Genomic DNA, 57346 nt, shown 5'->3' with positions numbered 1-57346 from the left:
TCAGCATTAGCACCAGCGGCTGTATTTGCGGTCTCATGAATTGTAATGTAACGTGCTTTCATCGGATTTGCAGGACGAATATCAGGATTTCCTGCTGGAACAATCCACTCCACAAATGGAACTCCTGCAAGTGTTCCATATTTCTTCGTACTCTGTGCACTATATTGAATACCTCTTGGCTTTGCAACAGGTTTCATTTGACGATCAGATCCATCATTTCGACCATCTACAGATTCAAATGCCTTTTCAATGTTTGAAATAGCTTCCTTTTCTGCTACTTGCCCCTTCTTAGCATCTTGCATTTTGTTTAATTCTTCTGTTTCATCATGTTTATGCTTATATTCTTCTAAAAGAATTTTTTCATTTTCAGATACTTCTGCTTCGTTAACTTGTACATGATCAGGAACTTCCAACTTGAAATTAGAATAATTTAATCCGCTCGTTCCATTTTCTCCCTGGGCAATATTAAGTTGATCAGTTTGAGATTTGTTCAACTCTTTTGCTGATGCTGATAAAGGTACGCTCCCTAAAATCACTAGACTTGTTGATAGTGCGATTACTTGTTGTTTGATTGTCTTATTCATTATTATAATAGATACATACACATTCCCGCCGTGTATGTATCTCAACCTCCCTTTATTCTCACATTAATTTGTTAAAATATGAATCTACTATGTACTTCTAATATGACTTCTTTTTATTTACATATTTAAATAATTATATTTTATAACCATTAAGAAAATATTTATATGTCATCCCTACAGATGAATTTCATCTAACATACTTTTTACAAAATCCGTCAACAAACATTATTTTACAACTAATTACAACTACCGTCAAAATAATCAATTTAAACTTAGGCAAATAACTGACATACAATTTCATAATAAGAGATCCTATACTATCGAAATACATTTATTACAAATTCCCTTTAACGTTTTCAACAATTTCGTTTATCGTATTTCGATCAAACTTATCACTAATTTCGTATGGCTCACGATCTCCTACGAATTGCACGCCTACGATATCATTGCGATCCTTACCGTATTGCACTTCAATAATAAATCCACGCTCTATTTGTTTCCAAATGAGGCCTGCTTCATCTTTATTATCTAAAATAATGCAGTCTTCAATATTTTCGTCAATCCCAATTAACTTATTATCATCCATATATCCAATCTCGTATTGTTGCCGTTCTTTCGCTTTGCCACTTACTAATATACCTTTGCTACCATATGAATAATCCATATAGTCCTTTTTCTCCGTTTGTACCGCTTTCGGCTTTTGTGCTTCAGTTTTTTCAGTAGCCCCACAACCTGTAATAAGACTGATTGGCATAACCACTATTAATACTAACCTAGTGAATTTCTTTATCATTTGTAACCAACCTCATATATTTAATGTAAAACTCCATTTATTACTCTATTAAAGAATAACATGATACTAAGTAAACAGAACGAAAGATAACATATTATTTACATACTCGCACTTTAATGAAGGACCAGGCCATTTAAACCTAGTCCTACATAACTTTAACTTTGCTTCACATACTTAATTGTATGAAATGACGTCTCATTAAATAATTGCAAGTTTTCCCCATCATAATCTTGAACTTTATATGCTATTTTCTTTTTTTGAATTGTATCTTCTACACCGTCTACTAAACGTTTATTGAGATGTAAATAGATTGTAAAAGCTTCCTTATCATATTCCCAAGTGCCTTCAATATAATTCTTTTTATTTGGATACTCACCTTTACCATACGTTTCAAATGTCTTATCACCTTTTAAAATAAGTGACATAATGAAACCGTCTGTTCCTTTGAATCCCCAATTACCAATTAATTCCGTACCATCCTTCACATTCTTCATAACGTTATCCGTATTAATTCCAGCTTTCTTATCTAACTCTTTCAAATCTTTCACAGATACTGTACCGTCACCGATTTTAATATCCCCTTCAAGGTCTTTGAATGCCTTAAGCCAGTAAATATCTCCTTCTTTCACTAACTTTTCGGATTTCTCCATTAACTCTTTATCAGTCTTATCGCCTTTTTCTCTTTTTTCTTTTCGGGTGAATACTTCATTGATTAAAGAAAAAGACTCTCTAAAATAACTAATTGCTTTTTGAAAATCCTTTTGTTGATTTACATACTCTGCAGGGGGATCTATCGACTCGAATTTATCTAACGTTTTATTTAATTCTTTCACACTATCTACTATATCTGATTTCTTTTTCTTACCATCAAAAACCTCTCTTGTAATATTGTTATGCTCCGCAAACAACTTATCAAACTCTATCCCTAATTTATACACTTTATTAGGATAGTCTTCCTTTGAAACTTTTTCTTTCTTACTATTAGACTTCGATTCTTTTACTTTAGACTCTTCTGTTTTCTCCTGTTTAGAAGTGTTCGTTTTCTCAGAAACTCCACAACCAAATAACAACATGACCGGAACTGCTACCCCTAGTAGTTTCTTTGTATTCATGACTGATTTCTCCTTTTACTTGAATAGATTACTCTTACTATACCCATCCTCTTTTTTTATCTTGTAATTAAAGTTACAATCGCAATAACTCCTAGAATCGGTCCCCAATATTCCATTTTTATAAAAAATAATGAGTGCTTTTTGTTAAACATAACTTTTTCACCAGTTTCGGTATCTATATAAACTTTCCCATCTGGCTTATTAATATATTTACCTAAATACCAAGACATAACCCCTGATATAATAAACATTACCGCCATTGGCCAACTATGGTCTTGAAAATATGTAGCATCCCCCGTTATAGATCCAAAGATAGCCTTACCCAAAAGAGTATTAATAATTACAATAATTGCGACTAAAAAACCCCAACCAGACCAAATAATCATCTATTTCTCCTCCTAAAGCGTACAACTTTGTACTTTATGTTAATTTGAACTGCAAACGAAAACGTTTAAAAAACCGAATATTCAGACGTTAATAATTACATTTAGCTTACATTCGATTCTAACTTTAATGTTCTAAATGCAAATGAACCAGATATAATTTGTAAAATTGTCGGAATAAGTAAAAAGAATAATGACATAAATAACATAACTATAGGAATCACAATCATACAAACTCCATAAACTTTATTATTAACCTTGTTTACTAAACACGATAAAATGAACAACCCTATTTGAACCGTTAAAATAATAGAGTAATAAGCTAAAAGTTCGTAATCAACCCCTTCCATAATATTAAACGCTACAACTATTAATATTATGGAAATAATAATTCCCAAAATGCCATCAATTAAACCTAATACAAATTCAGGCGTTCTTTTCAATTCAATCCCCCTTTTATGAACCACTAACTGCTTGTATATTTTTCCCATTCACCATCATACCAAATATTAATTGGAAAAACTATACAAATGTATTTTTTATTCTACTATACTTTGCTTCTAACTATAGATAGCTTGTAGCAGTCACAAAATCAAAAGCTTCAAAATTACTAACTGGTTTTGATACCTTTAGAAAGTAGACATACCTCTTGAATACAATTAGTATTAACATATGAAATACGAAAAGCTTAAAAAGGCTTTCACATGAAGAAAGGAAGTTGCACAACTATGGATCTTAAAACAGTTATGCAAGAACTTGAAGCTCTAGGTAAGGAACGAACGAAAAAAATATACATATCTAACGGTGCGCATGAGCCAGTATTCGGAGTAGCTACAGGTGCTATGAAACCAATCGCTAAAAAAATAAAATTAAATCAAGAATTAGCTGAAGAACTTTATGCCACAGGCAACTACGATGCTATGTACTTTGCAGGTATTATTGCCGATCCAAAAGCTATGAGTGAGTCTGATTTTGATCGCTGGATAGACGGGGCATATTTTTATATGCTATCCGATTATGTGGTGGCAGTAACTTTATCAGAGTCAAATATCGCACAAGATGTTGCTGATAAATGGATTGCAAGTGGGGACGAGCTTAAAATGTCTGCAGGCTGGAGTTGCTACTGTTGGCTTTTAGGAAATCGCAAAGACAATGAATTTTCCGAAAATAAAATTTCCGATATGCTTGAAATGGTGAAAGATACAATTCATCATTCTCCAGAACGAACAAAATCCGCTATGAATAATTTCCTAAACACAGTAGCAATCTCATATGTACCACTACATGAAAAAGCAGTCGAGATTGCAAAAGAAGTTGGTATAGTTGAAGTCAAACGGGAGAATAAAAAAAGCAGTTTGTTAAATGCTTCTGAAAGTATCCAGAAAGAACTTGATAGAGGAAGACTTGGTTTCAAGCGTAAGTATGTAAGGTGTTAAAAGTATGAAGGTGTCAATGTAGGAGAGATTGACACCTTTTTTGTGGACATTACTAGACTAACGGAGCTGCAAGTTAAAGGGAACCAATCATTCATCTCCCACTATACATCTCAAACTTCTTCTTTCAATTTATATACCCTATCTCTTTTCTCATCATCTTTGATAAAAATAAGTTTTCCTTCTGTAACAAAACCTTCTAATAGTAAACATACTTGTCCATATGCTTTAGGCTTATTCGTAGTGAATCTTTCATCGGGTATTTTACCAGATCGTATTAATCGTTCACATAGCTCAAGCGCACTTATTTCTTCAGAATCAATTAATTCTAAAATATCTTTTTGTAATGGTGATAAAGGGGCTGGTACCTTACATACCTCAGCTACCTCCACCTTTTCTTTTTCTTCTTCAAATAAATCTTCAAATGAAATTTGATTCATTACACCTGTTCCTTTCTAACAATTGATTTATATAACATGAATTGAATTCTATAGGTACGAAAACTTTAAATATTAGTCATTGTTATGTAGTGCTTACCTCGTTACATGAATTTCAAACTCATGTACATCATTTCATATAGTATATTTTGATTATACCAAATATACGTTCTGCCTTCTATTGTAGAATTTTTATAACAGAAATGAAAGTAATAGTGAACATTTTTCTTCTCTTTAGTTGTATAGAAAACTATGTAAAAAGTTTACATAATAAAATTATAGTGATCTGTTAAATTTCTACGCAAAAAAGCACTTGTTGCCTCAAGTAGAGAATCAAGTGCTTTAAGTTCATTTTTTAAAATAGCATAAATTTGTAAGTTTTGTAGTAACAGTATGACAACTACTCCGTTAAAACTTACGAGTTTGTACGAGTTCGTTAGTTTAATGTACATTCCATGTGTTTATATTCACCGCCATATAAAATGTCATTTCGCCTAAGCTCGTACTTCGTTTTCTATTCTATCATTGCACACAGTACTCCATGATGGTACAACCATCATGGAGTATCTATTTTCAAACACCCTATTATTTTTTCTATCCACTTCACATAAACTTTATTTTTCATTCATCATTATATTTTTTAATCGTGTAATTTACTTAAAAAATCAGTAAATGTATCTGCAATGTAAAATACATTTTCTCTTGCACGTTCTTCCACTTGTTCTTCTGTTAATCCTTCTTCTCGCATCAACATTTCTTTTTCACCAGCATTTTCATGTTCCCAAAATACCACAACAGGGTTATTTTTGTCATTTTTATAGTCAAAACATATTAAATTTCCCGCTGGGTCAAAAGCAAAAGGAACTAATTCTGCCGGTAGTGTATCCTTGTAATCATCAAATACTTCTATAATATTTTCATCATCATCCATATCGTAACTTAATAACGTTCCAAAAACCTTTCTTTTCCCTTCAACTTCAAACACCTCTGGACTAACATGCGCTCCATTATTCTTCATCACACATTCTATATAATCTAAAGGAAAATTAATGTTCAATTCCTGTTCAACATTCTTTACATCTTCTCGTATAATAGGTTCATCTGGTGATCTCCATTGTACCTTACTCATCTGATTCCATCCCCCCATAATGCATTTCCACCTAAATGGTTAACTTTATGCGTTTTAGACACTACTAACTGCATTTTACCAGGTACTTGATGATGATGCCAAGTCAATCCTTTTATTCTAGCTTCCTCATTATAAATATCCCGGAGCTGTTTCTCTGTAAAGATTTCCTTTGGTATATCTCCCTTCTCTATTGCTTCTTTTAATGCCTTTGTACAGAACTTAAACTGTTTATCATCAGATGCTATAAACATCCCTTTATCCAACTTTGTTTGAAACTTAACAGCATCTCCTTTAAAAATAGGAAATCCTAGTACATCGTAGTCTACACCTTTCACATGTGTACCTCCCGCTAATGATTTATTTAAAATATTATTTTTAGGTGAGGCATTCAAATATTCATCAACATAACCTACCACTTCTTTAAACTCTTCAACACTATCATATCCCTTAGGAACAATTGATCTATTAATCAAGTTCCCGTCTTTATCGTAATTATTTTTAATTACTTCGTCAATTTCAGATCTATGAACAGCGTTACCCGTACCCTTAACCCCACCACTCTCCAAATTCGAGATCCTACTCTGAATACTCGCCTTTGAGGCATCATGGGCTTCTTGGAATTTCCCGCTATAGTTCGTTCCAGATCTAACGACACTTCCATCTGGCAGTATTTCTACACCTTTAAAGATTTGGGATACGGAGTCCGCACCTTTTGCTAATGTATTTTCAATTATATAATACTAATAATTTATGTTAGCCTGAATTCATAAAAAATATTTTCTAAAAATTTATAGCATGTCTATCTAATAAAAAAGCACTCGTTGCCTTTCGGAGACAATCAAGTGCTTTAAATTCATCTGTTTTAAGTAGCATTAAATTTGTAAATTTTGTAGTAACAGTATTATGACACCTTTTTATATGGTAACAAGTAATACATTAATACTTACGAGGTCATTATTATTGTGTCCTTTCCATGTCTTTTCAATAAAATATCATCTCACCTAATTCTCACGCATTTCTTTCTAATACAGTTGTAAAAATAAAAAATTCAATAGCCACTACGTTCTCCTAACGTTGCCATTGAATTCCTTTACTAAGCATGTACCTTTGTCAGCGTCCAAGTAACCAACAAAATAGGCACATTTCTCAATTTATTTTTCTATCTCTATTATCACCCCTCCCAAACCCAAAACATTTTTATTATTTCGAATTCAGGAGGTGAAAAGTTTAAATGCATTTGTAGTATCACATGGTGTTATTAAAATTGTACGTGGCCAAAAATAGCACATTCTAGATGGTTATGCAATCTTGATATTAACTTATAAGAAAATCTTGATCGGATTCAAGGGTGAAGGCATACAATCCTTAGGTCTATCTATAATATTTGATACACCTTTCTTGAAAAGGAATTCTATCATCAAGCAACACCTCTTCTTGCAGGATTTTTGTTATATTCTCTATTTTCCCAATGAATAATGCATAAAAGTCGCCCGAATTTGGATATAAAAACAGACCATATCCCTTTGGTGACAGTATTTTGTTGGCCATCTTGATCTTATCGGGTAAAAATTCATAATTAAATGCTTCTAATCTCTCAAGTTCTTCTTGTGTTGCTAATTCAATTTGGTGGGCAAATTCGTAATCAAGAATAAAATTGACAATTTCTTGGTATTGCTCACCTTTATAGTCAATGTATAAAAACTGTTTCGTTGTCAATCCATATTTTAATAGGTCTTCATGTAAGTCATAACCTCCTTGTTCCTTCAAAAATGTTTCCAAATCCTTGCTATCAGGAAATATAATCTGCGCTATCCCTTGATCAGGCATCTTAGCTTCCTCCCTTTTATTGGAATAATTTTCCATGCTTGTTAGAAATATATTCCGGATAGTTTTCACGATAAAATTGATCAATCATCTGAAGTACGGGATCCCATTCAGGATATGACTCATGTTCCCCAAATACCATTCTAGCTTCTGGAGTATTCATCAGAAAATTATCGATTTGAGTAGGTACTGGCAACCCTAGTTGTTTCCTTACATGGATTAAAAATAATATTTCAAAAGGATAAAATCCGTATCTGAAATCACCAAATTCACCTAGCTGTCCGATTTCAGAAGCTAACGCAGAATGATACTGAGACATTATGGAAATTAGATATTCTATTTCTTCTAAGTCACGAGTCGACCAACGTCCTAACACTTCATCATATATATTTAGGTCTTCAGGGATTAAATCGCATCGTAGTTCAGCTTCTTTAAACTTATTTTTCACGACTAGATGCAATTTTTCATTTGTCCCCATGATGGTTTTATTTCTATACTGCGAGTATAGCTCTAGCAAAAACCAAATATGTCTATTCTCTTCATTAGCATCTATTAAATGTCCACCGAAGTGATGAACCATAAAATCATATAATATATTTTCTTCTTTCTCCCATCCATACATTGCAAAATGAACTAATGTGAGGACGACTTCTCTAAACGTATACCCCAAAATCATCTTTGGATATCTGATTTTATAAAGATCTTGTCCCATGCACTGGTAAAATAAGACTTTCTGCATGTTCTTTAATCCTTCTACATTGTTTCCACCGCTTATCAATACATCGTTTTTCCATAGTGACAAGTGATATGAGAAAATTTTGCTTAAATTTATTAGTAGGATGTGATCTTTCTCTGTTTCATTTTGCTTAACAATTTTCTCAACCTTACTTCTACTGACATTATATTTATCTTTAACATCTTCAAATTCGATTCCATCCACAAAATTTTTGCTATATCTTTTAAAAGCCATTTCTAACTTTTTGGGGTTCATCATTGCATCCTCCCTATGAATTAATCTATTTCCTTATTCCAGTCCTTTACCTTTAACTCATCAACACCGAATCCAGTATCAGTAATCTTTATATCTGTTTCAACTCTAATAAAATCGAATTGTAGATCCGGACTCTCCTCCATCAGATTCTCTAAGTTATCTCTAAAATTAGCATACCTAGGATCATCGCTGTTAACCATGTCTTGAAAATAAGTATCTCCACCCTTTTTCTGTTTATCCGAGTAACTAAAACTAGCGGAATCTGATGCCTTTGATTCAATAATAGTTAACTTTGGCGGCGGCCCTTTCGATAGGAATGCTGCATCTATACCATTTCTCCCCACTTGGAACAGATCGGAAACATCTTTACCTAAATCACTGTCTCTAGCTACTATTTTTGTCACTCTTCTCCAAAATCACCTTTATCACGAGAAAAATATTTAGAATTATCGATTTTTCTTTCATACTCCTTTGCAACCTTCAAGTCATAATGATCACTAATAACATCTTTCGTATCCAACTTGTTGGCCAATTTATTTTTTTCTCGCGTTAATCTTTTGACTTCTTTGTCATTTCCCTCTATTTTCAATCTATTTATTTCTTTATCTAACTCTTTAATTTCTTTTGAGATATTGTCTGAAATGTTACTGCCATAACCAACTTCACCCGTACCCTTATTTAAAACCAAAAGCGATAATTGGGTTACCAATTATCGCTTACTAAGTCAAACCATTTGTTGTACTATAAAGTAACAATTATTTTATTATCTATGATAGTTCTAAAATTGGTGTAATTTCTCATCATGTTATTACCATATGCACTAACTGCTTCATTACCACACACCATACTTTCATAGTTATCTTTAAATTCTTTTTTTATCGACTCTTCCAAACTGTCATAGTATCTTTTGATAGCTTCCTCTGCCAATTCAAGCGAGCCGTGCGTTAATATAAAATTAATATCTACCATATAACCCTTTTGAGGATAAAAACCTCTTTCAACAACCTCTTTTACAAAGTTGTTCAAATCATTCGTACACCTTTCTACAATTGGCATAAATACACTATTTAACCAATTAGTGAATTCGTTAACTGTCCGCTCCCACTCTTCCTCATTTGCTATGTTCCAATATAACTGACCGCTTGGTACATTGCACTGACGTGTATTAATATGAAATATTTTATCTTTAGATTTTAAAGGAAGAATTGCGCATTCACCATAAAATACTACATTTTTATCAGATATATTATTCCAACTTGTATAAAAGAGTACCTTATAAATGAAATTTTTATCTTTTTTACTCATCCAATGACCAGACTTAGAATATTTCCAGCCATTATCTAAATACTTTTCAGATATTAGATTACATACGCGCTCAAATGCTTTATTTGCTTTCATATTACATCTCCAATTCAAACTACCTAAGATTCATATATTTTAAACTCAATCCTCAAATCTTGAGTATTCTTCCTAAAAACCTCCAATAATTTATTACAATTTTCAGTCGGTTTATATTTAAACCTTAAATCGAATATAAAGCCATCTACTAACTTAGCATCCGGATAAACACTATATATTTGCCCACTTTCAATAAAAGATACATAGGCATTAATTTTATCTTGTAACAATGTTAAGTGCTGAAGTTCATTTTCCCACTCTAAATGATCTGCAATCATTAATGCTAACTTATTTTCACTCATACTCTTGCCAATGCCATCTATTTTATTTTTGTCTAATATCGACACTTATCTCTCACCTCATTTATTCATCAAAATAAGTTGTCCCTTCAGGACGAACAATTTGCGGTCTTGTTCCACTAGGCACTTCGTATCCCCCTGAAAAATCTCCCTTTCCTTCACCTACGACCTTTCCACCAGAATTCTTCAATTCAGGGAATCCCTTTTCTTGATTTGTAGTATAGGGAGCAGTAGCGGAACTTTTATATTCTTGTATAATAACATTCCCATATTCATCAGATGCAATTGCGTCAACTCTTACCTTAGTCCCTTCATGTGTAACAATGGTTATTTCTCGTTCAGCGTTTTCATACTGCTGTGAAAATAGATTAAAACTTTCATCAGAAAATTCTTGCCCCTGCTCTTTAAGTGATGCCCATTTTTCACTTGCTTCTTTCCACTCCAGCGGCTCTTTAGGCGCTTCACTATTCTTATATTTCCTTTCACAATATACATCATACTTAGATTGCAACTCAGCATCTTTAAATCTACCAGTATTATCAAGTAAATCAGAATTCCCTTTTCCAACTTCACCCGTACCCTTAACCCCACCACTCTCCAAATTCGAGATCCTACTCTGAATACTCGCCTTCGAGGCATCATGGGCTTCTTGGAATTTCCCGCTATAATTCGTTCCAGTTCTAGCGACACTTCCATCTGGCATTATTTCTACACCTTTAAAGATTGGGGATACGGAGTCCGCACCTTTTGCTACTAGACCTTTAATGAAGTAGTCCGCATCATTAATCTTATCTACGGTTTTCCAACCTTGTATTTTTAAATTTTTTAATAGATTATTTTCCTTAAGCGATTGTACCACATTTTTACCCAAATTTGGATTAAAACCAGGCATTCCTTCTTTGAATTTTAATAATTTGGCTAAATCTGCTAATTCACTCGTGCCTTTGAATGCTTTTACTCCTTTTCCTACTGCTCCAACAACTGGGATTGCATCTAATCCGCCAAAAATGATGTTTGCTGTGCGTTCTTCTTGGCTCAATTTCCGGTGTGTTCCCCAGTCTTCTCCGTCGATACCGCTTTTTATTTGTACAGCGCCGTATACAACTGCGGCAGCGGCCCCGAGTGGTGGGCAAAGGATTGTTGTGATGATGATTCCTACGCCTATTCCTATGTCTCGCACCATTTCTAGTTTTTTCTGTTCATCTTCTATCGATTTGTATTCAAATCCTCGTGTGGATGGGACTACTTTCTTGTATTCTTCATAATTTAATTTTGCATCTGGATTTTGTTTTTTTAGTTCTTTGTATTCCCCTCTCAGTACTTTATCAAATGCAGGTGAATCTTTAAAAATATCTTCTACTGTTATTTTATCTTTCTTCTTCTGTATTGTTTGTGGTACACTTCCGTAGCCTGCATGCCCACCTGGTAATACTGTCGTTGTTGTGGAGCCAATTCGGTTATCTGTTTTGAAACTGAGAATAGATGTATCTCTCATTTTTTGAGCGAATTTATCCATTTCTACTAAAAAAGGTTTATCTATATGTTCAGAGACCAATCGCCCGGCTTCTCCGCAATATTTTTGTAATGTCGAATAGCTATCAAGTAATTCTCCTATTTTTTGCGATTGATCTTTTGGGTTAAAATGTATACTGCCATCTGAGTCTAAATCTCGTATTCTTCCATCAATTTTTTTCAATAATTCATTTGCGCGCTGTAATTTTATGAGTGCATCTTTTGTAATTCTATTCATACCATCTCCCATGTTTTGCCATGGTTCAGGTCTATATTTCACATCCATTTCGTTTTCATCCCCCAGCCGTATGGTGATTTCTACAACTTACTTAATATTTCACGTAATTGTTCGTCCTTTTCAAACATTTCTACACATGCGTCCCTTACAACTGTCGCCGACCTATAATAGTGTTCAGACAATTCAAGTGTTTTGTGTAATATATCAGGGTATTTTTCAATTACTCTCATTGCTTCACCTTTTTGATAAAAATCACTACTTAATAAACTCTCAATATTCGTTCCAATGACGTCTAAATGGATTTTATATATATTTTCTAATTTCATTACTATATCAAGTAGTTCTTGAAAATTAACTAATACTTCTTCTCCACCACCAGAACCACCGTCTCCCATTGATACTTGCATTATTCAATACCTCCTAACGAAAATTGTCTCGGGTCAATTAATTTTTTATACGGCATTTTTAACACGTCATACAATTTCTTATTTACCGCATAGAGGCTCACCCAGTCATATCGATTACGTTCTACATCTATTTGAACGTAATCTTCTCCTTCAGTGAAATATAAGAAACATTCCCATTTTCCTCCTCTATTACTACGAGGCCTCGTATACGTTTCCATCGCTATAACGTCTTTATTTGATAAATCTTTTTCCTCAAATGTTTGTTGTTCTGTTTCTGTCATTCTCTTTGAGAAAAATGTATCTTCTATGTCCCTCGGTTCTCTCAATAAGAAAGGGATGCGTGTTAATAAGGAAAAATATACGTCCGGTTTTGGTATGTAGTCGATCTCGTATTTTTTATTTGGTTCTATTTCTGTTAATACAGCCACTCGGTCTTTATCCTCTTTTAAAAAGCCAATTAATACATTATTCATTCTCGTGTATTCATGACAATTTTCATATTCCTTTAATAATTCAATTATTTGAAAAGCTGCAGGGGTAATTCCATTTTCACTTGTAAGTAGGCCTTTTTCTTTTAAACTCGTAGTTGCTTTCGTGACACATTCTTCATCAAGTAAAATAATTGCGTCACGGTTTGGCAATCCAAATATATCGGTAACCCCAGCTGCACCTGCGAGAACATATAATTCAGCAGGTGCAAAACTCATTTCTTTCCCCATTCTTTTATCCCTCGTTTCTCCATCACAATTGTTTTATCGCCCTTACTTCCGATTTATCTCCGTACGTTTGAATGCTTTTATCTAACTCTTTCAAAGCTTTCGTATGTCCTTCAAATGCCTCTACCATTTCTGAATTATATTGAATGATCAAATCAAGATAACTTAAAAATGCATCTCTCGTTTTTCCATTCCATTTCGCACCTGTGACATATGCTTTTAAGTCTTTCGCTTGATTTAAAGAATCCTTCATACCATTTTCAATGTTTTGTGCGTAAGAAATGGCACTTGCAGTGTTACTTCCTATAATTTCAACCTCTTTACCACTCATGTTCGTTCCCTCCATTCTTTGTATACTTAATGGATAAGTTTTTCAATTTCCTTTTTCTTTTCTTCAAAAGCCTTGGTCGCTGCGGCGTATGCTGACGCTTTCTCCGATTCTGCTTTCGCTTTATATTCCAAATACTTTGCATAAGCTGTACTTTTTGCAGATCCAATATCGCTTAATGCACTTTTAAAATAGGATAATACTGTATGTAAGTCTTCATCCTTTTCATGACGTTTTTGTTCAAATTCAACTGCCGGAATTTTATTAGCTTCTAAGCCATTACTTTTACTCTCATACTCTCTCTTCGCTGATTCAGCCTCTTGAATGAATTGCTTTAACTCTCTTTCTTTATCTTTTAAATAATCATGTAAATCATCATACCGATCTCGTTTCCTCGCACTTTCTGTAAAACCAGACGCATTTAAAAAAGCATTATACAATTCATCTAACATCTTTCTCCCCCTTTAGCACAATAACTATGTAGTTAAATCCTTATATTTAAACATGAATATTCATTACATTAAGAATTAACAAATATTTTTTTTACATATTGCTATTTTATCAAAGGGATTTTAACATTTCCATATTTTATGAATGGCTTTCGCATTTTTCTTCAATAAAGTGAAACTTTAATCAATATGACTATGTATTTATTATTTCCTTTTATCCAATTCATTCATATTAAATCCTTGCTTGAGAGTAAGACCAGTTCTTTCTTATTTTCATCAACAACTATTTCTGGATAATCCCAATGAAGCGTACGAGTAGACTCCCTGATTCGTTTTACTATTCCTTTGGCTGTTTTATTTCTATATTCATTCCAATATTTTGGCTCAGTCGCTCTTAAAAGAACGATAGAAAAAGGATCTGATATGAATATCAGATCCTTAACTTTAATTTCTTAATACATACATCTTTTTACACGATAACTGGTTCGTACGTGCTCAAATTATCATACTCAGTTTTTACAATACTAGGTGGAAGGTTAACACATCCTTAGATTCACCTTTTCTTGTAGCAGTGCATAATATTTAATAAAATTAAAGCATATTTTTACTTATCAGACTTAATTTTTTCGTTATATTCTTCTAAAGTTAACCCTTTTTCTTTTAGATAAACAGCAACTTCTTTCCCTACATAACGATAGTGCCATGGCTCATACTTAATGCCAGTAATATTCTCTTTATCTTTTGGATAGCGGAGAATAAATCCATATTCTGCAGCATTCTTATCTAACCATTTGAATGCATCGGTAGTTTCAAATTTTGCATTTAAATCTTCTACAGTATTCTGCCATTCAACTGAAATAATGTCTAACGCTAATCCAGTATGATGTTCACTTGCACCAGGATACTGAAGATATTCCAATGCCTTAGCACTAGCCTCTTTATCCGACAAGCCTTGAGATTTATAGCTTTTAACTGAAGCATCATAATAAGTTTGTTGTAATTTTATAGCTCGATAACCTGATCTTAAATAAAGATTGATTCCCTCTTTTTTTGCAGCTGCTACCATATCCTGATAGGAAGTTGCAATTCTACTATCTATTTTCATATTTGGCTTCGCATTTTGGGTGATACTTGTTAATTCAATTCCTAGTTCCTTTGATAACATATGCTCTCTATTTACAAGGATAATTCTCCAATCATTAACATCAGAGATAGGTAAAACATCTTTTTTCTTCGCATGTATTTCATTTTTATTTTTATCGTTATTATTAGTAGTTGCCTGAGATGTTTGCTTTCCACTACAAGCAGCAAGACTCCATCCCATTGCTAATACCAATGCTAAAATTATAAATTTTTTAATTGTATCTCATTCCCTTTTTGTTTATTAGTCTTTATACCAATTTCCCAACACGTCTCTAGGAATCTCCTTGAAATCCTTCAAAGAAACGGGGCCGACAAATTTTTTAATTCCATGTTTTTTAGAATTTTCATCCGAATAATCTTTTAAAAATTGAATTTTAAATTGTTTCTTACCATCGGCATAGTCGGTTACTGTCGGTACGATTGCCGCTTGTCGTATACCAAAAGTTTTATCTTCATACTTAACAAATTGTACATAAGATAATCCTCCAACTAATGTTTCTAATTTTTCTTGCGCAGAAATAAGATTTCCAAGAGAATAATAGATTAGCGTTTCATGTCCATCTTTATTTTGTTTCCACTCAATTGGTTGAATTACATGTGGATGATTTCCAATTACTACATCTACACCTAAATCTGTTAAATATTGAGCAACTTCTTTTTGTTGCTTTGAAGGTGTTGAGGTATATTCTACTCCCCAATGCACCATAACAATCACCATATCAGAGCTACTCTTTGCCTTTTCCACATCATTTTGTATCGCTTTTTTATCAATTAAATTTAAAGCCCAAGACTTATCAGCTGGAATTTTAATTCCATTCGTACCATATGTATAATTTAGTAACGCAAAACGAATACCATTTTTTGTAATCGTTTTTATTTCATTACGCTCGTTTTTACTCTCATTAATACCTACCGGGATAACATCTGGATATTTCTTCCAGTATTCTCTTGTATTCGCAACACCTTTAATACCCATATCCATAGCGTGATTTGTCGCTTGCGTCACTATATTGAATCCAGTGTCCACTAAAGATTGGCCTACTTCTTCAGGTGTATTGAAAGTCGGATATCCCTGTACTTTTAAATTATTTCCGGCAATCGGAGTCTCCTGGTTCACTATAGCAAGATCACTTGATTTAACAGCTTTTTTGATATTTTCATAAATATAATTATAATCATATGAACCGTCTTTTTGTTTGCCATCTTTAATTACTGCGTCATGATATAAATTATCACCCGTAGCTATTAAATTCACAACCGATTGTACTTTTTTATCTTCCGTAAAATTAGGAGACTGTTGGATAGGACTTTTCTCTACCCAATTTGGTGCTTTTAATGATGTATCTATATTGGATTCAGCCGGTGGTAATGAAGCTTTAGATGTCTTAACATCAGTATTACCACAAGCGGTTAAAAGCACTAAAAAAATAAGACATACTAAAAAAAACTTTTTACTTCTCTGTAAAGTATCTAACATGTGATCCTCTTTTCTGTTTTATTCCTTATAACTAGTTCTAACAAATCATTCTTTAAAAAAACGTATTTTGGTTTTACCCTTAATTATGGAAGGACACTCTGTTACACCTGCTTCGGAATATACTAATAATTGTTTTCCGCTTTCTAGCAATCTATCGATTCCATCAGAAGTAATAGATTACTAGAAAAACATAATCCATCAGGATGTCGACTAGTTTGATATACCTATTCCAATTGCAATAACTCGTTTAATATTTAAACAAGATAGGAGAATCGTTCATATAGCCTCTTCTCTCGCTTTATGTTTAAGGTGCCTCCAAAAAAGGGATCGTTGCTGTACCCCTTTACATAGTGCGAAATTTTTGTAACTAATTTCTTTCATTCAAGCGACAAACATTATACCGATAACAATAAGTAAGACCCAAGAACTTATTTTACCAATATACGAAAAAAGTAGCAATCTTTTGCCCCATATAAAGAAGCCAATTAGGAGAAATGAACGAGAGATTCATTCTATTCAATTCCTTCATTGATTAATAAAAAAACAAGCCACCCAACTATTGGATGGCTCTATACTATAAAGAGAATTTGTTATTGGATTACTTCAATTTCCCTTCAAAAACAATCTTCCTACCGCACGGCTCAACTACTGTTTTGCCGTCTTTCTTTACTTCATGAAAGATTGGCTCTTCCATACGACGAGACGGAGCGTAGCCTTCTTGTTCCATACGTGCTAAGCAGTCTGTAATTGTTTCATTTTCAAGTACTTCAAATTTCTTTTTATTAGGTTGTTTTGTCATGCCCTAACCTACTTTCTATTTTTCTTGATGCGAATTGATTTTTCATGTAGACCATATATAACATTGCGAGAATTCCCATTATAATCATAACCGCAATAAAAAAGCTTGTATACTGTATTTTTTCTATAAATACGCCGCCTAATACAGGTCCCATAATACTTCCTAAACTAAAAGCGATTCCGGATAATATATTACCTGCTGGTAGTAAGTGTCTCGGTAATAAATCAGTCATAAATCCAAGCCCTAAAGAGAAGCACGATCCAATAACCATACCCGCTAAAAGCATGCAGGCAAAGACGATCCAGTAATATTGATCAAATACGGCGGCAAGTAGAAAAATGCCCGTACTTATGCTAAACGTCCACGTTAATATACGGTCCCTTCCGTATTTGTCACTTAATATACCGAGCGGAATTTGTGTAATAATACCCCCAACTGCAAATGCTGGTAATAAGAAGGATACATCTGAAACAGACCACCCTTTACGAAGTGCGTATACTGGTAAGTTACTGTTTAACATCGCTTCAAGTACGCCATATGCAAGTGGACCTAGCAATGCAATCCATCCTAATCCAACAACTTGTTTATAACGAGAAAATGATGATTCACTCTTCACTTCTCTTTCATCTTGCGCTGGGAATGCATTTTTTGTTGGAAGTAGTAAAAGCCAACCTATTAGACAAAGTATAGTAGATATAATAAATGGTGTTGCAAGACCGTACTGCACAGTGCTTGCTAAATACGGACCAACGGCAAAACCAATTCCGAAGAATACACCATATATCGATACTTGTCTCCCTATTTTACTTGGGTCTGATGTTGTCGTGATCCATGTTTGTGTTCCGACATGAAGCATATGATCTCCGACTCCAACTAGAAATCTAAGGATAAACCATACCCAAAACGAAAATGTTTGTGTAAAAAAGAATAATGAAATAATAACGAGAAACCCACCTATAACAATAATCGGCTTCATTCCAAACCTTTGTATCGGTTTTTCAAGAAACGGCGAAATGACTAATATCCCAATGTACAATGCCGTCGCATGAATACCATTAATACTTGAACTAACCCCTTCTTGTTCAAAAATCATTGCAATGGCAGGTAAGAGCATTCCTTGTGACAAACCCGAGATTGCTACAATCCCAACCATAATCCAAAAAGTAAAACGCATTGACATCCCTTTCCCTCTCCTTCTCACGCTTCCACTTTTCATTATAAACTGTTTCTGCAAATGCGTGTACGAATATTCATAATAAAAAAGAAGCTAAAAGAATGAACCTTTTAGCTTCCTATCCTTCCCAAACTTGCGCTTTCACATTGTAATGAAAGTGTTTAAAATATGGATTTTCATAAAATGAAGGTCCATATAAGTAATGTTGCATATGAGCTGTTAGTGGCTGCTGCATCTGTAAAGGAACTACAGCTGGTGAAACTTGCATATACATCGGATCTATCATTATTTTTGTATAGATATGATGATTATATGGCGAATAAGCGATTAAGGATGGTTTATGCATTGATAATCTCCCCTTATACATACAAATGTTATAGTATATGCAACACTTCTCATTTCGGGGATTATTTCTGTTCTAACCAATCCTCTACATGTTTTATAAATACATCTAAACAATCAATAAACGGCGAGTGTCCGCAATCTTCTAATACCTTCAACTCTGCATTTGGCAAATGTTTCGCTAATTCCTCACCGACTACTTGCGGTACGACATAATCTCTATCACCTTGTATGACGAGTGTTGGCGCTTTAATACGATGAATTTGCTTACTTCCCCCTACAACCCCGTTATGTTCATCTGAAATATTAAATGTAATGAGCGCATAATTCACATCTACGAAATTACGTTGCGTTAACATATCATCTAAATACTTTTCATAACGGTCCGGTTCAGGTTGATTATGTGTATATATTAATAGATTCCATACTGTACGGTAATATAGTTTGTTCATATTTTTTATCGCGTCTAATACTGGAGCGATTTGTACTGGATCTTGCGCAATTTCTTCTTTCGTCTTTACTAAACTTGATACAATCGGCTGCCCATTCGTATCTTTTTTAAAGATTGGGTATCCTTTCATTCCTACTGATTCTACTAAAATTAACTTTTCTACAAAAGTTGGGTGGTTCGCTGTAAATTGCATCGCAACGCCACCGCCCATTGACCAGCCCATTAATGAGAATTTCTCTAGCTTTAACTCGTCGATAAATAATTTTATATCTTCTACAAAGTCTTGTAATGAATCTATGGACTGATTATACGTTGATTGTCCAAACCCTCTTAAATCAAGAGCGTAAATATGGTATTGATCTTGCAACTTTTCAATAACTAAATCCCAATGTTGTGACGATGTCATGTTCCCGTGAATGAGTAAAAGAATATCTGTATTTCGCCTTCCAACTTCCTGATATGCAATCGTTTCTCCGTTCGATAGTGAAACAAACTCCATTGTTGCAGGCTTAATCATCACAAGTTCCCCCATTCTATTTAATAGAAAGAAAATTCTTTACTTAATTAAAGAATAGCACGTAGAATGTACGTTCGCAACATAAAACCTATAAGAATTTTTTACATAAATCAACATGTCTATTACTAGACAATTATTATAAAAAAGTATATAGTTAGCTAGGTAACTAATTTGAAAGGATCAAAATACATGGACGAAAAACAACATTTTTTTCACATCGTCAGCCAGACTTCTCGAAAGTTTACGAAGAAATTTAATGAACGTGTATCTCCAACAGGGTTATTTAGTGCGCAATGGGCTGTTATTTTCCGCATTAATCAAACTGGTTCTTGTACGCAAACAGAATTGTGCCAGTATTTAAATGTTGAATCACCAACGATGACTCGTACGTTAACACGTATGGAAACGATGGGATGGATTATTCGTACAGAAGGTAAAGATCGCCGTGAGAAGCTCATTTCTTTATCCGAAACAGCGATAAAGATGATTCCAATATGGCAAGAAGAAGTTGATACTTTCGAAGAAAAAACGCTAGAAGGTATTAACGAAGATGATTTACATCAAGCATTTCAAGTGTTACAACAAATTATTAAAAATTTAGATTAAATTGGAGGGATGACGATGCAAAGTGAGAAACTTTGGACGAAGGATTTCCTCGGAACTTGTTTTAGTAGTCTATTTCTCTTCTTAACGTTTTACATGCTTATGACTACTCTGCCTGTCTATGTAATAGACGGCCTAAAAGGAAAACCTGAGGAAATTGGTTTAGTTGCAACTGTGTTTCTTATTTCTTCTGTTTTATGTAGACCATTCACAGGAAAATGGCTCGATGATTTAGGAAGAAAGAAAATATTATTTATTTCACTTTCATTATTTTTAGCCGCTACTGTTATGTATTTCGGTGCGCAAAGTTTATTCTTATTACTTGCCCTTCGCTTCTTACACGGTATTGGGTTCGGGATGGCAACGACAGCTACTGGTACGATCGTAACTGATGTTGCGCCAGCTCATCGACGAGGCGAAGCACTTGCATATTTCGGCGTATTTATGAGTCTACCGATGGTAATTGGTCCTTTTTTAGGTTTAACAATTATTTCTCATTTTTCGTTTACTGTGTTATTTATCGTTTGTTCCGTATTTTCATTACTTGCATTTTTATTAGGGCTACTTGTCGATATTCCTCACGAAGCACCTGTTAGCAAACAAAAACGTGAAAAAATGAAATGGAAAGACTTAATCGAACCATCTTCTATTCCAATTGCACTTACAGGATTTGTTTTAGCCTTTTCTTATAGTGGTATTTTATCCTTTATTCCTATTTATGCGAAAGAACTCGGTTTAAGTGAAATTGCAAGTTACTTCTTTATTTTATACGCACTTGTTGTTGTCATTTCTCGTCCATTTACAGGAAAGATTTTTGATCGCTTCGGTGAAAATGTACTCGTTTACCCTGCTATCATTATTTTCACAATCGGAATGTTCATATTAAGCCAAGCACAAACTTCATTTTGGTTCCTTGGCGCAGGTATGCTAATCGGTTTAGGTTACGGGACATTAATTCCGAGTTTCCAAACGATTGCGATTTCTGCCGCTCCAAACCATAGACGTGGTTCTGCGACAGCTACGTATTTCTCATTCTTTGATAGTGGTATTGGTTTTGGTTCTTTCATTTTAGGTATTGTCGCAGCGAAATCCAGTTATCATAATATGTATTTTATCGCAACTATTATCGTTGCGTTCACTTTACTTTTATATTATGGATTACACGGACGAAAACAAAAATTCAAGAAACAACCTACAGACGGAAAAATTTCCGCTTAACGTTAATAAGGAAAGTAAACTTCCCCGTTTACTTTCCTTATTTTGTATTTCTTTCAAGACGAGCGTATACTTATAGTAGAAATAAAAAGGAGGGCCATATATGAAACTAAAAAGATCTCCCCTACTCTTACTTATACTAACATTCATATTTGTAATTACAGGGCTTGGGTTTACTTACTTCAAACAAAATAAAACGACCCCATCAAAACATAATGTGACAAAAGAAAACTGGTTAAATGACCCTTACTTACGTTGGTCATATACCCATATGAAAGAATTCACTTTAGTTAATAACGTAAAAAACAATCCTGACCAAATTGCTCACTTCCCTTCCGCATTGCAAAACTTAGACGATTTTGCTGTGGAGCGTAGATTCGGAAATACAACTCCTCTAAAAAAACTTTTAGACGATAACAAAACAGATGCTTTTGTCGTTGTACATAATGGACAACTTGTTTACGAACGATATTTCAATGGGTATAAACAGAATGAACCTCATGGTATGGCATCATTAGCAAAAGTCTTTACCGGGGCAATTATACAATCTCTCGCTGAAGAAAAACGTATTGACTTAGAAAAAACAGCTGACACTTACATAAAAGAATTAAAAAACACACCGTTCGGTAATGCCACACTTCAGCAATTAATGGACATGCAAGTTTCAGCTGAATATCCTACTCATGGATATGAGCAACCTGGGCTAGAAAATCAAGATGCACAATTATATTTAGCTAGCAATATTTTACCCCGCGGCAAAAATTACGACGGTCCGATGAAAATTTATGATATGTTACGGGAAGCCGAAGAAACTGCACCGCCTGGTTCTTCCTTTTCTTACAATAACGGATCAACAGAAACGCTCGCTTGGATTATTAGAACTATTACTGGTAAATCACTAGCTGAAAATGTAAGTGAACGAATTTGGTCTCAAATTGGTATGGAAGAAAACGCGTATTACGTTACAGATGAAACAAAAGTAGAACAAGCTAGTGCTGGATTAAATGCAACTGCTAGAGATATGGCGAGATTTGGGCAATTACTATTAAACAACGGGGAATATAACGGAAAACAAATTCTCCCTTCTTCTATTACTGAAGATATAAAAAATGTCCAAGAAGGTGAACTTGCAATTGGCCCTGGAGCTTCCATTTCTTATCATAATCAATGGTGGATTCCGCACAATGAACAAGGTGCTTTTGAAGTGTTAGGTAGTTACGGACAAACACTTTACATCGATCCGAAAGCAAATATGGTAATCGCCCACTTCTCTTCTAACGCAACGCCAAGTAATGAAATACATTCGGTTTACTCAAATATGTATGTTGATATTGCACATTATTTAGAAAAGCTTCCACAGTAGTGGAAGCTTTTTCTTGTTGGGATATTTTATTTATACTCCTACATATTAGAAGATACTGAAAGAATAACTGCTTAAAACACGCCTATCAAAATTTATATAAGCAGTTTACATGTTTAATTAAGTGTTTAACTAATACATCCAAACCTTTTGGAGAATTCGTTAAAACACTTCCCTTACAAAGATTGTCTGTTCATATTGGTCGAAAATTTCTTCTATAGATGAAAATAAAGTTTCTTCCGGGATGATGAACTTTATTTTTTGACCATTTTTTAACATAAAGGAAATTGTTCCATTATCATTAAAACCTGTATGAAACGTTCCTCGTTTATTTAATACTACCTCTTCAATTGTATTTATTTCAATTGAAAAGTTATTCTTTAATTGCAAGAGTTCATGTACATCGCCAGTATGTATTTTTGTATCTATTTCAGTTTCTAAGTTTAATTGTTTTTTCTCAATTTTTTTGAACCAGAGCAAAAACAATAGCTCTGAAATACCAGGTAATTGTTTTTTATAAGCATGTTGACTATGAAACTGTCCGCCAATCTTTATAAAATATATACAGTCACCTGTAATAAAAACTTTATAATACATATCTGCCGTAAACATTTTAGGCTTTAAAAGATAAAAACTTTTGATCATAATTCCCCCATCAATTTTAAATGTATTTGTATAAACATTTTTAGCTAGATTTGTGCTAAAACATATTTCTCATGTAATGCAACACTATTGTATTGAATCTCCTCTCCCTTTGCAACAGTTGCTTTAAAGCCAGCTAGTAACCTTTCTCTATACTATCCCTATAAGTGCTACCCCATTTCCAACCGTTTTCTTCTAGTATATTAAAAGCAGAATCTGACACAAGGCTCTATATCAACCTATCAATAAATTACCACCCTATAAATATCTGAATTTTCTTTATATTGGAGGTTATCTCCTAAACAACCTCGAATAATTGTAATACATATACATAAGGAGGGTGATCTATTTTGTTTCGTTCCTTTACAAATGGTTGCGTCGCCTTAGTGCAACGCTTCTTGCCAGAACCGTTTATTTTATCATGTTTACTAACTGTTTTCGTTATCTTCTTTGGTATGTTTGCGACTCACCAAACACCTGTAGAAATGATTAATCACTGGGGTAATGGAATTTGGGGACTCCTCGCCTTTTCTATGCAAATGGCACTTGTACTCGTGACTGGATCTGCTTTAGCAAATGCTCCTCTTATAAAAAAAGGATTAACGAAAGCTGCCAGACTACCAAAAACGAATGGCCAAGGCATTATCGCCATTTCAATTGTAAGTTTACTTGGTGCATACATAAACTGGGGCTTTGGAATTGTTGTATCTGTTTTATACGCAAAAGAAGTGGCAAGGCAGCTGGACGGATTAGATTATAGACTAGCAATCGCCTCTTCTTACTCTGGGTTTCTCATTTGGCATGCCGGTCTTTCTGCCTCTATCCCTCTTACGTTAGCAACAGGCGGTGAAACGTTAATTAAAACGACTGCTGGAAGTATTAAAGAGGCGATTCCAATAACAGAAACGTTATTCTCACCATACGCTCTCGTTCCAGTTATTATTTTTCTCATTACGATGCCTCTCATTAATAAGGCAATGCATCCAGATGAAAAACATACGATAACTGTAGATCCTAGCGTGTTCCATGAAGAAGCCGCTGCTCAAGAAGTAGAAAAAAATACATTCGCTGAAAAGATGGAAAATAGCATTATTATTACACTTTGCGTTGGATTGTTAGGTCTCATTTATATTTTCAATTACTTTTATACGAAAGGTTTTAACCTTACTCTCGATATCGTGATTTTTATGTTATTAATTGCAGGTCTTATTTTCCACCGTACTCCGATTCAGTATATTCGCGCTTTTTCAGACTCTACGAAAAGTGCTTCTGGCATTTTACTTCAATTTCCGTTTTACGCAGGAATTATGGGCATGATGATTGGAGCAAATAGTGAAGGACTTTCACTTGGAGGAGCTATTTCTAATTTCTTTATTAGCATTTCAAATGAAACGACTTTTCCGCTCTTTACATTTTTAAGTGCTGGCATTGTTAATATTTTCGTTCCATCAGGCGGTGGTCAATGGGCTGTGCAAGCACCAATTATGATTCCAGCTGGCGCTGAACTTGGTGTACCTGCTGCAAAAACAGCAATGGCAATTGCATGGGGCGATGCTTGGACGAATTTAATTCAACCTTTCTGGGCATTACCAGCATTAGCGATAGCTGGTTTAGGTGCTCGTGACATTATGGGATTTTGTGTTGTGAACTTACTATATGCGGGTTTTATCATCAGTCTATGTTTCTTATTTATTTAAACAAAAAGCTAGTTTTATACTAGCTTTTTTACATAATAAATCACTTATTTCCCATGCAATTTATAATCTTCTTCCACTCTATCTCCGTAAGATGTAATGACTCAAATGTAAAAAAATCTTCGCAAATTTTTCCGATCAAGTGTGGATGTTCACTCAAAAAATTCCACTGTAACGCTTTAGGAAGAAAATATGTTTCATATTCTTTACTTCCCCGTACTACCTCATCAACTTCTCTTTCACAAATTCCTCTTATCAAGTAGTCATTTCTTAACTCTATTTGAATTTGCTGAAATGTTTTACTACATTTTTTCAATTGAAGTAAACACGTAACATACTTCCGAAAAAGTTCGCCATCATACTGAACACAGTTTATAATACGGTCGACTTCATTCATAATGTACGAGCCTTTTCTTTTATTTGTAATAACCATTTTTCACGCTTTGATACTTTACTCGTTTTCACAGATTGAAACACTGAACGTTTTATATCGCGAATGCCACAAAAACGTAAAACACCTCTCTTCATCATAATCCAATCTGCTGATCGATATAATAGTGCGACGTACCATAACGGTGAATCTAGCGTATTAATCACCCACGCCTTCTTACCTTTCAATAAGCCTTTCGCCAGAGCCCCTTCATATTTATAAGCAAATCCAGCTACGAAAATACGATCGATAAATCCTTTTAAAATTGCTGGCATCCCCCACCACCATATTGGATAGATGAATAAAAGTGTATCTACTTCTTCTACTAACGTTCTGTACCGAGCTGTTTCTTCTTCATTTACTAAATCACGTCTTTTCTTCTCTTCATTAAATACGAGGACTGGATCAAATTGTTCTTTGTATAAATCAAGCAGCGTAACTGAATGATTTGTTTCCGGTAGTCCTTTTTGCACATGATTGAAAATCGCCGCGTTAAAACTTGAAGGATTAGGATGAGCGTATACAATTAGTACGTTCACTACATAACAACTCCCTCTATACGTTAAAGTTTCTCCTTCTTTAACATCTTCTCTACAATTTGCACGTTTTTCGAACTTTGCAATAATCGATTCAATAATATAAGTAATTCTTCTTTTTCTAAATCTTTCAGTTTCTCTTTAACTGCACTCTCACCAGCACCTTGAATATCATAAACAACTGCCGCCATATGCTTACAAAGATTCTCATATGGACATTCGCAGCTACTTTCTGAAAAATCTTCGAGATCGATAACTACTTCATAATTTCCTGCATTTCCAGTAACGAAAGCAAACACTTTTTTATCATGTATTTCAACATCTTCTACATGTCCATCTTCATAATATTCATATCCCTTATCTACAATGTACTTTGGGATCCATTTCGTTATATCTTTTAATAAGTAAGCGTACATAATTGTACCCCTTCCTTTAATTCCCTTTTGACTTCAAAAATCCTGTATGTTATTCTAATAACTGTCAAATAGCAAGTCTATATGACAAAATGACTGACACCTATTCGGCGAAGGTGTCTCTTTTCATTTGCAGCCGATATGAATTGCCTCTTTCAGGCACATTCAATTTTTGACACTACACACTCAACACCATTCCCTGTATCAGGCTGCTTTAGCAGTCTTTTACTCTACATACTCCGTTATTTTAAGAAAAAAAGAGAGCTTAGCTCCCTTTTCTCGCCTTATACAATACCCCTTTTTCAGCATAGAGATATTCATCAGCTAATGTAATTTTCCCATCCAGTTTTAGTTCGTCTAATAATCTTGATAAATAAAATTGATGCAACATCTTTTTCGTGAATTTTCCTTCATGATGCGAAACGATATGTTCTTGAATATCTAACAATGATATCGGCTTATCTTGCTCTATCATATATTCATAAACTGTACTACGCAGTTTTACGTATTTTTCGAGTGTCACAGTAATGCGCAACCCCTTTCTTCTTAATATAAATTTTCGTAATCGGTTTTTTTGCAATAAAAAAACCTCTCCGATAAGAAGAAGTTACGTATATATCTTCGTCTTATCTCCCAGAACAAATATGTTCTGCTGGAATTAGCACCTGCATCGCGGTTGCTGGGTTTCATCGGGCCAGTCCCTCCACCTCTCTGGATAAGAAAATATTCACTTAATTCTTACTATACGTAATTCCACTTTAATTGTCAAACAAATATAATAAATATAACAAATTATATTTTCTTCCTTACTGTTCATACTACCCATATACGAACATGCAAGGAGGATTATGAAATGCATCAAAATGCTCGCGGATATGTACAAGATTCTTTTCAATCATTACAAGAAGCTAAAAATTGTTTAGAAGAAGCGCTCGAAACAGTTGAAAAAGATTTTAATCGCGCTCGTATTGAACAATCACTTTATGCTGTTGAACAAGCTATTCAACGTTGCGAGTACACCTTTCACATTTTAGAAAAAGATTAAAAACTTCCCATCAATTGATGGGAAGTTTTTTCAAATGGCATACTTCATAATTATTGCCGTTATGATTAAAAAATATACAGAATTAGCAATTTCTAAAATTCCTACTTTTATAATAGAAATTTTTTTGCCATACAACACAATTGCTCGAATGACACTTGGTATAAAAATAAGAGAACACCACGGATTAATTGCAAATACAATTATCGTTAATAAGATATGATATCCCCAAGATATAAGACGATACTTCGGATTATTTTTTTCACGAATCATCGTTTTCACATAAAACGTACTACCTAAAAAGTATAAAAATGAAATAAGTGCAATGAATAAAGCTGTATGATCGATTTGCTTCATTGAAAAGTAATAACTAATTAACCCACCGATACAAAACACAATGATTGCACAAATATCATTTAATAGTGCTCTTTCATTTTTTTGACGGGCGTAATACATATTCACTATAAATAATGGAATCATTACTATTACGAATAAAAGAATTCGCCACTCATATAATAAAGAAATCATCCCAAATAGGAACGCAATAATGAAATAAACAATGGCAGCTTGTAAAAACTCTTTTTTTCGTCTTTGCTTTATGTACGTAAGAAATGGATACGTGGCTAAATAGATAAAAAACCACGCTAAAAACAATGGAATATGATAAATAGTAGGTTTCCCAAGTATGACACTTAATAAAAAAGGAATAACAAGCATGGCCCATGCACCATGTTGCTTCGGAATAACTAACTTCATTAACTATACACCTCACTTTTGAAAAAAGTTCTCACCTACCATTATACAAATAATTTTATATAATAACGGATGCATATTAAATCAATTTTTTGACAAAAAAATGCTCCTTACAATATGTAAGAAGCATGAAAGAGGCAAACGAATATGTAAGTCGCGACCCTACCTTATATGAGTATGCTTTTCTATGTCACGTTATGCTCATCTAATATACCGTATTTCTTTTTAAATCTTGTAAGAATCGTAATCCAAGATGTACTAAATAGTAGTAAGAAAATAACATTCGAAATCGCATGGCTCAAATCAAAGTAAAAACTTGCGATATAATACGAAATGACAGTTTCCCACGTTGCTTCTCGTATAAAACCGAGAAGGCCCCAGAAATTCATAATCCAGCCAAATAAAAAGCCAACAATTACTCCGTAAAGAAGTCTTCCCCATAGCTTTTTCATAAAAAATGTATTACGAAGTAAACCTGCTATAAAACCAATCATACCCCACGAAAACATTTGCCACGGTGTCCATGGACCTTGTCCTAAAAAAATATTAGATACGATTGCTGCTGTAGCACCAATCATAAAACCAGTTTCACTTCCAAATACAATTGCAGAAACGATAATGACAAAAGAAGTTGGTTGTACACTTGGTAAAATAGAAAATGGCACCCGGCTTACTGCTGCAATTGCTGCTAATACAGCAACGAGAACAATTTCACGTGAAACAAACACCTTTCTTTCAAAACGGATATAGAAAGGTAACATAATAACCGCTAATATAAACAAACTACTTAACATGTAATAACCGTCCATGACAAGTGTCGTAAAGAGTAATGTGCCGATTATTACTGCAAAGATACATATTATGAATGCAACATATCGTTTGGACAAGCTTCGTACACATCCTCCCACGTTAATGCATATGGCAATTCTTTTCGAATGAATCGGTTAATAGATGTTGTATAAAAGAAGTTGCCGCTAAAAAATTCTTTCGGTGCATCATTCATAATGACTGTTCCATCAAATAACATCATACATTGATCCACGTATTTCGCTGCAAACTCAATATCATGCGTTGCCATTACAATTGTTGTACCTTCTTTTTGCAGCTTCCTAAATAGTTCTCCTACTCTTTCTTTCTTCCATGGATCCAATCCCTTTGTCGGTTCATCAAGTAATAATAACGTTGGCTTTGATAATAACGTCGTACATAACGCAAGTAATTGTTGCTCCCCTCCGCTACAATCATGCGGATGGCGTTCTTTAAGCGAGTACAACCAAAACTGTTTTAGCGTATCTTCTGCTATTTCTTTTCCTTGTTCTCCATATAATTCACGCGCACGTTCATAAACCTCGTCCCATACTGTATCAAATGTAAAATGGTAATACGGATGCTGCGATACATACCCAATACTTTTAAACCGTTCTTTCGAATCGATTTTATGTATCACTTTTCCGTTCCACTTTACTTTTCCTCTTCTCGCTTTTTGTAATCCTGCTAAAATCGTTAACAGTGTAGACTTACCTGTACCGTTCTTCCCAACGAGCGCTACCCATTTTCCTTTTTCAATCGAAACTGATAAATCACGTAAAATAAGCGGACTATTTTTTTCATATTGGAACGAAATATGCTCTGCGCTTAAAATTACCTCTTGCTTTTCACTTTGTGCTATTAGGTCATTTACATATGATATCGCTGCAAAATCATTCATTTTCATTTGCGCCTCTCGCACTGTAAACGGAATATCTCTCACATTCCACTCTAAAAATAGCCTTGGAATTTGCGGAATAAATGGACGGAATGTTTCTACTCCCCACATATCCGTAATAACAATTTTAGGACTACCATCATACATAATACGGCCATTATCCATACAAACAACGCGTGTTGCAAGCGGGATAACTTCATCTAAACGATGTTCACTTAAAATAATCGTAATTCCAAGTTCTTCATTAATCCGTTTTAATAATCCTAAAAACTCTTTTGCAGCGATTGGATCTAACTGCGCTGTCGGTTCATCTAATAATAGCAATTTCGGCTGCATAACTAATACCGCAGCTAAATTGACAAGCTGCTTCTGCCCACCAGATAACGTATGAACAGATTGATGCAATAAATCTTGAAATCCTAAAAAGCTAATAAGCTCTGCTATTCTTTTTTGAATAATATGTGATGGTAATCCGATATTTTCTAAAGAAAATGCTAATTCTTGAATCACTGTATCCATAACGATCTGGTTTTCTGGGTTTTGAAATACCATCCCAATTTCTTGGGCAGATAACAAATCAGCTACTTCCTCTATTAAAACACCCTCATAAAATATCTCTCCAGAACGCGTACCAATTGGAAGTAACTCCTTTTTAAAATGTTTTAATAACGTCGTCTTCCCAGATCCCGATCCTCCAGCAAGTGCAATAAACTCACCTTTTTGAACAGAAAGAGAAATATGCTGTAACACTTTTTCATTTTCATCAGCATATACAAATGATAAATTGTTTATTTCTGCATGCGCCACCATATCCATTCTCTCCCTTCCATTATGATTGGTAAACTAATAAACATCGAAAATACGACAAACATCATCCCATCGTATTGCTGAAATAGAATCGATTCGACTTTCGGATAAATAATCAATTTCCCTCCGCCGTAATTACTACATACAATAGCAGCTATAAATAAAATGATTAAATAACTGAGCGTATACCAGTCACGCCTTTCCATTCTATAGCGAATATACGTCGTACGCTTCGTTACACCAAATCCACGAGCTTGCATAGAATCTGCCGTTTGCAGTGCATCTTCTAATGAACAAATTAATAATACTTGCAGCAATTGCATACCATTTTTGACGCGTTCAATTATCGAACCTGAATCTACCTGCACACCTTTCGTCTTTTGAACGAGTGTGATTTTCTTTAATCGCCTTATAAACAAAGGAACAAATCTCACTGTAATCATCGTTAACAATGCAACTTTCGGTGAAATTCTTGAAAACAAATATAAAAATTTATGACTGGAAATAATATCATTGTATGACGCAAACGTAAACATAACTGCAACTAGTAATAACCCCATTACTATTCCAAACATAATCGCCTCAAGCTTAATACGGCTATCACCTAACCAAAATAACGTAGTTCGACCTCTATGCGTTAATAACGAATTAAATAAAATTACCACAAAGAAGAAAACAATTGTGCTCGGTAGCATCTTTCTTATCTTTTCGCTATTTCCTTGCATCACATTTAACATAATAATTAATACTATTGCTCCAATTAAAAAAAGAGGATGAAGACACATCATACATAGTATCATCACCCCGATATAATAGAAAAAATTCACAAAAGGATGTAAAGAAGAAAAACTTATTTTCATAGCCCTTTACCGAATGCCTTTCTTATTGTAATACGTATACCCACTCAATTGTATCTCCTGGTTTTACCGTAGCTACACCAGCACTATGGTTTGGAAAAGCACCGTTCACACGATATTTCCATCCACTAGTATCCGCAATATCTTTTTCATATAAATCATTAATACCTTTTACATAAATACTATCTCTAGATCCGCTTGCATCAACATCTAATCCTGTACGTTGCAATACTTTATACACTGTATCGCCTTCTTGTACATCCATCTTTTTCGCACCCATTATATATCCGTTATTTCCTTTTACCGAGATTGTTACTTGTTTTGCTTGCGGTTTCGGTACTGGTACTGGATCTGGTTTTGATGGTTCAGGTTTTGGTACTGCCGGAGTCGGTATCGTTTTCTCCGCTTTATTCGGATCAACTTTTTGCTCCTGCTTCGGTGTTTCTTTCGGCTGATTCACAACCTTTGCTTCTTCTTTTACTTCTGGTGCTTTCGGTTGTTGTTTCTCTTCTTGTGCTGGTTGCTGCTCTGGTTGCTTATTTACAGCCGGCTGTTCTTTCGGTTGTTCCTGTTGTTTCTCTTCTTTCTTTACCTCTGGTTGTGCCTGCGGCTTTTCCTCTTTCGGCTTCTCTTCTACTTTTTGTTCTTGTTTCTCTTTCTGCTCTTCTTGCTGCTTTTGCTCTGATTCAGCTTGCTTTTCTTCTGTTTTTTCTTCCGGCTTCGCTTCATCTTTTTGTTCTTCTTGTTTCGCTACCTCTTCTTGCTTCGGTTCTACCTTCTTCTCAGGCTTTACAGCTGCCTCTTCACATCCGGCAAGTAGCCCGAGCGAAAGCAGTAAAGAAATGAACCATTTCACCTTACTCATCATATCTCTCACCTTTCATACGAAAATTAGGAGCAAATAATTGCTCCTAATTTTTTGTTAAGCTGCTTTACGTCTCCATAATACATATGCAGAAGCAATACATAATACACCCATACCTACTTCTGTTGCTGCACTATGAGAAGATGCTCCTGTTTTTGGTAGACTGTTACCGTTTCCGATTTTTTTATTCTTAACCGGTTCGTTATCTACAACTACTTTTAGATTTTCATCTTTTGTTTCTTGTTGTACTTGTTTTTGTTCTTTCGGTTCTTCAATAACTTCTTTTTCTACTACATTATTTTCTTGTTCAACGACCTTTTCTGGCTCTTCAATCGGTTTTGGCTTAATTACATTACCATCGTCTACATTAGACCAATCATAAATAGATTTTCCCATTTCCTTAAATTGAAGTAATGCTAAAAGAGCCTGTTCTGTAGCCATTCCGTTACCATTTTGATCACTTGGTAACCATTTAAATTCACCATTTGAAAGTTGATATGATAATAGGTTTTGCATTGCCTTATGAAGACGATTTTGATCTACATCTTTAACAAGCGATAATCCAATAATTGCTTGCGCAGTACTATTTGAATTTTCTTGTCCATCAGCTGAAAAACCGCCATTTTGCAGCTGTTCGTTATATAAATACGCAACAGCTTTTTGTATAGCTGGTTTCACATCTGATCGCTCTTGATAAGGAGCTAATGCTGATAAAACCATACCTGTTACATCAACACTACTAGCACTATCTTTACTACCTGAACTATTATAAGTCCATCCACCGTCTGTATGCTGATTATTTAACAGTGCTTCCACTAGAGCAACTCTGTTCCATTTTGATTCAACTGGAATCTCATACTTCTTCGTATCAAATGCAAGTAAAGCAAATGCATAACCTGTAACAGAATTCACTTTATCTGACTCATACAATTTTTGAACTAAATTATGTCCACCTACATTTTTAGGGTCTGCACTCATTGCATTCATCATAATAATTGTTCTAGCTAAATCTGTCGCTGAAAAACGATTAATGCGCTTTTCTACTTTTTCAGTTACTGACTTAACATAATTTAATTTCGCCTCAATTGGCACATTCTTTCCAGAACGAGAAAGCGCTACAGCTACCCAGTCACTTTCAATTCCATCTTGTAACATCTTATCTGATGTTTTAGAAATGGCTTCGTTTAATTGTGCACTTGGATCTTGAATGTTCTCTTGCTTTGGTTGTTCTGGTTTTTCATCATTTGTTTTTGTACCATCTGTTTTTTCTTGTTTTGAACCATCTGTCTTTGGTTCTTCTGGTTTTTCTTGTTTTGGATTATCCGTCTTTGGTTGTTCTGGTTTTTCTTGTTTTGGATCATCCGTCTTTGGTTCTTCTGTTTTACAAGTCCCGAACTTATCTAACGTTTCTTTCAATGTTTCCTGGCTCATATTGCTCCAGTCTGAAACAAAACGGAATACAACAACATCACCAGACTCTAATTTATAACTATCTGCCCCAACTTGTGCAGATGTATCATTTACATCGTATGTCCAACCACTTGTAGCCCCGGCCATTAAGCCATCGATGCCTTTTACATATGTTCCAAACGACATCGTTTCAGATTCTACCTTGTCCCCCATGACCTTTTGCAGCAAACTTAAAGCTGTTTCCCCATCTTTAATCTGCTCTTCTTTCGGACATAACATAATGCCTTTTTGTGATTCCCCAATAATTGCAAGTTTTGCTGTATTTTCTTCAGCAAACGTAATATGTACTGTATTCGCAAAAGAAACAAATACAAGTGTCACTGCCATTAACGACGTAAGCAGCCACTTTTTCAACATTGCCATCCCAAAATTTCCTCCCTTACTACCATTTACACAAAAAAAGGCCCTTCAAGGGCGTGCGATTGACACTCTCTTTTTGTAAGTGTCGAACAAAAATGTACAACACCTCCTACCCGCATTATTCGCGGCTATATTTGTATAGGAAAAATAATTTTGTTTATGAACGTATCATTGTGATAACATTCACTTTTCTCGGCACAACTTACTTCCATTTAAGTTATCGTAAAACGATAAACCTATACATTCTGTAAATTTTAAATTTCTGTATTATTTTACTATTGACAAAGAATTTTGTCCATGCTTTATCGGATTTATTTTCTAAGAATAATAACTTATTAACTCTTAACTATGTAAACTCTTTTCACTAATAATGACGCCATCTTCATCCGCATAAACATATTCATTTGGATTCCAATCCACTTGTCCAAAATGCAATGAAATATTTCGTTCTCCTTTTCCTTCTTTCACACTTCTATTTGGCATTGTCCCTAACGCTAAAATACCAATATTAATATTCTTTAGTTCACTAGAATCACGAACATACCCATTCACAATAATTCCTGCTAGCTTTCTTTCTTCAGCAATAGCTGCCAAATTATCACCAAGTAACGCACAATTAGTAGACGCTCCGCCATCAACAACTAATACTGTTCCTTCTGGTAATGTTTGCAATCCTTCCTTCACTAGTACATTATCATCTTTCACTTTTACAGTTGCAATTTTTCCGTGGAATTGTTCTTTCTTCCCAAAAGACCGAAAAGACTGGCGACATATTTGTAATTCCTTTTCAAATTCATCACATAGATCTGTAGTTTTCCACATCTTGTTCCCTCTTTTCCTTTTTCTTTCTACATAACATATTCTGGGCTTATTTTCGTTTCCCTGTCTAATATTGCAATAATTTGTATGTACGGGAAAGGATACAAAAACTATTGCCTTAAGAAGCTACCTTTATTATAATCTATTTCACGGATTAAATTCAGAATATTAAAAATTAACCAAGTGAAGAAGGAGGGATTTTATGCAAATACAAACTGAGACAAAAAAACAATCTAGTAAACAAAAGTTTAAAATGCCCGATGCGTACGTACTACTATTTTTTATTGCTTTACTTTGCGCCATTGCTACGTATTTCGTTCCTGCTGGAGAATTTAAAAGGGTTACAAACGGGACCGTTACAACAACAATACCAGGTAGCTACCATTCTGTTCCGCAATCACCTGTAGGATTTGTCTCTTTTTTTACCGCTATTGAAAAAGGAATGACACTTGCTGCTCCTATTATCTTTCTAATTTTATTTACGGGCGGGGCTATTGCAATTCTTGAAAAAACAGGTGCCCTTGACGGTTTAATCTATCATGTTATTAACAAATTTCGTAATCAGCAATTACTTTTCATTTGTATAGTTGCCGCACTTTTTTCTATTCTTGGAACGACTGGCATTATCGTTAATTCAGTTATCGGTTTTATCCCCATCGGCATCATCGTTGCACGCACATTAAAATGGGACGCTATCGTCGGTGTAGCAATTATATATTTAGGTACTTATGCTGGCTTTAATGCTACTATTTTATCTCCCTCACCTTTAGGCATTTCACAAAAGATTGCAGAACTTCCGATGTTTTCCGGAATTGGTTTACGCACCGCAATCTATATATCTTTTTTACTTGCCACTATCCTTTATATAAATTGGTATGTAAAGCGCTTGAAAAAATCGAATAAAGGAAGCATTCTTGGCGTTAACTGGTTTCCAAGTAACGCTCTTTCAAGCGAAAAAGAAACAGAGAAAAAAGAAGTTCCTTGGACGATACGTCATAAATTAATTTTACTCGTTTCAGCTTTATCATTAATTGCATTTTTAATAGGCGCTTTTCGTCTACATTGGACGGACGCAGAAATGACTGCTACTTTTATTTTCATAGCAATTACAGCGGGAATAATAGGTGGTATGAAAGCAAACGATATCGCTTCTACTTTTCTAGCAGGTTGCCAAAATCTCATATACGGTGCTTTAATCGTTGGAATGGCTCGTTGTATTTCAGTCATTTTAGAACAAGGAAAATTGCTTGATACAATTGTTAACCAACTCGCACAAGCTCTCGAAGGACAAAGCCCTGTATTTGGTGTTATCGGCATGTATGTGAGTAGTGCCGCATTACATTTCCTTATTTCATCCGGGACAGGAGAATCGGTTATTTTTATTCCGATATTAGCTCCATTAGCTGATTTCATGCACATTACACGCCAAGTTACAGTACAGGCTGTTATGCTTGGAGAAGGTGTAGTCAACTGCTTAAATCCAACTTCCGGTGTTTTAATGGGCGTTCTCGCAGCAAGCGGCATTTCTTACGGCAAATGGATTCGATTCATGGCTCCACTTGCATTCATTTGGTTTATCATTGGACTTGTTTTTCTTATTGTTGGGGTGAATATTGAGTGGGGACCGTACTAAAATACCCATATATACTTAACTTGATAAAATATCTATCCTATTCTCCTCTTCAATCCTATAAAAATCATTTATTCTAGTAAACATATAAGAAGGGATTGATCATAATGATCAATCCCTTTTATCAAAATATAATACCTTTAAAAATCTTAGTTCCAAATTTTATTTACCCATTCAGGATGATCAATAAAAGGATTGCGGTTATGTTGATATTTTGTAAAAATCACTTCATTACGCTTTCGCTCTAAATCATCGACCGGGTCTTGTTCATTCCATTTTAATAAAACAGATAGTTTCCCCATGTATGCATCTTTATTGTTATTCACTTTTTCATTTAGTTCTAAATCTATTTCGCCGTTGTCCCCCTCGTAACGAACAGCCATATAAAACAGCATTCTAGCAATATCTCCTTTTACACTATCACGAGGTTCCCAAGAATCACTATCATATTTACATTCTGTCGCTTCAGAATGATTTACACCACCGTTATCAAAATCCAGATTTCCACGTGAACTATTTACAGATACATCCGTCGCTCTTAAATGATGTAGATCTGTTCCAGGTCCTGCAGTCGTTCCAAAGTCACCGTGAGATTTTGCCCAAACATGCTCACGGTTCCAGTTATTTACTCCTGATCCATTCGTAAGCTTCCCTTGCGAACGACCAGTATATAAGAGTATCACATTATTTTTATTATTTGGATCTTCATCAGTATCTCTTAGTGCTTCCCAAACCGCACTGTATGATAACTTTGTATGATTATCAATAATATTATGCAGTTCCTTCTTTAATTCTAAGCCCGTTTTTCCTATTGCGTTATTATAATATGTATCGTCATAACTTTTTACAATAATCTCTTGTGCTGATGCAGGAGCTACTTCACCGTGTATAGTATCTGTGAATGATAGAGATGCAGAACCTAAAATAAAAAATGAAGATAGTGTAATCATAGCAATCTTTGTATTTCGAAACTTCATATACCCATTCCCCTTTAAAATATAATTTGAAGCTATTAACTAAAAAGCGCTTTCTAACCCCCGAAACCTTTTAGAAACCCATACCCCTTTTCTGTTTATTTAATACAAGACTCTATCCAGTCTGTATCACTTCTAAACTTTTTGTTTATTCACATTCCAAACAATTTCACTTTTTACAAGGAATATCCTTCTCTTATAAAGATTATTAAAATATTCTTTACAATTTAAAAGTAGTTTAATATTAACTTATAAATTGTAATTTATTTATGCAATAATACATATTTGATAATTTGTTCAAAAGCATTTAAAGAAAACTGTGCTCAAATATATAAAATTTAATATAGAAATTAAAAATCCGATGCTAATATGAATTCTTTTCTCTACAAATAAAAAAAGAATGTGTCTCACACATCCCTTTTTTCATTCCCATTTGTAAAAGGATTCTATATCCCTTCAAGTCTCACTATTTATTTCGTTATCTCACCAAACTGCGCTCTCGTCACTTTCACCAAGTCATCAACTTTAAGCTCAATTTGTATACCGATTTTCCCGCCGCTTACTATCATCGTTTCAAGTGATTGGGCGCTTTCATCGATACATGTAGAAAATAGCTTTTTCATTCCGACTGGCGAACAACCACCGCGAATATACCCTGACACTTTCGTAATATCTTTAACAGGAATCATTTCAATCTTTTTTTCACTTACTGATTTTGCCGCAGCTTTTAAATTTAGTTCCTCATCTACCGGGATGATAAACACATGATAATTTTTACTATTCCCTTGAGCGATTAACGTTTTATATACTTCTTTCACTTCTCTTCCAATTTTCTCGGCTACTGATACGCCATCAATTTTCCCATCATCTGGATCATATGACATCATCGAATATTCAATTTTCTCTTTATCTAATATTCGCATCGCATTTGTTTTATCTTTTTTCATAACGTTCTCCTTAAAAGGTTATTTCATATTATTAAGTTTTATTATACACCCTTTTCCATTTCTCCTACATAACTTCACGTATATTTCAAAACTAAAAATATTGATAATTCAAAAATCATCTGATATAATTTGGAAAAACTTACGTTAAGGAGAGATTTGCAATGCGAAATCTTAATACTTCTTTCCAACTTCATCATCAAACGTAACGCCGTGTATCCGAAGAAAAATTTTTCTTCGTGGGTACAGGGCTTTTCCTGTTGACCCACGAAGCGTTCATAAAGCTATGTGGGTATTTTTATACTCACATAGCTTTTTTTAATTTAAAAAGGAGTGATTATGATGGAAATGAGAAATGTAAAAGGAACGAAAGACTATTTACCAGAGGAGCAAGTGCTGCGAAATAAAATTAAAAGGGCTTGTGAAGATACGTTTGAACGATACGGATGCAAGCCGTTAGAGACACCAACGTTAAATATGTATGAGCTTATGTCTTACAAGTACGGTGGTGGCGATGAAATATTAAAAGAAATATATACACTTCAAGATCAAGGAAAACGTGACCTTGCCTTACGATACGATTTGACAATTCCATTCGCAAAAGTCGTGGCGATGAATCCGAATATTCGCCTCCCTTTTAAACGGTATGAAATTGGGAAAGTATTTCGAGATGGCCCTATTAAACAAGGAAGATTTCGTGAATTTATACAATGCGACGTTGATATAGTCGGTGTAGAATCAGTCATGGCTGAAGCGGAACTCATGAGCATGGCGTTTGAGCTGTTCCGAACATTAAACTTAGAAGTAACGATCCAATATAATAACCGAAAATTGTTAAACGGTATTCTCGAGTTCATTAACATCCCTACTGAGTTAACGAGTGACGTCATTTTATCATTAGATAAAATCGAAAAGATTGGGATTGATGGTGTACGAAAAGATGTATTAGAACGCGGAATTTCTGAAGAAATGGCTGATACGATATGTAATACCGTATTATCTTGTCTAAAACTTTCAATTGCCGACTTTAAAGAAGCTTTCAATAACCAACTCGTTGCCGATGGAGTAAACGAATTACAACAATTACAGCAATATTTAATCGCTCTCAGAATAAATGAAAATACGATATTCAATCCGTTTTTAGCAAGAGGACTCACAATGTATACTGGCACCGTATATGAAATCTTTTTAAAAGATGGATCGATTACATCCAGCATCGGTAGCGGCGGCCGTTACGACAACATTATCGGAGCATTCCGTGGTGATAATATGAACTATCCAACAGTCGGTATTTCATTCGGTTTAGACGTTATTTATACAGCACTATCGCAGAAAGAAACAACCCCATCTACAGCGGATCTATTTATCATCCCACTCGGGACAGAGTTACTATGCTTACAAATTGCCCAGCAATTACGCACCACTACTTCGTTAAAAATCGAACTAGAACTAGCAGGACGCAAATTAAAACGTGCCCTTAATTATGCCAATAAAGAGAATATCCCTTATGTGCTTATTATTGGTGAAGAAGAACTTAGTACAGAAACCGTTATGCTAAGAAATATGAAAGAAGGTAGTGAAGTGAAGGTCTCCCTTTCTTCTTTAAGTAGTTATTTATAATACAAACCACCCTCGTTTGGGTGGCTTTCCTATTTTATAGATAATCAATAATTAGTTTACATAAAATAATTACAAGCTACTTAAAACTAAAAATATATAATATCCAATTACCTATTATTTTTGGTGATATACAGATATTAATTATTTTAGGAGGATTTATTTTGAAAGTCTACATACAAGCACTAAAGTGGACCACAGGGATCTCTCATCTTTTATTACTTCCTTGTTATTATTTATTTCAGGAACTTGTTAACTTAGATGGGATACTTTTACTACTATTGATTGCTTTACATATCACTACTTTTTTATTAGCTAAAAAAGAAGACATGAATACGTGCCCTCATTATATCGGTATTATCGTTACTCTAGTTGCCTTTTTCCCTTATATAGACCTCGTTCTACATATGATAGCAGCCATTTTACTTTTATTAGATGCTGCTTCTACGAATGCAAAAGAAGTTTATGATTCATAGATGGATAAAATGAAACTTTAATCCATAGAGTTTTGAAATAGGTCAGCAAAAAGGATTTACTTTTTAAGTAAACCTTTTTTCATTTTTAATTACTTTCCTTACTCCAGGCTAATAAAAGAATATTCTGTTTAATCTTTATAAATTTCTAAATATTTATAATACATTCAAATTAACATACATTTTAGTTATGAAAAAAATCTAAGTTTTAAGGAGATGAATCCATGCTTAAAAAGTTGATAGCAGGTGCATTATTAACTGTTTCATCGTTAACTGGAGGAGTGGGATTAGTATCAGCTAGTACCGAAAAGGATTATTCGATTACCTCTTTTGAATATGTAACTGTAGATGAAAAGACTGTAGATTCGTTTAACAAATTGAGTGCGCCATTAAAGGAAGACATAAAAATAACGTTAGTACTACCGAAACAAAATCAAAATGGAGACTGGTTATCTTATGGATTTTCGAGCAAAGAAAGTTTAAAGTCTTTTATTGAAAAAGATAAACAAAGATTGAATAATACAATTACTCCCCTTGGGGTTGGCGGGAGCGGACCTAATAGTACAGACTTCTATGAACATGCAAATAAAGGTGGCGAGTATTTTTCTCATAGCAGCGGTTTTAAAAATTTGCCTCCTAGTTGGCAAAATAGAATTTCTTCCATAAGTACAGCATCCCCTACTGCTAGCTATTCAACAACGCTATGGGAACATACTTCAACTGAAGGATATGGAAAAGGTGTTGTTTTTAAACACGCTGATTGGTATGGCAAAACTGTAAACTTGAATGACTTCGCAATTTCAGCAGTTGATGTTAAAAAGTAAAAAACATGAAAATAAAAGGTGTCTTCACATATGGAAAACACCTTTTATTTCTACAACTATTTCACATATCTCGTCTATACCAATTTCAACTCTTAATTATTATTTTTCGTATTCCTACTCTCCAAGACTTTCTCCATATTATGGGTTGCCCATTCCATCATTAATAGAATTACTGGACGAAGAGATTCCCCAAGCTCAGTTAATGAATATTCTACTTTTGGCGGCACTTCACGGTATACTTCGCGATGTATGATGCCATCTGCTTCAAGTTCTCTAAGCTGAAGTGTTAACATTCTTTGTGTGATATTAGGTTTTAATCTTTTTAATTCATTAAACCTCTTTTTCCCATCTAATAAATGATACAAAATAACACCTTTCCATTTTCCACCAATAACCTCAACCATCGCTTCAACTGGACAAGAATATTTGTTTAAAAATGGGTAATTTATATTATTTTCGTTTGGACAATCCATAATAAATCCCTTCCCTTATCAATAGTATCTTTTTTGATACTATACAACATAAATGTGCGTACTTGTATCTATGTTACTTTAAAAATATAATTTACTTACAAAAATAAATTTATGAAAAGAGGAACTTTTATGACAAATACAAACGAAATTACAAAAGAAAAGATTATGGAGGCTTTTCATTTCAGACATGCATGTAAAGAGTTCGATCCTATGCACAAAATTTCAGAAGAGGATTTTAAATTCATTTTAGAAACAGGCAGATTATCTCCTTCTTCTTTTGGATATGAACCTTGGAAATTTATTGTCGTACAAAATAAAGAATTAAGAGAAAAACTACAACCATATTCATGGGGCGCTGGTGGGCAACTTGCAACAGCAAGCCACTTCGTCATTGTTCTTTCAAGAAACATTAAAGATATGCACTATGATGCAGAGTATATTAAATATATGATGAACGATATTATTGGATTGCCTGAAGACACTCAAAAAATTAGATATGAATTCTTCAAAAAGTTCCAGGAATCAGATTTTAACTTATTACAATCCGATCGTGCTGTATTTGATTGGGCATCTAAACAAACTTATATTGCTTTAGGTAATATGATGACGAGCGCAGCTCAAATCGGTATTGATTCTTGTCCAATAGAAGGATTTGATAAAGAGGAAGTAGATACTTTACTTCGTCAAGAAGGCATTATACAAGGCGATAATCTTGAAGTATCAGTTATGGTTGCCTTTGGTTACCGTAAAGAAGAGCCAAAGCGTGATAAAACAAGACAGACTATGGATACAATTGTTGAATGGATTAAGTAATATAGCACAGACAAATAATGCTCCTAATAGCTGGATACTTATACTAAAGAACTATCAGTCGTTTTTCTTATGTATGAATTTGGTTTTTCATGGAAAGATATATTAGTATGTATACAGTTTGAGCGCTCTATTTTTAGAGTCGAACAGGAGGAGAATGAATATGTCTGATATTGAAGTTGGCGAAGTGTTTACTCTTAGTGATGAGAATAACGAAGAGCAAGAAGTAGAAGTACTTGGAGTGATGGATGTCGAAGGCGCAGAGTATATTGCAGTTGCCTTTGTTGAAGATATCCAAACAGAAACTGAGGAAGACATTGATATTTTCTTTTTAAAAGTAGAAGAAGATAATGAGTTTTCATACATTGAAAATGATGAAGAGTTTGATAAAGTATCTGCTGCGTTTGAAAAGATTTTGGATGAGCAAGAGCAAGAATAGTATGAATGAAAAACACGAGAGCGGATGCATATCCGCCCTCTTTTTATTTATTACTCATCCAGAGACTCACGCAGTAATTGCAGTACATCTTTCATCGCAAAAGGTCCACCTTTTTTAACATGCTCCGCAAATTCTGAAACGAGACGTAATGTTCTCACACTTTCGATTGGATGCTCTCCTGATGCACTTTCAGCTGAAAGCATAACTGCATTCGTCCCGTCCAGTACAGCTTGAAACACATCAGTCACCTCTGCCCTTGTTGGAATAGAATGATCTACCATAGATTGAAGCATTTGTGTTGCTGTAATGACATATGTATTCGTTCGATTACATTCCTGAATCATCATTTTCTGTAAAAGCGGAATGCATTGATACGGTAACTCTACTCCTAAATCGCCCCTTGCAATCATAATTCCATCTGCTTCTTTACATATATCTTGAAAATTCTCGATTGCTTCCATCGTTTCTATTTTTGCAATTACATTAGGTGACGTTTCTTTATACTGTTGTATAAAATCTCGTATTTCTTTTATATGACTAGGTTTTCTTACGAAAGAACACGCGATAAAATCAACATTCTCTTCTAAAAGAAACTGAATATCTTTTTTATCTTTCTCTGTAATAGCTGGTAAACTAACAGCCGCACCTGGTAAATTAACTCCTTTATGGGATGAGATATTGCCACCTGTTTTGACCTTTGTTTCTATTTTGTCCGTACTTATCTTTTCAACAATTAATTCAACTTCTCCATCATTAATCAAAATTCTACTGTCTACTTTCACATCATTCGCAATTCCTTCATAATCAACGCTTGCTTCTATATTACTCCCTGTAACTAGTTGTGTATGTAAAATAAAAGGATCTCCTGCCTGAAGTGTAATTTGCTCTCCCTTCACTTCACCTAATCTTATTTTAGGACCTTGTACATCACCCAAAAATTTAATAGAGTCATCTAATGATTTCACTAAACGAATGATGTCTTTATGACTTTCATGCGTGCCATGCGATAAATTTAGTCGAACAATTTTCATACCATTCTTTATTAACTGTGCTAACGTTTCTTTATTATTACTTGCGGGTCCAATTGTACAAATTCGATCAATTGTCATTTTTGTCACCATCCTTTTTTTAATACGTTTCCCATATGAACTTAAAAATAACAGAGATTATGACATGAATAGATTTAAATTTACACGAAATTCATAAGGTTAAACCTGTATTCCTTGCTGGCTAAGCATTAGAAGATATATTCGCTTTTTTCCAAATGAAGATATGTTGAATTGAAAATAAAAGAAAAGTTAAGTATGGGATAAAACATTGAGAGTTTCGAAATTTTCATATATTGTATGAATTGAGTTCGAACTCAAAAATTTTAAAAGGTGGGAAAATTAGTGAATATGAAAAAATCTTTATCGGTGACAACTTTAGGGTTAGCGGTTTTAGGTTTTGGTTTTACTAATAACGCAAGTGCTTCAGAGGTCAATACTGTAGACAAGCAGCCCATTTTAGTTGACTTTGATACAATTCAATCAACAAAAACATCTATTGTTCCTAGTTTGACTGTTGCAGCTGCACCTAAGAATGACTCTAACATTAGCGTATATACTCCCTTTTTTGGTAACCCATATGCAGTTGCGAAATCGAAATCAACTACGACCGAAGACTATGTTTATGCAAAAGCAAGAACTTTCAATGGCGATGGCTCATTAGTAAATACGAAAAGTAATAGTGCAAAAAAATCATCCTTTGTAAGTGCTACAGCGACCAACACAAGCATTTATTATGGAGATGATTACGCTATCGGTAATCATACCTATAAATTAAGTGGTTATAATGATGTGAATCACGAAACAAAAGCTTTCTGGTAAGAAAGAGAAAAAAGATATGCATCTTGCATATCTTTTTTCTCTAATATTTTACATATATTGAGGTGCTATTTATGAAACAAATATATATTATTAGCGGTGTTTTACTTATTTCATTACTTACAATTTATATTTTGTTCAATACTTCAATCATACAACCTCATCCACCTTCCATAGAAAATAAACGAGAGCAACAAACCAATACTATTTCTTACGGATTGAAGGATAATCAAGGTCAACATATTAACAATGGTAGTACCATTACTAGTGAGGATAATAGAGTTAATGTAACATTATCATTCGTACATACTATTAATGAAAACCGAAAATATGGATTAATTGTTCTAGAAGATTACGTACAAAAACCTTTTAAAATAGAAGATACTACTAATGAAATATCACACTATTTTTTTGATATGAAACCAAACAGTTCAATTACTACGAAAATCTCTTTACACACCTCTCCTAATGCAAATGAATTAACCTTTTTAATAATTAAAAAACCTGAATACAAATTAAAAGATAATAACTTAAATAAAGCAGCTATTTTAGAAGATATTCTAAGTATGCGATATTCAATGCATCCTCTTCAGAAAGAAAACGAAAAAATAAAATTCTCCCTTATAGATCCAGATGCTATTTTAAAAGATGGTCTTTACGAACCATTATTTGTTACGAACCGTGAAGAGAACTTACAAACTGTCTTCTTTGAAAAGGAAGGCAAGCAATTAATTTTATCAAGCGGTAATGAAACAAATGATGAAATGACTTACGCAATCGTGGCTTTTAAAGATTGGAAACAAGTTGAAATATTTAACAATAGAAAAGTCGTTTATACTAAGGTTGCACCTGAAACAAGACAAATCTTTAATTTCACATTGCCTTCAGTGGATCAGGAAAGTAATTTTCAACTCGTTGCTTTTCCATTTCCTTTTAAAGTTAGCGAAGAAGATTATATCAGTCAACAAGCATTCAGTTCCTTTCGCATCGTAATTGAAAATGAAAATAAATAAGTTATACTGTGCACATTACAACAACCTAAAAAAGGCCTACTCACACGAGTAGGCTTTTGAAACTATGAAAGTTTCGTCAATAACTGATTTAAATCTTTTTTCGTTTTCGTCGTTAATGATTTCATTTTATTAATATCGATTTTTTCTTTCTCCGCTCCTACAATTAACGGATACATGCTTTGACCGATTGTTTTAGAATCCGTCGGATGTGATGCTTCTAGCTCTTTTTCAATCACGTCCCACTTTTCATTAATTTGTTTGCCAAGCTTATTCACTGTTTCCAATTTTGGATTAGCAGCTAACTGCTTATCCAAGCTATCAATTAATGCCACAACTTCTTTAACGTTCGTTTTCACAGCAACACTTTTCTTCGGATCTTTCGTTGTCTTTTCGTTATTGTTTGTGTTTGTGTTTGAGCTTGTACTTGTGCTTTGATCTGCTGTTTTCCCGCTAGTCGTTTGGTCATTCGTTTTTCCTGTCGTTTCTTTTTCTTTTGTTTTCACATTCTCATTTTGAGTTGATGTTTTACCGTTACTTTCTGTTCCTGATGATTCTTTCGTATTTTTTGCATCTTTATCTGTTTTTTCATTTGAAGAAGTATTTGTTTCTTTTTCAGTATCTTTCGTTGTTTTGGACGCTTCATCTGCACTTGTCGTTTTTGCTTCTCCTTCATTTTGCGCTGTTACTTGCTCTTTCTTTTCTGCCTCTTTATCTGCTGATGGACTACAAGCTGCCATAGTAAGCATTGTACCAATTGTTATCGATGCGATAGCGACCTTTTTCATTTTCATATAAATCCCCCTATGTTTACTTTATTTATCCTCCCCTTTACGATTCGATTCCCCCTTAAAAAATCCCTTTTCATACGAATTACCATCTTTCCGACAGTAATCTTCATAATAATACGTACAAAAACTGATAAATCAATTCGAATATTCGAGTTTCTTCTACTTCATTTTTCTTCTCTCTAACAAAAGAAAAAGAGTATATTGTCACATTAAGAATTACTATCTTCATATGACGATATACTCTTCTATCAAATTTTTATCTTTCTTGACATTTTATTTATACAAAAAAATAAAATTTTCTTTCGTTTTTTGTTTCTCAACATTTGTTAACATAATATTTTTATGAATAACCACCATTCGAGTGAATGACTTGCCCAGTAACCCATTTCGCTTCTTCACTTACTAAAAAAGAAATTAAGCGCGCAGCATCCATTGTTTCTCCAACTCTACCTTGCGGGAACTTCCATACTAAATGATGCTTCAGCTCCTCTGTAATCCATCCTGTATTCGTCGGTCCTGGATCTACAGCATTCACTGTAATCCCCTTCTCCATCGCAACTGGTGCTACTGACTTTGTAAATGCTTCAATTGCCCCTTTCGTTGCTGCATATGCTAGTTCATCTGGCATTGGACCTACTGACTGTCCTGAAGTAAGATTAATAATACTCCCGCCCGTTTTAAGTGAATAATGTTTTATAAACAATGAGCTTAATAACATAGTAGCCCGAACATTAACTGTATAATGTTTATCCAACTGCTCTACATCTAATTCCTCAATTCTCGTATGAATAGAATATACTGCATTATTAACTAGAATAGATGGATCACCTAACCGTTCTGATACCATATAAAACAAACGATTTGGCGAATAAGACTGCGATAAATTGATTTCTGCCATTTCACATCGAACATCGTAACTTTCAATTTCCTCTTTCAGCAAAAAGGGTTCTTGATCACTCATTCCCCATGGCATCGCTTTATCATACTTTGGCCAGTACGTGAAAAAAATGTCTATCCCCTTTTGAGCAAGCACCTTGCATACAGCTGCACCAATTCCATTCAGACGAGTTGCCCCTGTTACAATTGCTATTTTCTTCACCTTTTTCTCCTCCATCTATACACAGATCCCCTGCATGAATACAGAGGATCTATCTTCTTATTGAATATTTGACAGTATACGTTCAGCACCTAATTTTAACATTTTAATAAAAATATAATTTACAATCGTAAACATTACAAATAAAACGATAAACATAACCCACAGTCCGACATGAAGGAAGAAGTATAATACACTTACTCCCCCCACAATAATTAAAGCTATTAAAATATTAACTAAAAAATTCCACAAAGTTGTATATCGACTTTTAAATAATTTCTGCTCTGTATCCCAATGAATATCTGCAGTTTGTGCGTCCCAGCGTGTTCCGATTAAATTAATTAACAATAAACCGTTCGCACTTAATAAGAACCAAAGAACCATAAATACTGGAGAAATTCCCGCTACAACTGCCATCGTAATACCGAATACTGCTAAAATAATTACATTAATTAACCAAGCAGTGATTGCTTTCGCAAAAAAGATATCCGAAGCCTTTACTGGTAAATAACGATTCACAAACCAAGAGCTTCCATCTCGCGAAAATGACGTTGTTGCAATGACGTTACTACCCATTAAAAATAACGATGCACAAAGGCCAACACCAATTGCAAATCCCGTTGTCTCTGGATTGTTAATATACTCTGTAATAAACTTTAAATTTCCATCTTGCACAAATAAAATAAAGAACAACATAATTGGCATAACGAAAGTTTGTACAATGCAATTTAAGAAAAATTGTGGTGTACGGAATAACGTTTTAAATTCTTTTTTCACATACGCTTTTAAATGCGAACTTTGTACTGTTGATTTCTGTAAACCTTCCGCGGAAATAACTTGTTTCTTTGCTGTACTCGTTGAAAGTCCAATAACCCCTTTTAAATATGTACGCTCTGCAATGTAATAAAACAACACAAAGAAGACAAATGAAATAACTGCAAAGATTATTACATATAAAGGTCCCTTCCAATTTGCATTTTCTACTAATGCCACTGCTCCAAAATATGTAGTTGGAAAATAATTTGTCATTTGTACTAAAAGAGAAGATTGATTATTTACAAGATATTCCGCAGCCCCGTCTCCAGAAAACGCACTTTTATTTCTCCACTGCATAAATACGTTAATTCCTACAATAAATAATATACTTACGATTCCAATAAATATATTTCCTCGATCTTTATTTTTCGCTATATTTGTATACCTCATAATAATTGTCATCAGTAACGAAGCTAATACTAACGGCACGATTGGGAAGAGTAAGTAAATAAAAATCATATATATGTAATATGTAATAAATGCGCCACTTTTTAAACCGTATGTAATGAAGATTGGTAATAAAATAAATGAACTCATTACGTATTGTGTAATTAATACCGTTAAAAATTTTGCCGAAATAATTTGCGCTGGTTTTAATGGTAACGGAAGTAACATTTCAATGTCATTGCTGTAGTAAAATACAGTTAAAATGTTCGTTATACTCATTAAAAATACCCATATACTCGCAATCGCAAGTCCCATTGCGATAATCATTCCTGGATCTTGCCCTAAATGTATCATTCCCTCATACATTGCATGCGTGATAGAACCAAACAGTAAAAAGCCGACAAATAAAATAGCTGCAAATGAAAATACATACGCCCATCGCTTCTTCTTATCTGTTATAAAATCTGCATAATTTAATTTCAATAATACTTTCGTTAACGTCCAAATTTTACTCATTGCCCGTCATCTCCAAGAACATTTTTTCAAGTGATTCATTGGATTTAAAATGATCTCTCATTTCATCTAAATTCCCTTTGAACTGCAAATTCCCCTTATTAATAATCGCGACGCGGTCACATAATTTTTCTGCCACTTCTAATACGTGTGTAGAGAAGAATACAATCTTTCCTTTATCCGCATGTTCTCTCATCATTTCTTTTAAAATATATGCAGATTTCGGATCCAGCCCCGTTAACGGTTCATCTAAAATCCATACATCTGGCTCATGCACGAGCACACCAATAATAACAATCTTTTGTCTCATACCGTGCGAGTAACTTTGAATTTGATCTGATAAAGCATTATAAAGATCAAATTTCTTCGCTAAGGACTCAATTCGTTCTTGGCGTACTTCTTTCGGCACTTCATACATATCTGCCATAAAGTTTAAATATTCAATTCCCTTTAATCGTAAAAACATATCTGGACTATCTGGGACATAACCAAACGTCCTTTTCGCTTCCATCGGATTTTTCATAATATCTATACCATTAATCGTAATCGTTCCTTTGTCCACCCCATGGATACCAGTAATCATCTTAATTGTCGTTGATTTACCGGCACCATTCGGTCCTAAAAATCCAAAGATTTCGCCGCTAGGCACAGATAAACTTAAATCTTTTACTGCATAGGTAGAACCATTATAACTTTTTGACACATTCGTAATTTCAATCATTCCATCCAATCCTTTCCTTAATTACCAAATAACTATATTGATATTATAGCATACTTATATTTTTAGATTTTTGTATTTTTCAGTTTTTAACCTTTAAAATAAATATACAGACCTAACCCAACGATTAAAACGACAGCTAGTATAATATAAATCATCGTAAGTCTTCTAATATTCCCCTTTGTAGATTTACTATAATTTGCATCACCCTTTCGCCCAATTAACACCGTCGCGACTACAGTAATCACTACAAGTAATACAACGATCATAATCCAATTTAGCATACCTTCCTCCCCCTCCTTACAACCATTTTACAATATTATCCTCTTTATTTCGCAGTATATTTCCTCTTTTTACTATTATTATGAAGCAAACTGGAAAACTATTATTACCATTCCTATCCATACGTGATATATTTATAACATAATAAGGAGGAACTATCATGAAAACAACTTGGATAAAATATTTAGGATTTCTTGGTTTCTTCGGTTTTCTTGGCTTTTTTTATGAAAAAGGATTGTTTACTATGTTCTGTTTCTTCTCCTTTTTCACCTCATATAGAACAGTTCAACACGATGAACTGTTTGAACAAATTGTCAATAAATCGTGCCGCAATGCATTTATCGTTACGTTACTAACTACTGCAATCATTATATTTATTGAAATGTTATTTCTAAACCCGACGCTACAAGAAATTGATATCGCTCTTATTTTCGCCACACTCATTCTTACATTCGGTTTTTCTATGTTCTTTTATGATAAACCTGTTGATGAAATGGAAGATGCACCATGGCGTTCGTAACGAAAATAAAAGAATACCGGGCCAAATTGAACATGACACAAGAAGATTTAGCGAAGAGCGTTGGTGTGCGACGTGAAACAATTAGCCATCTCGAAAAAGGAAAATATAATCCTTCCTTGCAGCTTGCTCACGATATTGCGAGGGCACTTCATAGTACGATTGATGAGGTTTTTATTTTTGAGGATTGATTAAAGGCATCCAGTCACAAGAATCACATAAAAAATACCGTCATTCTTTCCAAGACGAATGACGGTATTTCTCATTGATTATCCATATAAAACCGCATGAAATATGTCTAATAGTAAGTATTGATCCTGCATGTAATCTTCATCATATACATTCATCTCAATGTAATACATATCTTCCTCAAGACGAATATTCCAATCTGCGATTACATAGCCTTTTCGTAATAACTTTCCCATTCCAAATGAAGTTTTATGAACAACATATTCTTCTTTCTTATATGTAAAGGTAAATAAGAAATTTGCATCCAATAACTTTCCGTCACATACAAGTATTTCATGCTCTGCATCATGATTATCTTTATATGTTACTAAAATTCTTCTTTGACGCTGCCTACTTACATCCTTTGCAATGACGCGAATATTGTCCTTAATATCTTTTATTTCATAAATAATATTACTACCAATTTTCGGAATAAAATCCAGCACTCTCATCAACGTATTTTTATAATAGCCCCGTACTACGCCTACTTGCTCGCTTCCATTATAAACCTCTATCGGCGTCGTATCTGCTTTGCTGTCACACGGTCGTTTGTAAGAGAGCTGCATCATTCGCTCTCCTCTTAAGTACTGATCAAATGTCACAGGATATTCTATCATGCGCAGTTCTTTATTTAGCTCATACAAATAGCGTTGAACACTCTCTATTAATGTTGTAGTAGCTATACGCTCTTGCAGTTCAAATTCTTGCCAGCTGGAAGAAACATTCCATTGATTATGATCCTCTTCATAGAAGAAACCAAGAATTACCTCTTCACGGTTAGCCGTTTCATATTTCATAGGCACGTTCTGCCCATGTTGAACTTGTTCCATCCACTGACCTAAATAAATGCCCAGCTCTGCAACCTTTATACATGATTTTTGAAAAAATACGCTGTCACTCGCGCAAATCGTTACATCTCCTTCGATAAAACCCTTTGAATAAGCATCATACCGTGACTCATCCTTCTGCGGGAGATTCTTGTCTAACTCAAATAAAAACGTTAACATCCTTTATTCACCTCTAGTTGTTACACTAATCATACATGACATCGCATCACTCTGAGAAACTATTTATATACGTATATTTAATTCACGCATTATAACACGTGAATGACCTTGTATAGTAGCGTTATTTTTTGTTCTATATCTTAGTATATGAACTTATATCATCGATTTTTCGACAAATATCAGCACAATTAAAATGAAGCTACCTTTTCTTCCGCCATTTCTACAATTTCTAAAATTTGTAGCAGACTCTCCACTTCATAAGTCGGATTAACACTCGTCTTATTCTCTTTCAAACTCGGATTATACCAACACGTATCAATGCCGTAATCTTCTCCGCCTTTCATATCAGAAGTTAACGAATCTCCAACTATTAGTACACTTGATTTATCAGTAATCCCAAACTTTTCAAACGCATAATCAAAAATCTCACGTGCTGGTTTTTGATGACCAACCTCTTCTGAAATAATAATATGATCAAAGAAATTACATAAAGGCGAATTTCCAATTCTAGATTGTTGCACCTTCGTATATCCATTCGTAATAATACCTAACTTGCAATCTTGTAGATTTTCACATAATTGCACTGCACCTTCTATAAGGTGTACCTCTTTTCCTAAGTTTTTAAGATATACATCACTAAATTGCTGCGCATCTACGTCTATATTATGAAGTGCAAATAATTGTCTAAATCGCTCTACGGCTAATTCACTTAGCGTAATCATTTTATTTTCTAAATCTCTCCATAATCCATTACTAATCTCTTTATAACTTGCAAGATAATCAGTATACCCTGTAGGCATACCGAACTGTACAAACGCATTATGTAATGCGTATTTTTCCGTTTCAGGGAAATCTAATAATGTATCGTCTACGTCGAATAATATAACTTTATATTTCATTATGCTCTCCTCAACTAGTACGTTATTTACAACTTGTATTTTCTCATTAATCAACTCTTAAGTCGAATTTTTTCTTTTACGAACAGCTACTATCCAAAGATCTTACAGCTGTTTAAAACACATGAGTCATGTTATTCAAAAATAATTAATTGTGAAAATACTATAAATTTGAGATAATTTGGATAATAGATTCAAATTATAAACTGGCAATCCAGGAACTGTATTACTCTAGTTCTTATAGGAAGGGAGCGGAAAAATATAGTAAATTCATGGGAAAGACCTAAAATAAAAATCCCAAAAACAAAAAGTGAATGGGGTGGAGATATTATTGGATATTCATTGTTCTTTGGATCCATCATTTTTTTGATTATCATTTGGGGAAGATTACCTGAGGAAGTACCCGCACATTATAACGCATATGGGGCTGTAGATCGTTGGGGATCAAAGTGGGAGCTTTTACTTCTACCAGGAATAGGAGCATTCATACTCCTTCTCATGCAGACTTTAGAAAAGTTTCCAGAAGTTCATAACTACCCAAAAAGATTTAATGAATCAAATGCGAAGCAGTTTTATTTAAACAGCAGAAAAATGCTTAATCAATTAAAAAATGTCTGTTTACTTATTTTTGCTTTCATCCAATTTGAAACAATTTCAATAGCGCTAGATTGGAGCGGCGGTTTTGGAAAATTATTTTTACCGATATTATTAATTGGGACAGCTATTCCAATTATTATAGGCATAATAAGGCAACGAAAAATTTCATAATGCGGACAACGATATTCGGTTATCCATCATTTTATGGAATAACATGATATCAACAATAAGAAAAGGAGGCTAATCCAATCAGCCTCCCGAATTCTTATTTATCCTCTAACAATAACACTTTCATTTCCTCTAACGACTCTTTCGTAAAGCCAAGTGCTTTTTCAGCATACGCTTCAACTGAACCATATTGCTTTTTCACTTCATCAATCGCAGCTTGTAAATACTCAGCACGAGCTTCGAACATCGCACCTAATATCGCTCTACTCTCATCGTTTTGTAGTTTTGCACCTAAAAAGGCCATCATTTTCTCGTTTAACTTTTCACGGAAACCGTTACTTAGTAAATAATCTTCCATTACTGTTTTCTCTGGTACACCTAGTAAAAGTAATAATAATGCTGATCCAAATCCAGTACGGTCTTTTCCAGCTGTACAGTGGTTTACTAACGGTAAGTTTTCCGGGTTTTGCGCTAAGTTTAAGAAGCTTACGAACGCCTCGTTACCACTTACGAAATCTTGATTCATTTTTACAAGGTATTCGCCTGGTTTCCCTAACATAGAAAGGTCACCAACTTGGAAAAACTCATTTATATTCAAGTCTTTCGCTAAATCTTGCATAACTGGTAAGCACACTTGACGAGCTCCTGTAATCTCAGGGTTTGGCTTATGCTTCACTTCGAAGTCTGTACGGTAATCACAAATTAACTTTAAGCCAGACTTTTGTAAATACTCAATATCCCACTCTGTTAATCCTGCTAACTCTTCAGAACGGTACAACTTGCCCCATTTTACTTTACGGCCTTCAAGCGTTTCATACCCTCCCATATCACGGAAGTTAAACGCGCCTTGTAATGGCAGTCTACGCTCAGCTACTGTCACTGCTTGTCCATTACTACCTATTAGTCTAAAATATGGACGCTCATTTTCACTTAAATTTCCAATTGTATATGATGATTCTCCATTTACCGTTGCAAGTAACTCCCCATTTTCTTCAATATGATCTGGTGAAGTACTCCAATAAATGCGAACTTCTTCTATATTATCTTCCCACTTTATATGTAACGTATTCGTTTCATTTCTTTCTACAGTTGCTTGTAGCCAATGTCTTTGCTGCTCCATTCTTTCACCAACGCTTTCTTCGTATAGTCTAATCCTTCTCTATTTTATTATAGGAATATCTACTTTGTCGTTCTCATTTTTCTTTTTATCTTACAAAGAGGCAAAAAGTTCTTTTACTTGTTCAAAATTTGTACATGGATTCCCTCGAAATACGTATGCGATTTGTTCATTACCGAGATTTTCATATACAACTGTTCCGTGATCAGGGTGAGAATAAAACTCTAACCCGTTTATAATTTGTTGTGGACCATAATTCATTGCCCATGAAGAAACAGGATAATACGCTTTGTTTTTATGCCTACAAACCCAAAGTGCATATAGTTTATTATCTTCGTCCCAGTATACATACTGCGTTTCATCATTTCCAAAACCGACCGATTCAAGTTTCCAACTCAGCTTTTTATGAATTGATAACTTTACATAGCGTATGTTATCTGGATCATTCCACTCACGACATCTTCCTATCTCACCCATTTCACCTCTCTTAGCTTGAAAGCTTAATAAGTAAAATGGTGTATGTAATATCGTTTTCGCAAACTCTGTATGTACCGGTTGTAATCCGAGTAGAAACCTTTCCATTTCGCCTAGGTTTACATATCCATGATCAACAGAAATTTCAACTTGTGTTTTCCATGTAGATGTAACGTAACTTTCTTTTCCTTTATAATTTACACCTTTTTAATACACAAGCTTTTTATATTGAAAACAATCCCCTTTTGCTTGAGAAATACAGGTATCTGGAAATACTGGCTCCATTATATCGAGAAAAAACTCCTTTACTCGAAACATTCCAGTTGGAGTATCAATCTGAAACCAAACAGTTTCCCACTTTTCACCTTCAAAACGTTCTGAAACTTTTTCAATCCTCCACCCTTCTAACAACACATTTGGATACAGTAAAACGAATGAATGCATGGATTGTTTTAACATATATACCCCTCCCACTAAATGAGTTCGAGAGAGTACATCATTCACCCTCCTAAAACTCCCTCACATACCGCTCAGTACAACTCAGCAACTGACATCCATTCTTTTCAAAAACATCCTTCATCCACTCATTTTTCATATTTGTCTCACCAATATAATAAGATGCACCTATTTCCTTTAAGACAAACAACGCACCTGCAAATAATGCAGCTTCATATCCCTTATTACGCATATTTGGAGTAACTGCGAAGTACATAAGTTTCCCTTCTTCTAACGTACCTCTTTCAATATGCGGGATTACAATTCCTATCGGCTTTTCATCGACATTCGCTGTTAAGCAATGTTCTTTCCATTGCTCACCAATTTCTTGTAGCATCATATGCACAAATTGATCATGAACGACTGGTTCTCCCGTCGCTTCATTCCACAGTGAATAAAAAGCCTCTTCCCCTACTTCTTCAATTAACTTAAAATCAACTTCACTTTCTATATCTTCTACTTCGTATATATCTTTAAATACAATCATGCTTTCCGTAACATATTCAAATGAATACGTTTCAAAACATTTTTTATACACATCATAATTTGGGCTTTTTGAAGAAATTTCAAAATGTAATTTTTCTAATCCATCTTTTTCAGCTTCGGCAACGCAATACTGCATCATTCCCTCTAATTGCTCTTCTGTAAAAACCTCTGCATTATTTTCTTTTATCATAA

The 57346-nt window shown here is 34.2% G+C and carries 68 protein-coding genes, 1 pseudogene and 1 riboswitch (2 of these 70 only partly in view); of the genes and pseudogenes, 17 read left to right on the top strand and 52 right to left on the bottom strand.

Annotation, left to right across the window (positions count from 1 at the left end; all coding sequences use genetic code 11):
• The 5 genes from ACTFRH_RS12625 to ACTFRH_RS12605 all read right to left on the bottom strand — a co-directional run.
• Positions 1-584: the beginning of an S-layer homology domain-containing protein gene (locus ACTFRH_RS12625; RefSeq protein WP_033703575.1), read on the bottom strand. It extends 1195 nt beyond the left edge of the window; only the first 584 of its 1779 coding nucleotides appear in the window; its start codon is at positions 582-584; its stop codon lies off the left edge, out of view.
• A 334-nt stretch (positions 585-918) separates the two neighbouring features.
• The gene (locus tag ACTFRH_RS12620; RefSeq protein WP_000591639.1) at positions 919-1377 is read right to left on the bottom strand and encodes a hypothetical protein; all 459 of its coding nucleotides are present in this window, start codon (positions 1375-1377) and stop codon (positions 919-921) included.
• A 155-nt stretch (positions 1378-1532) separates the two neighbouring features.
• A complete protein-coding gene (locus ACTFRH_RS12615) occupies positions 1533-2489 on the bottom strand; it encodes a DUF3994 domain-containing protein (RefSeq protein WP_001093046.1) in 957 nt (318 codons plus the stop codon).
• Between the two features lie 56 nt (positions 2490-2545).
• The gene (locus tag ACTFRH_RS12610) at positions 2546-2875 is read right to left on the bottom strand and encodes a hypothetical protein (RefSeq protein WP_000587855.1); all 330 of its coding nucleotides are present in this window, start codon (positions 2873-2875) and stop codon (positions 2546-2548) included.
• A gap of 101 nt (positions 2876-2976) precedes the next feature.
• Positions 2977-3315 carry a DUF4064 domain-containing protein gene (locus ACTFRH_RS12605; RefSeq protein ID WP_000831722.1) on the bottom strand — a complete coding sequence of 113 codons (339 nt, stop codon included), beginning with the start codon at positions 3313-3315 and terminating at the stop codon, positions 2977-2979.
• Positions 3316-3600: 285 nt separating this feature from the next.
• On the opposite strand from ACTFRH_RS12605, the gene ACTFRH_RS12600 reads away from it, so the two are divergent.
• Positions 3601-4308, top strand: coding sequence for a DNA alkylation repair protein (locus ACTFRH_RS12600; RefSeq protein ID WP_000364668.1), 708 nt, complete (start codon positions 3601-3603; stop codon positions 4306-4308).
• Between the two features lie 110 nt (positions 4309-4418).
• Here the strand turns inward: ACTFRH_RS12600 and ACTFRH_RS12595 are convergent, their stop codons facing one another.
• The 21 genes from ACTFRH_RS12595 to phaZ form a co-directional block, all read right to left on the bottom strand.
• Positions 4419-4745, bottom strand: a complete 327-nt coding sequence (locus tag ACTFRH_RS12595; RefSeq protein WP_001071909.1) for a DUF3895 domain-containing protein — start codon at positions 4743-4745, stop codon at positions 4419-4421.
• Between the two features lie 260 nt (positions 4746-5005).
• Complete coding sequence (locus ACTFRH_RS12590; protein WP_003302002.1) at positions 5006-5194, bottom strand: hypothetical protein; 189 nt, start codon at positions 5192-5194, stop codon at positions 5006-5008.
• A gap of 188 nt (positions 5195-5382) precedes the next feature.
• Positions 5383-5871 (bottom strand): SMI1/KNR4 family protein, encoded by a 489-nt coding sequence (locus tag ACTFRH_RS12585; protein WP_000049179.1) that lies wholly within the window; start codon positions 5869-5871, stop codon positions 5383-5385.
• Positions 5868-6605 (bottom strand): HNH endonuclease, encoded by a 738-nt coding sequence (locus ACTFRH_RS12580; protein WP_080545895.1) that lies wholly within the window; start codon positions 6603-6605, stop codon positions 5868-5870. Before ACTFRH_RS12580 ends, ACTFRH_RS12585 begins: the two co-directional genes overlap by 4 nt.
• A 637-nt stretch (positions 6606-7242) precedes the next feature.
• Entirely contained in the window at positions 7243-7698 is a 456-nt protein-coding gene (locus ACTFRH_RS12575) for a hypothetical protein (RefSeq protein WP_001113306.1), read from the bottom strand.
• A 16-nt stretch (positions 7699-7714) separates the two neighbouring features.
• Positions 7715-8689, bottom strand: a complete 975-nt coding sequence (locus tag ACTFRH_RS12570; RefSeq protein WP_003301998.1) for a hypothetical protein — start codon at positions 8687-8689, stop codon at positions 7715-7717.
• Between the two features lie 17 nt (positions 8690-8706).
• Entirely contained in the window at positions 8707-9090 is a 384-nt protein-coding gene (locus ACTFRH_RS12565; RefSeq protein ID WP_000161785.1) for a hypothetical protein, read from the bottom strand.
• On the bottom strand, positions 9087-9395 hold the full coding sequence (locus ACTFRH_RS12560; protein WP_000258633.1) for a hypothetical protein: 309 nt from the start codon (positions 9393-9395) through the stop codon (positions 9087-9089). Before ACTFRH_RS12560 ends, ACTFRH_RS12565 begins: the two co-directional genes overlap by 4 nt.
• A gap of 32 nt (positions 9396-9427) precedes the next feature.
• A complete protein-coding gene (locus ACTFRH_RS12555; RefSeq protein ID WP_000646588.1) occupies positions 9428-10084 on the bottom strand; it encodes a hypothetical protein in 657 nt (218 codons plus the stop codon).
• Positions 10085-10107: 23 nt separating this feature from the next.
• Positions 10108-10431 (bottom strand): DUF6572 domain-containing protein, encoded by a 324-nt coding sequence (locus ACTFRH_RS12550; RefSeq protein ID WP_000025261.1) that lies wholly within the window; start codon positions 10429-10431, stop codon positions 10108-10110.
• Positions 10432-10447: 16 nt separating this feature from the next.
• Positions 10448-12181 carry a hypothetical protein gene (locus ACTFRH_RS12545; RefSeq protein WP_000382717.1) on the bottom strand — a complete coding sequence of 578 codons (1734 nt, stop codon included), beginning with the start codon at positions 12179-12181 and terminating at the stop codon, positions 10448-10450.
• Positions 12182-12213: 32 nt separating this feature from the next.
• Positions 12214-12540: a hypothetical protein gene (locus tag ACTFRH_RS12540; protein ID WP_001198196.1), complete on the bottom strand. Its 327-nt coding sequence runs from the start codon at positions 12538-12540 to the stop codon at positions 12214-12216.
• Positions 12540-13259 (bottom strand): DUF5081 family protein, encoded by a 720-nt coding sequence (locus tag ACTFRH_RS12535; protein WP_000514127.1) that lies wholly within the window; start codon positions 13257-13259, stop codon positions 12540-12542. Before ACTFRH_RS12535 ends, ACTFRH_RS12540 begins: the two co-directional genes overlap by 1 nt.
• 22 nt (positions 13260-13281) lie before the next feature.
• On the bottom strand, positions 13282-13587 hold the full coding sequence (locus ACTFRH_RS12530) for a WXG100 family type VII secretion target (RefSeq protein WP_000014535.1): 306 nt from the start codon (positions 13585-13587) through the stop codon (positions 13282-13284).
• A 26-nt stretch (positions 13588-13613) separates the two neighbouring features.
• Entirely contained in the window at positions 13614-14036 is a 423-nt protein-coding gene (locus ACTFRH_RS12525) for a hypothetical protein (protein ID WP_000883461.1), read from the bottom strand.
• A 601-nt stretch (positions 14037-14637) separates the two neighbouring features.
• Positions 14638-15369, bottom strand: a complete 732-nt coding sequence (locus ACTFRH_RS12520) for a M15 family metallopeptidase (RefSeq protein ID WP_000241985.1) — start codon at positions 15367-15369, stop codon at positions 14638-14640.
• A 48-nt stretch (positions 15370-15417) separates the two neighbouring features.
• Positions 15418-16653 (bottom strand): CapA family protein, encoded by a 1236-nt coding sequence (locus tag ACTFRH_RS12515; protein WP_000887606.1) that lies wholly within the window; start codon positions 16651-16653, stop codon positions 15418-15420.
• Positions 16654-17251: 598 nt separating this feature from the next.
• On the bottom strand, positions 17252-17452 hold the full coding sequence (locus ACTFRH_RS12510) for an NETI motif-containing protein (protein ID WP_000166303.1): 201 nt from the start codon (positions 17450-17452) through the stop codon (positions 17252-17254).
• The gene (locus tag ACTFRH_RS12505; protein ID WP_000062779.1) at positions 17436-18632 is read right to left on the bottom strand and encodes an MFS transporter; all 1197 of its coding nucleotides are present in this window, start codon (positions 18630-18632) and stop codon (positions 17436-17438) included. Before ACTFRH_RS12505 ends, ACTFRH_RS12510 begins: the two co-directional genes overlap by 17 nt.
• A gap of 112 nt (positions 18633-18744) precedes the next feature.
• The gene (locus tag ACTFRH_RS12500; protein ID WP_000549500.1) at positions 18745-18972 is read right to left on the bottom strand and encodes a hypothetical protein; all 228 of its coding nucleotides are present in this window, start codon (positions 18970-18972) and stop codon (positions 18745-18747) included.
• A 61-nt stretch (positions 18973-19033) separates the two neighbouring features.
• Positions 19034-19936 (bottom strand): intracellular short-chain-length polyhydroxyalkanoate depolymerase, encoded by a 903-nt coding sequence (gene phaZ / locus ACTFRH_RS12495; RefSeq protein WP_000594872.1) that lies wholly within the window; start codon positions 19934-19936, stop codon positions 19034-19036.
• Between the two features lie 189 nt (positions 19937-20125).
• On the opposite strand from phaZ, the gene ACTFRH_RS12490 reads away from it, so the two are divergent.
• From ACTFRH_RS12490 to ACTFRH_RS12480, 3 genes are all read left to right on the top strand, one after another.
• Positions 20126-20542 carry a MarR family winged helix-turn-helix transcriptional regulator gene (locus tag ACTFRH_RS12490; RefSeq protein WP_000343675.1) on the top strand — a complete coding sequence of 139 codons (417 nt, stop codon included), beginning with the start codon at positions 20126-20128 and terminating at the stop codon, positions 20540-20542.
• A 15-nt stretch (positions 20543-20557) separates the two neighbouring features.
• Positions 20558-21757, top strand: a complete 1200-nt coding sequence (locus ACTFRH_RS12485) for an MFS transporter (RefSeq protein ID WP_001190319.1) — start codon at positions 20558-20560, stop codon at positions 21755-21757.
• A gap of 100 nt (positions 21758-21857) precedes the next feature.
• Complete coding sequence (locus ACTFRH_RS12480; protein ID WP_000769541.1) at positions 21858-23117, top strand: serine hydrolase domain-containing protein; 1260 nt, start codon at positions 21858-21860, stop codon at positions 23115-23117.
• A 159-nt stretch (positions 23118-23276) separates the two neighbouring features.
• On the opposite strand, the gene ACTFRH_RS12475 is transcribed toward ACTFRH_RS12480, so the two are convergent.
• Entirely contained in the window at positions 23277-23759 is a 483-nt protein-coding gene (locus ACTFRH_RS12475) for a hypothetical protein (RefSeq protein ID WP_000597309.1), read from the bottom strand.
• 347 nt (positions 23760-24106) lie between these two features.
• Between ACTFRH_RS12475 and ACTFRH_RS12470 the strand changes: the two genes are divergently transcribed.
• Complete coding sequence (locus ACTFRH_RS12470; RefSeq protein ID WP_000490009.1) at positions 24107-25453, top strand: short-chain fatty acid transporter; 1347 nt, start codon at positions 24107-24109, stop codon at positions 25451-25453.
• A 40-nt stretch (positions 25454-25493) separates the two neighbouring features.
• On the opposite strand, the gene ACTFRH_RS12465 is transcribed toward ACTFRH_RS12470, so the two are convergent.
• From ACTFRH_RS12465 to ACTFRH_RS12450, 4 genes are all read right to left on the bottom strand, one after another.
• Entirely contained in the window at positions 25494-25847 is a 354-nt protein-coding gene (locus ACTFRH_RS12465; RefSeq protein WP_001006483.1) for a hypothetical protein, read from the bottom strand.
• The gene (locus tag ACTFRH_RS12460) at positions 25844-26419 is read right to left on the bottom strand and encodes an NAD(P)H-dependent oxidoreductase (RefSeq protein WP_001101650.1); all 576 of its coding nucleotides are present in this window, start codon (positions 26417-26419) and stop codon (positions 25844-25846) included. Before ACTFRH_RS12460 ends, ACTFRH_RS12465 begins: the two co-directional genes overlap by 4 nt.
• Positions 26420-26442: 23 nt before the next feature.
• Positions 26443-26832 carry an SWIM zinc finger family protein gene (locus ACTFRH_RS12455; RefSeq protein ID WP_000271521.1) on the bottom strand — a complete coding sequence of 130 codons (390 nt, stop codon included), beginning with the start codon at positions 26830-26832 and terminating at the stop codon, positions 26443-26445.
• A 262-nt stretch (positions 26833-27094) separates the two neighbouring features.
• Positions 27095-27352 (bottom strand): hypothetical protein, encoded by a 258-nt coding sequence (locus ACTFRH_RS12450; RefSeq protein WP_000171476.1) that lies wholly within the window; start codon positions 27350-27352, stop codon positions 27095-27097.
• Positions 27353-27452: 100 nt separating this feature from the next.
• Positions 27453-27551, bottom strand: a riboswitch (SAM riboswitch).
• A 131-nt stretch (positions 27552-27682) separates the two neighbouring features.
• Here ACTFRH_RS12450 and ACTFRH_RS12445 point away from each other — a divergent pair.
• On the top strand, positions 27683-27874 hold the full coding sequence (locus ACTFRH_RS12445; protein WP_000554031.1) for a hypothetical protein: 192 nt from the start codon (positions 27683-27685) through the stop codon (positions 27872-27874).
• Between the two features lie 30 nt (positions 27875-27904).
• Here ACTFRH_RS12445 and ACTFRH_RS12440 read toward each other — a convergent pair whose 3' ends face one another.
• From ACTFRH_RS12440 to rraA, 7 genes are all read right to left on the bottom strand, one after another.
• Positions 27905-28627 (bottom strand): YwiC-like family protein, encoded by a 723-nt coding sequence (locus ACTFRH_RS12440; RefSeq protein ID WP_000779974.1) that lies wholly within the window; start codon positions 28625-28627, stop codon positions 27905-27907.
• 182 nt (positions 28628-28809) lie between these two features.
• Positions 28810-29511 carry an ECF transporter S component gene (locus ACTFRH_RS12435; RefSeq protein WP_000044903.1) on the bottom strand — a complete coding sequence of 234 codons (702 nt, stop codon included), beginning with the start codon at positions 29509-29511 and terminating at the stop codon, positions 28810-28812.
• Entirely contained in the window at positions 29484-31145 is a 1662-nt protein-coding gene (locus ACTFRH_RS12430; protein WP_440048747.1) for an ABC transporter ATP-binding protein, read from the bottom strand. Before ACTFRH_RS12430 ends, ACTFRH_RS12435 begins: the two co-directional genes overlap by 28 nt.
• Complete coding sequence (locus ACTFRH_RS12425; RefSeq protein WP_002164100.1) at positions 31118-31996, bottom strand: energy-coupling factor transporter transmembrane component T; 879 nt, start codon at positions 31994-31996, stop codon at positions 31118-31120. The genes ACTFRH_RS12430 and ACTFRH_RS12425 overlap by 28 nt, the downstream gene beginning before the upstream one ends.
• A 22-nt stretch (positions 31997-32018) precedes the next feature.
• A complete protein-coding gene (locus tag ACTFRH_RS12420) occupies positions 32019-32858 on the bottom strand; it encodes a DUF4430 domain-containing protein (RefSeq protein ID WP_000048887.1) in 840 nt (279 codons plus the stop codon).
• Positions 32859-32915: 57 nt separating this feature from the next.
• Positions 32916-34691 (bottom strand): DUF4430 domain-containing protein, encoded by a 1776-nt coding sequence (locus ACTFRH_RS12415; protein ID WP_001241066.1) that lies wholly within the window; start codon positions 34689-34691, stop codon positions 32916-32918.
• Between the two features lie 339 nt (positions 34692-35030).
• Positions 35031-35510 (bottom strand): ribonuclease E activity regulator RraA, encoded by a 480-nt coding sequence (gene rraA / locus ACTFRH_RS12410; RefSeq protein ID WP_000266038.1) that lies wholly within the window; start codon positions 35508-35510, stop codon positions 35031-35033.
• 199 nt (positions 35511-35709) lie between these two features.
• Between rraA and ACTFRH_RS12405 the strand changes: the two genes are divergently transcribed.
• Positions 35710-37140, top strand: a complete 1431-nt coding sequence (locus tag ACTFRH_RS12405) for a YfcC family protein (RefSeq protein ID WP_001166985.1) — start codon at positions 35710-35712, stop codon at positions 37138-37140.
• Positions 37141-37286: 146 nt separating this feature from the next.
• Here the strand turns inward: ACTFRH_RS12405 and ACTFRH_RS12400 are convergent, their stop codons facing one another.
• Entirely contained in the window at positions 37287-38114 is an 828-nt protein-coding gene (locus ACTFRH_RS12400; protein ID WP_000672179.1) for an endonuclease I family protein, read from the bottom strand.
• Positions 38115-38581: 467 nt separating this feature from the next.
• The gene (gene ybaK / locus ACTFRH_RS12395; RefSeq protein WP_000710851.1) at positions 38582-39058 is read right to left on the bottom strand and encodes a Cys-tRNA(Pro) deacylase; all 477 of its coding nucleotides are present in this window, start codon (positions 39056-39058) and stop codon (positions 38582-38584) included.
• Positions 39059-39397: 339 nt separating this feature from the next.
• On the opposite strand from ybaK, the gene ACTFRH_RS12390 reads away from it, so the two are divergent.
• The 3 genes from ACTFRH_RS12390 to ACTFRH_RS12380 all read left to right on the top strand — a co-directional run bounded on the left by ACTFRH_RS12390 (position 39398) and on the right by ACTFRH_RS12380 (position 41969).
• Entirely contained in the window at positions 39398-40675 is a 1278-nt protein-coding gene (locus tag ACTFRH_RS12390) for a histidine--tRNA ligase (protein WP_000425983.1), read from the top strand.
• A 161-nt stretch (positions 40676-40836) separates the two neighbouring features.
• Positions 40837-41148, top strand: a complete 312-nt coding sequence (locus ACTFRH_RS12385) for a hypothetical protein (RefSeq protein ID WP_000870308.1) — start codon at positions 40837-40839, stop codon at positions 41146-41148.
• A gap of 221 nt (positions 41149-41369) precedes the next feature.
• Positions 41370-41969: a hypothetical protein gene (locus tag ACTFRH_RS12380; RefSeq protein ID WP_000914247.1), complete on the top strand. Its 600-nt coding sequence runs from the start codon at positions 41370-41372 to the stop codon at positions 41967-41969.
• A gap of 92 nt (positions 41970-42061) precedes the next feature.
• Here the strand turns inward: ACTFRH_RS12380 and ACTFRH_RS12375 are convergent, their stop codons facing one another.
• The gene (locus ACTFRH_RS12375; RefSeq protein WP_000340573.1) at positions 42062-42442 is read right to left on the bottom strand and encodes a winged helix-turn-helix transcriptional regulator; all 381 of its coding nucleotides are present in this window, start codon (positions 42440-42442) and stop codon (positions 42062-42064) included.
• Between the two features lie 129 nt (positions 42443-42571).
• Here ACTFRH_RS12375 and ACTFRH_RS12370 point away from each other — a divergent pair, with 129 nt between their 5' ends.
• Both ACTFRH_RS12370 and ACTFRH_RS12365 read left to right on the top strand, forming a co-directional pair.
• Complete coding sequence (locus ACTFRH_RS12370; RefSeq protein ID WP_000185710.1) at positions 42572-43255, top strand: NAD(P)H-dependent oxidoreductase; 684 nt, start codon at positions 42572-42574, stop codon at positions 43253-43255.
• Between the two features lie 154 nt (positions 43256-43409).
• Positions 43410-43691: a DUF1292 domain-containing protein gene (locus ACTFRH_RS12365; RefSeq protein WP_003301955.1), complete on the top strand. Its 282-nt coding sequence runs from the start codon at positions 43410-43412 to the stop codon at positions 43689-43691.
• A 50-nt stretch (positions 43692-43741) separates the two neighbouring features.
• Here the strand turns inward: ACTFRH_RS12365 and ACTFRH_RS12360 are convergent, their stop codons facing one another.
• A complete protein-coding gene (locus ACTFRH_RS12360; RefSeq protein WP_000151073.1) occupies positions 43742-44800 on the bottom strand; it encodes a pyruvate kinase in 1059 nt (352 codons plus the stop codon).
• A 282-nt stretch (positions 44801-45082) separates the two neighbouring features.
• Here ACTFRH_RS12360 and ACTFRH_RS12355 point away from each other — a divergent pair, with 282 nt between their 5' ends.
• Positions 45083-45559 carry a hypothetical protein gene (locus ACTFRH_RS12355; protein WP_001056363.1) on the top strand — a complete coding sequence of 159 codons (477 nt, stop codon included), beginning with the start codon at positions 45083-45085 and terminating at the stop codon, positions 45557-45559.
• Between the two features lie 71 nt (positions 45560-45630).
• A complete protein-coding gene (locus ACTFRH_RS12350; RefSeq protein WP_000810172.1) occupies positions 45631-46569 on the top strand; it encodes a hypothetical protein in 939 nt (312 codons plus the stop codon).
• A 62-nt stretch (positions 46570-46631) separates the two neighbouring features.
• Here ACTFRH_RS12350 and ACTFRH_RS12345 read toward each other — a convergent pair whose 3' ends face one another.
• The 5 genes from ACTFRH_RS12345 to ACTFRH_RS12325 form a co-directional block, all read right to left on the bottom strand.
• Entirely contained in the window at positions 46632-47360 is a 729-nt protein-coding gene (locus tag ACTFRH_RS12345) for a hypothetical protein (protein ID WP_000782526.1), read from the bottom strand.
• Positions 47361-47697: 337 nt separating this feature from the next.
• Positions 47698-48456 carry an SDR family oxidoreductase gene (locus ACTFRH_RS12340; RefSeq protein WP_002164101.1) on the bottom strand — a complete coding sequence of 253 codons (759 nt, stop codon included), beginning with the start codon at positions 48454-48456 and terminating at the stop codon, positions 47698-47700.
• A 57-nt stretch (positions 48457-48513) separates the two neighbouring features.
• Positions 48514-50172 carry a putative ABC transporter permease subunit gene (locus tag ACTFRH_RS12335; RefSeq protein WP_000036868.1) on the bottom strand — a complete coding sequence of 553 codons (1659 nt, stop codon included), beginning with the start codon at positions 50170-50172 and terminating at the stop codon, positions 48514-48516.
• Positions 50165-50890, bottom strand: coding sequence for an ABC transporter ATP-binding protein (locus ACTFRH_RS12330; protein ID WP_000570195.1), 726 nt, complete (start codon positions 50888-50890; stop codon positions 50165-50167). The genes ACTFRH_RS12335 and ACTFRH_RS12330 overlap by 8 nt, the downstream gene beginning before the upstream one ends.
• 86 nt (positions 50891-50976) lie before the next feature.
• The gene (locus ACTFRH_RS12325; RefSeq protein WP_000935864.1) at positions 50977-51171 is read right to left on the bottom strand and encodes a hypothetical protein; all 195 of its coding nucleotides are present in this window, start codon (positions 51169-51171) and stop codon (positions 50977-50979) included.
• Between the two features lie 158 nt (positions 51172-51329).
• Here ACTFRH_RS12325 and ACTFRH_RS12320 point away from each other — a divergent pair, with 158 nt between their 5' ends.
• Together ACTFRH_RS12320 and ACTFRH_RS12315 are read left to right on the top strand one after the other, a co-directional pair.
• Positions 51330-51689 (top strand): DUF3796 domain-containing protein, encoded by a 360-nt coding sequence (locus ACTFRH_RS12320; protein ID WP_000859206.1) that lies wholly within the window; start codon positions 51330-51332, stop codon positions 51687-51689.
• Positions 51677-51877 (top strand): helix-turn-helix transcriptional regulator, encoded by a 201-nt coding sequence (locus ACTFRH_RS12315; RefSeq protein ID WP_000896304.1) that lies wholly within the window; start codon positions 51677-51679, stop codon positions 51875-51877. The genes ACTFRH_RS12320 and ACTFRH_RS12315 overlap by 13 nt, the downstream gene beginning before the upstream one ends.
• Positions 51878-51955: 78 nt before the next feature.
• Here ACTFRH_RS12315 and ACTFRH_RS12310 read toward each other — a convergent pair whose 3' ends face one another.
• Both ACTFRH_RS12310 and ACTFRH_RS12305 read right to left on the bottom strand, forming a co-directional pair.
• Complete coding sequence (locus ACTFRH_RS12310) at positions 51956-52921, bottom strand: tubby C-terminal domain-like protein (protein ID WP_000955114.1); 966 nt, start codon at positions 52919-52921, stop codon at positions 51956-51958.
• Between the two features lie 188 nt (positions 52922-53109).
• Entirely contained in the window at positions 53110-53820 is a 711-nt protein-coding gene (locus ACTFRH_RS12305) for a YjjG family noncanonical pyrimidine nucleotidase (protein ID WP_000875902.1), read from the bottom strand.
• Between the two features lie 339 nt (positions 53821-54159).
• Between ACTFRH_RS12305 and ACTFRH_RS12300 the strand changes: the two genes are divergently transcribed.
• Positions 54160-54585, top strand: a complete 426-nt coding sequence (locus tag ACTFRH_RS12300; RefSeq protein WP_000464975.1) for a DUF1648 domain-containing protein — start codon at positions 54160-54162, stop codon at positions 54583-54585.
• Positions 54586-54679: 94 nt separating this feature from the next.
• Here ACTFRH_RS12300 and ACTFRH_RS12295 read toward each other — a convergent pair whose 3' ends face one another.
• From ACTFRH_RS12295 to ACTFRH_RS12285, 3 genes and pseudogenes are all read right to left on the bottom strand, one after another.
• Positions 54680-55702, bottom strand: a complete 1023-nt coding sequence (locus tag ACTFRH_RS12295) for a tyrosine-protein phosphatase (protein ID WP_000437790.1) — start codon at positions 55700-55702, stop codon at positions 54680-54682.
• A 90-nt stretch (positions 55703-55792) separates the two neighbouring features.
• Positions 55793-56632 (bottom strand): annotated as a pseudogene (locus ACTFRH_RS12290) (hypothetical protein).
• Between the two features lie 49 nt (positions 56633-56681).
• Positions 56682-57346 carry the 3' portion of a GNAT family N-acetyltransferase gene (locus ACTFRH_RS12285; protein ID WP_000207421.1) on the bottom strand. Its footprint extends 58 nt past the window's final position, so only the last 665 of its 723 coding nucleotides appear in the window; its start codon lies off the right edge, out of view; the stop codon is at positions 56682-56684.

The organism is Bacillus cereus group sp. MYBK216-1 (assembly GCF_051916495.1).
In the GTDB taxonomy this organism is placed as follows: domain Bacteria; phylum Bacillota; class Bacilli; order Bacillales; family Bacillaceae_G; genus Bacillus_A; species Bacillus_A thuringiensis_K.
The sequence above is the reverse complement of the archived record's forward strand: the minus strand, read 5'-3'. Positions and strand labels throughout refer to the sequence as shown.

Excerpts from the sequence above, each read along its gene's own strand:
- ACTFRH_RS12620 (WP_000591639.1), bottom strand. The coding sequence starts at position 1,377 with ATGATAAAGAAATTCACTAGGTTAGTATTAATAGTGGTTATGCCAATC.
- ACTFRH_RS12615 (WP_001093046.1), bottom strand. The coding sequence starts at position 2,489 with ATGAATACAAAGAAACTACTAGGGGTAGCAGTTCCGGTCATGTTGTTA.
- ACTFRH_RS12610 (WP_000587855.1), bottom strand. The coding sequence starts at position 2,875 with ATGATTATTTGGTCTGGTTGGGGTTTTTTAGTCGCAATTATTGTAATT.
- ACTFRH_RS12600 (WP_000364668.1), top strand. The coding sequence starts at position 3,601 with ATGGATCTTAAAACAGTTATGCAAGAACTTGAAGCTCTAGGTAAGGAA.
- ACTFRH_RS12595 (WP_001071909.1), bottom strand. The coding sequence starts at position 4,745 with ATGAATCAAATTTCATTTGAAGATTTATTTGAAGAAGAAAAAGAAAAG.
- ACTFRH_RS12590 (WP_003302002.1), bottom strand. The coding sequence starts at position 5,194 with ATGTACATTAAACTAACGAACTCGTACAAACTCGTAAGTTTTAACGGA.
- ACTFRH_RS12585 (WP_000049179.1), bottom strand. The coding sequence starts at position 5,871 with ATGAGTAAGGTACAATGGAGATCACCAGATGAACCTATTATACGAGAA.
- ACTFRH_RS12575 (WP_001113306.1), bottom strand. The coding sequence starts at position 7,698 with ATGCCTGATCAAGGGATAGCGCAGATTATATTTCCTGATAGCAAGGAT.
- ACTFRH_RS12570 (WP_003301998.1), bottom strand. The coding sequence starts at position 8,689 with ATGATGAACCCCAAAAAGTTAGAAATGGCTTTTAAAAGATATAGCAAA.
- ACTFRH_RS12555 (WP_000646588.1), bottom strand. The coding sequence starts at position 10,084 with ATGAAAGCAAATAAAGCATTTGAGCGCGTATGTAATCTAATATCTGAA.
- ACTFRH_RS12545 (WP_000382717.1), bottom strand. The coding sequence starts at position 12,181 with ATGGATGTGAAATATAGACCTGAACCATGGCAAAACATGGGAGATGGT.
- ACTFRH_RS12540 (WP_001198196.1), bottom strand. The coding sequence starts at position 12,540 with ATGCAAGTATCAATGGGAGACGGTGGTTCTGGTGGTGGAGAAGAAGTA.
- ACTFRH_RS12535 (WP_000514127.1), bottom strand. The coding sequence starts at position 13,259 with ATGGGGAAAGAAATGAGTTTTGCACCTGCTGAATTATATGTTCTCGCA.
- ACTFRH_RS12530 (WP_000014535.1), bottom strand. The coding sequence starts at position 13,587 with ATGAGTGGTAAAGAGGTTGAAATTATAGGAAGTAACACTGCAAGTGCC.
- ACTFRH_RS12525 (WP_000883461.1), bottom strand. The coding sequence starts at position 14,036 with ATGTTAGATGAATTGTATAATGCTTTTTTAAATGCGTCTGGTTTTACA.
- ACTFRH_RS12515 (WP_000887606.1), bottom strand. The coding sequence starts at position 16,653 with ATGTTAGATACTTTACAGAGAAGTAAAAAGTTTTTTTTAGTATGTCTT.
- ACTFRH_RS12510 (WP_000166303.1), bottom strand. The coding sequence starts at position 17,452 with ATGACAAAACAACCTAATAAAAAGAAATTTGAAGTACTTGAAAATGAA.
- ACTFRH_RS12505 (WP_000062779.1), bottom strand. The coding sequence starts at position 18,632 with ATGTCAATGCGTTTTACTTTTTGGATTATGGTTGGGATTGTAGCAATC.
- ACTFRH_RS12500 (WP_000549500.1), bottom strand. The coding sequence starts at position 18,972 with ATGCATAAACCATCCTTAATCGCTTATTCGCCATATAATCATCATATC.
- phaZ (WP_000594872.1), bottom strand. The coding sequence starts at position 19,936 with ATGATTAAGCCTGCAACAATGGAGTTTGTTTCACTATCGAACGGAGAA.
- ACTFRH_RS12490 (WP_000343675.1), top strand. The coding sequence starts at position 20,126 with ATGGACGAAAAACAACATTTTTTTCACATCGTCAGCCAGACTTCTCGA.
- ACTFRH_RS12485 (WP_001190319.1), top strand. The coding sequence starts at position 20,558 with ATGCAAAGTGAGAAACTTTGGACGAAGGATTTCCTCGGAACTTGTTTT.
- ACTFRH_RS12480 (WP_000769541.1), top strand. The coding sequence starts at position 21,858 with ATGAAACTAAAAAGATCTCCCCTACTCTTACTTATACTAACATTCATA.
- ACTFRH_RS12475 (WP_000597309.1), bottom strand. The coding sequence starts at position 23,759 with ATGATCAAAAGTTTTTATCTTTTAAAGCCTAAAATGTTTACGGCAGAT.
- ACTFRH_RS12465 (WP_001006483.1), bottom strand. The coding sequence starts at position 25,847 with ATGAATGAAGTCGACCGTATTATAAACTGTGTTCAGTATGATGGCGAA.
- ACTFRH_RS12455 (WP_000271521.1), bottom strand. The coding sequence starts at position 26,832 with ATGTACGCTTACTTATTAAAAGATATAACGAAATGGATCCCAAAGTAC.
- ACTFRH_RS12445 (WP_000554031.1), top strand. The coding sequence starts at position 27,683 with ATGCATCAAAATGCTCGCGGATATGTACAAGATTCTTTTCAATCATTA.
- ACTFRH_RS12440 (WP_000779974.1), bottom strand. The coding sequence starts at position 28,627 with ATGAAGTTAGTTATTCCGAAGCAACATGGTGCATGGGCCATGCTTGTT.
- ACTFRH_RS12430 (WP_440048747.1), bottom strand. The coding sequence starts at position 31,145 with ATGGATATGGTGGCGCATGCAGAAATAAACAATTTATCATTTGTATAT.
- ACTFRH_RS12425 (WP_002164100.1), bottom strand. The coding sequence starts at position 31,996 with ATGAAAATAAGTTTTTCTTCTTTACATCCTTTTGTGAATTTTTTCTAT.
- ACTFRH_RS12420 (WP_000048887.1), bottom strand. The coding sequence starts at position 32,858 with ATGAGTAAGGTGAAATGGTTCATTTCTTTACTGCTTTCGCTCGGGCTA.
- ACTFRH_RS12415 (WP_001241066.1), bottom strand. The coding sequence starts at position 34,691 with ATGGCAATGTTGAAAAAGTGGCTGCTTACGTCGTTAATGGCAGTGACA.
- rraA (WP_000266038.1), bottom strand. The coding sequence starts at position 35,510 with ATGTGGAAAACTACAGATCTATGTGATGAATTTGAAAAGGAATTACAA.
- ACTFRH_RS12405 (WP_001166985.1), top strand. The coding sequence starts at position 35,710 with ATGCAAATACAAACTGAGACAAAAAAACAATCTAGTAAACAAAAGTTT.
- ACTFRH_RS12400 (WP_000672179.1), bottom strand. The coding sequence starts at position 38,114 with ATGAAGTTTCGAAATACAAAGATTGCTATGATTACACTATCTTCATTT.
- ybaK (WP_000710851.1), bottom strand. The coding sequence starts at position 39,058 with ATGAAAAAAGATAAAACAAATGCGATGCGAATATTAGATAAAGAGAAA.
- ACTFRH_RS12390 (WP_000425983.1), top strand. The coding sequence starts at position 39,398 with ATGGAAATGAGAAATGTAAAAGGAACGAAAGACTATTTACCAGAGGAG.
- ACTFRH_RS12380 (WP_000914247.1), top strand. The coding sequence starts at position 41,370 with ATGCTTAAAAAGTTGATAGCAGGTGCATTATTAACTGTTTCATCGTTA.
- ACTFRH_RS12375 (WP_000340573.1), bottom strand. The coding sequence starts at position 42,442 with ATGGATTGTCCAAACGAAAATAATATAAATTACCCATTTTTAAACAAA.
- ACTFRH_RS12370 (WP_000185710.1), top strand. The coding sequence starts at position 42,572 with ATGACAAATACAAACGAAATTACAAAAGAAAAGATTATGGAGGCTTTT.
- ACTFRH_RS12365 (WP_003301955.1), top strand. The coding sequence starts at position 43,410 with ATGAATATGTCTGATATTGAAGTTGGCGAAGTGTTTACTCTTAGTGAT.
- ACTFRH_RS12360 (WP_000151073.1), bottom strand. The coding sequence starts at position 44,800 with ATGACAATTGATCGAATTTGTACAATTGGACCCGCAAGTAATAATAAA.
- ACTFRH_RS12350 (WP_000810172.1), top strand. The coding sequence starts at position 45,631 with ATGAAACAAATATATATTATTAGCGGTGTTTTACTTATTTCATTACTT.
- ACTFRH_RS12345 (WP_000782526.1), bottom strand. The coding sequence starts at position 47,360 with ATGAAAATGAAAAAGGTCGCTATCGCATCGATAACAATTGGTACAATG.
- ACTFRH_RS12335 (WP_000036868.1), bottom strand. The coding sequence starts at position 50,172 with ATGAGTAAAATTTGGACGTTAACGAAAGTATTATTGAAATTAAATTAT.
- ACTFRH_RS12330 (WP_000570195.1), bottom strand. The coding sequence starts at position 50,890 with ATGATTGAAATTACGAATGTGTCAAAAAGTTATAATGGTTCTACCTAT.
- ACTFRH_RS12325 (WP_000935864.1), bottom strand. The coding sequence starts at position 51,171 with ATGCTAAATTGGATTATGATCGTTGTATTACTTGTAGTGATTACTGTA.
- ACTFRH_RS12320 (WP_000859206.1), top strand. The coding sequence starts at position 51,330 with ATGAAAACAACTTGGATAAAATATTTAGGATTTCTTGGTTTCTTCGGT.
- ACTFRH_RS12315 (WP_000896304.1), top strand. The coding sequence starts at position 51,677 with ATGGCGTTCGTAACGAAAATAAAAGAATACCGGGCCAAATTGAACATG.
- ACTFRH_RS12310 (WP_000955114.1), bottom strand. The coding sequence starts at position 52,921 with ATGTTAACGTTTTTATTTGAGTTAGACAAGAATCTCCCGCAGAAGGAT.
- ACTFRH_RS12305 (WP_000875902.1), bottom strand. The coding sequence starts at position 53,820 with ATGAAATATAAAGTTATATTATTCGACGTAGACGATACATTATTAGAT.
- ACTFRH_RS12295 (WP_000437790.1), bottom strand. The coding sequence starts at position 55,702 with ATGGAGCAGCAAAGACATTGGCTACAAGCAACTGTAGAAAGAAATGAA.